Below are 55,784 nucleotides of genomic sequence, written 5' to 3'. Positions count from 1 at the left end.
AAACACCTCAAAAACCGACAAGTCAAAACACACCGACGTCGAACCAAGAACCCGAGACAACAACCCCCCACCCACACCACCGAAAACACTCACAGCCCACTCCACAAAAGCCACCGCACTCCCGTGCGACAACACCACCCCCTTCGGCACACCCGTCGAACCCGACGTATAAATGCAATACGCCGCACCCCCCGAAAACACCTCCACACCAGGCCCCACCACCGACCCCGCCCGCAACCCCTCCTCATCCACACACACCACCACAACCCCGGGACCCACCAGCCCCTCCACCACCCCCCTCACCGACGCATCACACACCACCACCCCCACACCAGAATCAGCCGCCATGAACCGCAAACGCTCCACCGGATAACCCGGATCCAACGGCACATAACCAGCCCCCGCCTTCAACACCCCCAACATCCCCGCCACCATCCCCACACCCCGCGACACACACAGACCCACCAGACAATCAACCCCCACCCCCAAACCCACCAACCTCAAAGCAACCGCATTCGCCCAACCATCCAACTCCCCATAACGCACACCCACCCCACCACACTCCACCGCCACCACATCCCGACACCCCACCACCCGCCGCTCGAACAACTCATGCAAACCCACCACCCCACCACCCACCACACCCCCACCATCACCGAACCCCACCACCTCACCCCGACCCACACCATCCAGAACAGCCACCTCACCCACCCGCACATCCACCCCACCCACCACACCCTCAAGCAACACCGTGAACAACCCCACCAAACGCTCCACAGAACTCCGGTCGAAAAGATCCGTGGAGAATTCGAAGCCGCCTTCGATTCGGCCCGAGGGTGTTTCCGAGAGGAGGAGGGAGAGGTCGAACTTGGCGGTGCTCTCGCTCACGTCGACGCGTTCGAGGTCGAGGTCGCCCATGCGGAGTTCGCTCTCCGCGAGGTAGGTGAAGAGGGCCTGGAACAGGGGCTGGTGGTCGGTCCGCGCGCCGGGGGCGATCTCCTGGACGAGACGGCCGAAGGGCAGGTCGCGGTGGTCGTAGGCGGCGATGAGATTGCCCCGGACCTGGCGCACGAGTGCGTCGAAGGTCAGCGGGCCGGAGAGGTCGGAGCGCAGCACCAGGGTGTTGAGGAAGTAGCCGACGACGTGCTCGGCGTCGGGGTGGTCGCGGCCGTCCACGGGCAGCCCGACGCTGATGTCGTCCTCGCCGCACCACCGCGACAGCAGGGTCTGGAAGGCCGCGAGCAGCACCATGAACGGGGTCGCGTCGTTGCGCCGCCCGAGCGCGGTCAGGGACGCGACGAGGGGCGCGGGCAGGGTGAAGCGCACCACGTCACCGCGGAAGCCGGGGGTGGCGGGACGGGTGCGGTCGAAGGGCATGTCGAGGGCGGCCGGGGCCCCTTCGAGGCGGCCGGTCCAGTAGTCGAGCAGGGTGCGCAGCCGGTCGCCGCTGAGCGTCTCGCGCTGCCAGAGGGCGAAGTCGGCGTACTGGGCGGCGGGTTCGGGCAGCGGGGAGGGCTCGCCTCGGCGGAACGCGTCGTAGAGCAGGCCGAGTTCGCGGAAGAGGACGTCGAAGGAGGTGCCGTCGATCATGATGTGGTGGGCGGTGACGGCGAGGACGTGCTCCCGCTCGCCGGTGCGCACGAGCTGGAGCGACATGGGGCAGCGGTCCGCCAGGTCGACGGGTGCGGCGGCGGCCGTGCGCAGCAGCGCGCGCAGCGCCTCGTCGCGTCCGGCGGACGGCACGGCGGTCAGGTCGTGGCGCTGGAGTGCGGGCGGGGAGGCGGGTTCGACCGTCTGCCGGGGCACTCCGTCGACGTCGGGGTAGCGGGTGCGCAACGCCTCGTGGCGGCCCACCAGTTCGGTCAGCGCGGCGACCAGGGCGGGCTCGTCGAGGGTGCCGCGCAGCCGGACCGCCGACTGCTCGTGGTAGGCGGCGCCGGTCTCGCCCGTCCGGTCGAGGAACCAGAGTCCCTCCTGACCGAGGGAGAGGGGGACGGTGTCGGGGCGGGGAGCGCGCGCGAGGGGCCGCCGGTCGCGAGGGGCGGGGGCGGATGCGCGGTCGGTGCCGTCCGTCTCGGCCCGCAGCAGGTCGGTGATCTCCGCCTTGGCCTCGCGCAGCGCGGCCGTCCGCGCGGCGCTGAGCCCGTCCAGCGCCCGGTACCGCAGCCGGTCGCCGTGCACCCACAACCGCACGCCGTCGGCGCGGAGTTCGTCGAGGAGTCGGCGGGCGTCGGTCTGCGGCGATCCAGTCATGGCGGAGCCTTTCTGGCACGCGGAATCGGCCGGTCGAGGAGGACGGGCCTGGGACGGTCCTGGCGGCGGCGTCCCGCGCGGGGCACGGGGCGCGCCCGATTCCGGGAGCGGAGGTGACGCGGGGAGTTCCCCTGTGACGAGGGCGCTTCGGCGCGGTGCCGGAGGTGGGCCGGGGTGCAGTCTCGATCACCGTAGGCAGGGCCCGAGGACCCGTCAATCAACCGTGGGCACGGCCGCGGCGAGGGGCTTTTCAACCGGGGTCGGCCCTCGGTTGAACGCGCTGCCGCCCGCGGTCGGGGCGGGTGTGTTCCGGCGGGACGTGCGCCGCCGTGACCGCCGGGTCACCCTGGCCGGTGAGGGACGCGCGCCGCCCGGCGCGGTCCTGACCCGTGACAGGGGGCGTGATCGGCCGTGATCGACGAGCTGCTTCAGGAGCTGCGCGGCAGCAACGTGCGCGTCTGGGCGAAGGACGGGCGGCTGCACTTCGACGGGCCGAAGGACGTGATGACGCCCGAGCTGCTGGCCGTGCTGCGCGGCCGCAAGGAGGAGCTGCTGCGGCGCCTCGCGGACGGGCCGCGGGAGCGGCCCGCGGTGCGGGCGGCGGAGCCGGGCGCGGACCGCGGGGCCGGGGTCCGGCTGAAGGTGCTCGCGCGCGCCGAAGGCGGCCTCGTGGTGTTCGTCCTGCCGCCGGCCGGGGCCGGGCCCTCCCTCTTCCACGCGTGGGCGGCCGCCGCGCCCGCGGGCGTGGAGGTGGTGGTGGTGCACGCGCCGGGCCGGGAGGACCGGATCGAGGAGCCGCCCTACCGGGGTGTGGCCCCGCTCGCGGACGCGGTCGCCGCGGCGGTCGACGGCTACGGGGACCGTCCGTTCGCCGTCTTCGGGCACAGCGCGGGCGCCCTGGTCGGGCACCAGGTGCTGCGCCGGGTCCGGCCCGGCGGGGCGCGGCTGCTTGTGACGGCGGCCTCGACGCCGCCCGACCGGGTGGTGGGCGACGTGGCGGAGATGAGCGACGGCGATCTGCTGGCCGCGATGGCGGCGTGGGGCGGCACGCCGGAGCAGGTCCTCGACGATCCGCTGGGCCGGGACGCGTTCCTGCCGTGTCTGCGGGCGGATCTGGAGGTGGTCGAGTCGTGCGGCCGCGCCGAGGGCGACGTGGAGCCCGTCGACGTGCCCGTCCTCGCCCTGGCGGGCACCGACGACCCCTTCGCGCCGCTGTCCGAGTGCCTGCGCTGGGCCCGCTGGAGCACCGCGGGCTTCCGGGCGCACCTGCTGCCGGGCGGCCACTTCTTCCCCGCCACCGAGGGCGCCGAGATCCTGTCCCTGATCCGACGGCACGCGACGGGACGGGAACGGGGCGCCTGACGGCGGGCTGCGGGAGGCGGGCGGCGGGCGCCTGGCGGCGGGCAACGGGGACATCGCCGCGCCGACGACCGGCCCGGGGCCACAGGGGCTCCGGGCCGGTCGTCGTCTCCAGGGTCTACGGGTCTCCGAAGTCCTAGGCGTCCTCGGGGCCTTCGGGGCCTTCGGGGCCTTCGGGGTCTCCGTAGTCCTAGGCGTCCTCGGGGTCTTCCGGGTCTCCGTAGTCCTATGGGTCCTCTGGCTCCTCGGGGTCCTCGGGCTCTCGGCGTCCCCGGGGTCTTCGGCGGGGGCGGCGTCCACCTCGGTGTCCGCCGCCCCCCGGGTCAGATCTCGTCGAAGACGACGCTCTCCTCGGTGATCCGGCGCAGCCGTCGCGCGAGGTCGGTCGCGTTGGCGCCGCGCAGCAGGGTCAGGTGGTTGCCGGGGACGACGTCGCGGACGAGGTCGGGGACCACGCTGCGCCAGGCCGTCTCGTCCTCGTCGGGGGTGGGGACGGCGGTGGTGACCGGGAGCGGTTCGGCGGCCCGCAGGAGGTGGACGCGGCCGTCCCACGGTGCGGGCCGGTGATCGAGCAGCGCGCGCCGGTTGCGCTCGGTGACGCGGACGAGGTCGTCGCCGAGGGTGTCCAGGTCGACGCCCTCGGCGGCGCCGATGTCGAGGTCCTCGATGGCCCGGCGGACCTGTTCCCGCTCGCCCGCGGTGGCGCAACTGGCCGCCGGGGGCCAGCTGTCGAGCATGACCGTCGCGTCGACGGGAGCGGAGCGGCGCTCGGCCTCACGGGCCATCTCCAGGGCGATGGAGCCGCCCATGGACCAGCCCACCAGGAAGAGGGGGCCGTGTCCGCGCACGGGTTCGAGTTCGTCGAGGTAGCGCAGGGCGAGGTCCTCGACGGTCCCGGCGTCCGGGGTGTCGGGGCCGGGTGCCTGGAGGGCGTGGACGGACAGCTCTCCGCCCAGGTGCTCGGCGAGTTCGCGGAAGGGCAGCGCGGAGCCGCTGGCGGCGTGCACGAAGACCAGGGTGGGCGCTCCGGCGCTGGGCGCGAGGGGCACCAGGCAGCGGGCGGCGCCGGAGCGCGGTGCGCGGACCCGGGCGGCGAGGTCCCTCACCGTGGGCGCGGCGAAGATCTCGGCGACGTCCAGTTCGATGCCGAACTCGGCGGTGCAGGCGGAGATGAGCCGGAAGACCAGCAGGGAGTGGCCGCCGAGGGCGAAGAACCCGTCGGTGACGGCGAGCCGTTCGACGCCGAGGACCCGCCGGAAGAGGGCGGCCATCCGCTCCTCGACGTCGTCGGCGTAGCCGGGGGCGTCGTCGGTGGTCGCCTCGGGGTGGGCGCCGCGGGCGGTCCGGCCGGCGAGGAGGGCGGCGCGGTCGGGCTTGCCGTTGACGTTGGTGACGATGGTGTCGACGATCTCGATGGTGGTGGGGAGCATGTACCTGGGCAGCATGCGGGCCGCGTCCGCGGCGATCCGGTCGGGGTCGGGGCGGGCGCCGTCCTCGGGGACCACGAACGCGGCCAGGTGCTGTTCGTCGGCCTCGGTGACGACGAGGACCACGCACCGTTCGACGCCGTCCTGTTCGGCGATGACGGCTTCGAGTTCGGCGGGTTCGATGCGCATGCCGCGGATCTTGACCTGGTCGCCGATCCGGCCGAGGTGTTCGAGGACGCCGTCGTCGCGGTAGCGGCAGAGGTCGCCGCTGCGGTACATGCGGGCGCCCGGTGGTCCCCAGGGGTCGGGCAGGAAGCGTTCGGCGGTGAGCGCGGGCCGGCTGAAGTAGCCCTGGGCGAGGCCGACTTCGGCGGCGATGAAGGCTTCGCCCGGGACGCCGACGGGCACCACGTCGAAGTGCTCGTCGAGGACGTGCAGCCGGAAGTTGTCGGAGGGGCGCCCCAGCGGGACGACCGGGTTGCCCGGGTCGCGGGGCACGATCATGTCGGTGACCCGGCCCGCCTCGGTGGGCCCGTAGCCGTTGACGAGGCGGGCGCCGAGGCGGGCGTGGCAGGCGTCCCGCAGCCGGGGCGTGACCGGTTCGCCGCCGGAGATCATCCAGCGCAGCGAGGCGCACTGGCCGTCGGTCAGCTCGTCGAGGAAGACCTGGAGCTGGGTGGGGATGACGTAGGCGGTGGTGACGCGGTACTCGTCGATCATCCGGGCGAGGTAGCGGACGTCCCAGTGCTCGCCGGGGCGGCAGACGGCGACGCGGGCGCCGGTGTACAGGGGCCAGCACAGCTCCCAGAGGGAGACGTCGAACCCGTACGAGGTCTTCAACAGGGCGGTGTCGCCGGGGTGGTAGGGGTAGTTGCGCTGCATCCAGAGGATGTCGGCGATCGATCCGGCGGCGTCCGAGGCGACCGCTTTGGGGCGGCCGGTGGAGCCGGAGGTGTAGAGCAGGTGGGAGACCTGGTGCGCCACCGCCCGGTCGGGGTCGGTGGCGGGCCGGTCGGCCCAGGGCCGCGGGTCGTCGAGGGAGATCACCTCCCAGGGTCCCGCGGGCACCCGGTCGCGGGCGGTTCCGGCGGTGAGGACGGTGGTCGGTCCGGTGTCCTCCAGCATGAACCGGATCCGGTCGGCGGGGAGTTCGGGGTCGAGCGGGACGTAGGTGCCGCCGGACTTGGCCACCGCGTAGACGGCGACGACCATCGCGAAGCCGCGGTGCGTGCACAGGGCGACCCGGGTGCCGGGGCCGACGCCGCGGGCGGCGAGGTGGTGGGCCAACCGGTTGGCGCGGTCGTTGAGTTCGCCGTAGGTGAGGGTTCCCTCGTCGCCGACGAGGGCGGTGGCGTCGGGGCGCAGCCGCACCTGTTCCTCGAACGGCTCGGCGAGGGAGCGGTAGGGGTGGGCGGGGCGCTCGTAGGCGTTGAGGCCGTACAGGACGCGGTCGCGTTCGGCGTCGGTGATCAGCGGGTGGCTCGCCGTCTCGGCGCCCGGGTCGTCGAGGAGCCGGTCGAGCAGGTGGGTGTACATGGCGGCGAACCGGGTGACGGTGGTCTTGTCGAAGAGGTCGGCCGAGCACTCCATGAGCCCGCTGAGGCCGTCGGCGGTCTCGGTGAGGACGAGGGCCATGTCCCACTTGGCGGTGCCGTACTCGGCGAGGCCGCCGGGGTCGGTCCGGTAGCCGTCGGCGGCCGGTCCCTCGGCGGTCTGGAGCGAGAACTGGGCCTGGAAGACGGGGTCGACGCCGAGGTCGCGGGGCACGTCGAGGCGGGCCACGACGTCGTCGTAGGGGACGTGCTGGTGGTCCTGCGCCTCCAGGACGGTGCGGTGGACGGCGCGGACGGCGGCGGTGAAGGTGGCCCGCTCGGGGAGTTCGGTGCGCAGCGCGACCGACTTCACGAAGCAGCCGAAGATGTCCTCGGTGAAGGGCTGGTCGCGTCCGGCGAAGACGCCCCCGACGACCAGGTCGCGCTGGCCGCCGAGGCGGGTGAGCAGGACGTGGTAGGCGGCGAGGGCGACGACGTACAGGGTGGTGTCGTGCTCGCGGGCCAGGCGCGCGGCGCGGGCCAGCGGGCCGGTGCCGATCCGGACCGGGACGCTGTGTCCGGCCCGGGTGGAGACCTTGGGCCGGGGCCGGTCGGCGGGCAGGGCGAGGACGGGCAGCGGTCCGGCGAGCTTCCCGGTCCAGTAGGCCAGGTCCTCCTCGGCTCGGCGCTCGTCGGGGTGGTCGTGCAGCCAGGCCGCCCAGTCGAGGAAGTCCGGCCCCCGCGGGTCGGGTTGTTCCTCGGGGGCGGGTGCGGCGAGCAGTCCGACGAACTCGTCGACGAGCCGGGTCCAGGACCAGTGGTCGGCGATGACGTGGTGGAAGCCGAGCACGAAGGCGGCCCGGCCGTGCGGCATCCGGATCACCGAGAACCGCCACAGGGGCGGCCGGTCGGGGCGCAGCACCTCGCGCGAGCAGGCGTTGGCGATGTCGGTGGCCCGGCGTTCGGCCTCGTCGTCCTGGCACTCGGTGAGGTCGTACCAGGTCACGTCGGGGTCGTGGACGCCGCAGTCCTCCTGGACGGGTTCGCCGCCGGATTCGGAGAGCCGCAGCCGCAGGGCGACGTGGCGCCGGACGAGGACGCGCAGGGCGGCGCGGAGCCGGTCCTCGTCGGGGGTCCGGTCGACGTGCACGAGGTCGAAGACGTTGTACTCGTTGCTGTCGGCGTAGAGCCGGGAGAAGAACCAGATGCGGCGCTGGGCCGGGGTGAGGGGGACCTTGGCGCCGGGCGGCACGCGCGGTATCCGCTCGGGCGCCGCGCCGGACGTCTCCCCGGCCAGGAGTTGCCGCAGCAGCCGGTCCCGGGCGGATTCGGTGGTGGTCATCGCGCCTGATTCCCCTTCAGTTCGGCCAGCAGGCCCGCCGCGTCGTCGTCGGAGAGGGCGGCGGTCATCTCGCGCAGCAGGCGGTCCACGGTGGCGGCCATCTGGCTGATCGTCGGACCGGCGAAGAAGTCGCGCACCGTGAACTTGATGTGGAAGGCGGCGTTGATCCGGTTGAGGATCTGCAGCGACTTCAGTGAATTGCCGCCCACGGCGAAGAAGTTGTCGTCGCGGCCGGGCTCCTCGACGCGCAGCACGGCGCGCCACAGGTCGGCGATCCGTTCTTCGAGCGCGGTCAGCGGGGGCTCGGAGGCGGTGCTCCTGGCCGCCCGGTCGCGGGCCGTGGGGGCGGGCAGGGCGCGCCGGTCGAGCTTGCCCGAGGAGCCGAGCGGCAGGGCGTCGAGGGCGACGTAGACGCCGGGCAGCATGTAGGCGGGCAGGTACTCCTCGGCGTGCGCGGCGAGGCGTTCGACGGCCGCGCGGTCGCCGACCACGTAGGCGACGAGTTCGGCGGCGCCCTCCTCGTCGGGCCGGGCGACGACGGCGCAGTCGGCGCCGCCCCGGGCGAGGACGGCCTCGACCTCGCCGGTCTCGACCCGGCAGCCGCGGATCTTGGTCTGCTCGTCGGCGCGGCCGCGGTAGCCGAGCACGCCGTCCTCGTCGAAGGCGGCGAGGTCGCCGGTCCGGTACAGCCGCTCCCCGGGGCGCACCGGGTAGGGGTGCGGCACGAAGCGTTCGGCGGTGGCGCCGGGGCGGCCGAGGTAGCCGCGGGCGAGTCCGCCGAGGCCGGAGACGCAGAGTTCGCCGGTCACGCCGGGCGGGACGGGGCGCAGTGCCTCGTCGAGGACGAACAGCCGGTAGACGCCGATCTGCCGGCCGAGCGGGAGGTTGCCCGTGCCGTCGTGGGACCGTCCTTCCCAGGCGGCGACCTCGGAGGTCTCGGTCTGTCCGTAGAGGTTGTGGCACTCGGCGTCGAAGTGGTCGGCGAACCGTTCGAGGAGCCGCGCGGGCACGGCTTCGCCGGAGAGCTGGACCCAGCGCAGGGAGGGGTGGCGGGCGGCGGGGGCGTGCCGCAGGTAGGCGTCCAGCATGGAGGGGACGAAGTGGGTGAAGACGGTGTGCTCGGCGGTGAGCAGCTCGGTGAGGTGGGTGACGTCGGACTCGGCGTCCGGGTCGGCGGGCAGCAGGGTGGCGCCCGCGGCGAGCGGTCCGAGGATCTCCCAGATCGCCACGTCGAAGATGAGGGGCGTCTTCTGGACGACCCGGTCGCCGGGTGCGAGCCGGTAGCGGCGGCCGAGCCACTCCAGGCGGACGGCGGCGGTGTGGTGGTCGAGCACCACGCCCTTGGGCCGCCCGGTCGAACCGGAGGTGTAGTAGACGTACGCGGCGTGGTCCATGCGCGGGGCGGGGACGTCGGGGGCGTCGGCGCCGCCCTCGGTGGGCACGGTGGTGAGCGGGACGCGGTGGGCGGCGAGCCGGTCGGTGAACCGTTCCTGGGTGACGATGGTGGTGAGCTGTGCGTCGTCCGCGATGAACCCGACCCGCCGGTCGGGCATCCGCGCGTCGAGCGGCACCATGGCGGCGCCGGTCTTCCAGATCGCGAGCAGGGCGACGATCAGGTCGACGGAGCGTTCGACGAGGACTCCGGCGGTGCGTTCGGGGCCGAGGCCCTGGGCGATCAGCCGGTGGGCGAGGAGGTTGGCGCGCCGGTCGAGCGCGCCGTAGCCGATCGTGCCGGTGGCGGACTCGACGGCGGTGAGGTCGGGTCTGGCGCGGGCCGTCTCCTCGAACGCGGCGTGCACGGGCCGCAGTCCCGGGTAGGTCGCGTAGCCGCTGTTGATCGCCGCGACGGTGGCGTCGAGCCGGTCGTCGGGGAGCATCGGCAGGGCGTGCAGGCGGGTGCCGGGGTGGGTGGCGGCGTGCGCCAGGAGGGTGGCGAAGGAGTCGGCCCAGGAGCGGGCGGCGCTCTCGGTGGCCTCGGCGCGGTCGTATTCGAGGACGGCGCTCCAGGCGTCGCCCGCGGGTGCGAGGCGCAGCGAGATCCCGGTGGCGGCGGCCGTGGTGCGCAGCGGCAGGTGGCGGGTTCCGGCGGGGTCGGGCGCGGTCCCGGCGGGGGCGGGTCCCGGCGGCACGAACTCGGCGCGCGGGGCGGGGGCGTCGGGGTCGCGGCGGTCGGCGAGGATCTCGTCGAGCGGCGGCCCTGAGCGGGGTCCGGCCTCCTCGGCGGCGGTGTGGGCGGCGGCGAGGAGTTCGCCGAAGCGCGCCTCGCGGGCGACGGGCACCAGCAGCGGGACGGTGCGGGCGAGGTTCCCGACGGCCGCGGGGGCGGCGCGGTGCGCGGCGGGGACGGCGACGAGGGTGTGCTCCTCCTGGGCGTACCGGTGGACGGTGGCGAGGAACGCGGCGAGCAGCACGGAGTCCGCGGAGGTCGCGGTGGCGCGCGCCAACTCCTCCACGGCGGCGCGTACTTCGGCGGGGACGGTGAGGGTGACGGCGGCGCGGGCGGGGGGCAGTCCGGTGCCGTGCGGGGTCTCGATGCCGAACCGGGTCAGCGGCAGCGGGAGGTCGAGGCGGTCCCTCCAGTAGGCGCGCCGCTCCTCGGCGGTGACGGTGGCGGGCGGGGTGTCCTCGGGGCCGGGCGCGGGCGTCCCGGGCAGTTCCCGGCCCGCGCACAGGGTGCGGAACTCCTCCCAGAGCACGGTCATGGACGGCTCGTCGCAGCGGGCGCGCGGTGCGGCGAGGGCGAGCAGGACGGCGTCGGGTCCGAGCCGGACCAGGCAGCCGCGCAGCGGCGGTTCGGCGGTGAGGTCCCAGGGCGCCCCGGCGTGCTCCTCGGCCGCGCGCAGGGCGTCCTGCTCGGTGGCGGCTTCGGCCCGGTGGGCGCGCGGTGGGCGGACGCCGTCGGCGCGCAGCGCCGGGTGCCGTTCGGTGAGCGCGCGCAGTGCGGCGTCGATCCGGTCGGCGGGGGCCGGTGCGGTGAGGCGGGCGGCGCGGGCGACGGTGCCGTCCTCGGGGGCGGCGGGGCGCCAGTCGGGCAGGGTGCCGGGTTCCCGCCGCGGGGCGGCCGGGGACCCGTGGGTCTGACGGTGGTCGAGGTCCACGGACACCATGTACTCCAGCTCTGTCGGGGTCGGCGGGGCGTCGTGCCGGGTGGGCCGCGTCAGCGGCGGGTGAGCGCCAGCGGGACGGTGCGGTAGCCGCGGAAGAAGTTGGACTCCAGGCGCCGTGGCACGCCGGCGAGTTCGGCGTCGGCGATCTGCTCGGAGAGGGCCTGGACGATCGCGCCGACCTCGATGCGGGCGAGCGCGGCGGCGATGCAGTAGTGCGCGCCGTGCCCGAAGGTGAGGTGGCGGCTTCCCGCGCGGTCGAAGCGCAGTTCGTCGGGGTGGTCGAAGACGTCCTCGTCGCGGTTGGCGGAGCGCAGCCAGAGGGTGACGTACTCGCCCTTGCGCAGGGTGACGCCGCCGATCTCGGTGTCCGCGAGCAGGACCCGCATCACGTGGCTGACCGGGGCCTCGAAGCGGAGCAGTTCCTCGGTGGCGCCGTCCAGGCCGGTGCGTCCCTCGCGCAGGCCCTGCCAGGCCGAGCGGTGGGTGACCATGGTCAGGGCCGCGGCGCCCGAGGTGTGCCGGGTGGTCTCGTTGCCGCCCGCGATCAGGTCGTGGCAGTTCATGACGGCGATCTCGCGGTTCATCGGTCTGCCGTACATGGTGGCGTTGGCCAGCACGGTCGCGACGTCCTCGCCTGGGGTGCGGCGCTTCTCCCGGACGAGGTGGTCGCTGTAGGCGAACAGTTCGGCGTGGGCGGCGAGTTGGCTGGTGGAGGTGGCGTACCCGGAGCCGCTGAACGCGGACCGGGTGAGCCGCAGGACGTGGTCGCGGTCGCTCGGGGGGACGCCGAGCAGGTCGCAGATGACGATGGCGGGCAGCGGGGCGGCGACCGCGTCGACGAAGTCCACCGGGCTGCCGTCGGCGGCCTCGGCGACCAGGGTGCGGGCGATGTCGAGGGTGCTGTCGGCGAGCTTGCGCATGAGGCGCGGGGTGAAGGCGGCGCCGAGGGCGCGGCGCATCTCGCCGTGCGCGGGGTCGTCGGTGACCAGCAGGGACATGCCGCCCGCCGCCGGGCCCGCGAGGGTGTCGGACTTCTTCTCGCCGAGGTGCATGCCCATCTCTGAGGAGAAGCGGTCGCCCTGCCGGTAGACCTCCTCGATGTGCCGGTAGCGGGTGACGGCCCAGTGGTCGCGCAGGCCGTGGGAGCGGACCGGTCGGCCGATGGCGCGCAGGGTGCGCCAGACGCGTTCGGGAGCCTCGCTCGCGTAGAGCTTCTCGTCGGTCAGGTCGACGTCGAGGGCCTGTTCGGGGAGGTCGAAGTCGCTGTCGTGCGGCATGGCCGGTCGCGTCCTCTCGGGGTCAGCGCGCGGCGGGCGCGGAGAAGGGGCGGGAGAGGGGGCGCAGCGGGCTCGGGTCGCGGTTGGCGAGCCAGGCGGGGCGCGGCTGGGGCACCGGGCGCAGCGGGTTGTGGACGCTGTTGTAGCGGATGAAGATGATCGTGCGGGGGCGTCCGGAGAGGTTGGGCGGGGAGCAGTGCAGCAGGCGGCCGTCGAAGACGCACACCGTGCCGGGCTTGCCGCGCACGGACTCCAGGCCGTAGGTGTCGGCGAGTTCGCGCAGCGCCTCGGGGCTGATCTTGTGGCGGAAGTCGGCGTTGAGGGTGTTCTCCCAGCCGCCGCGGACGGTCCTGGTCTCCCGGTCGAGGGAGAGCAGGTGGGAGCCGGGCATGACGAAGACCGGCCCGTTGAACTCGTCGACCTCGTCGAGGAAGACGGCGACGTTGAGGGCGCGGGGTTCGGCCATGCCGTCGTCGCGCTCCCAGTAGAGGTAGTCCTGGTGCCAGTCCCAGACGTCGCCGGCGAAGGGCGCCTTGGGGTTGAGCTGGGTCTGGTGGATGTAGACGTCGCCGTCGAGGAGGGTCCGCGCGGGTTCGAGGGTGCGCGGGTCGCGGGTGAAGCGTTCGAAGGCGTCGCTGTGCTGGTGGACGGCGTACACGGAGCGCACCTGGGTGCCGTCGCTCTCCATGATGCGCTGCGGGATGTCCAGGGCGGCGAGCCTGCGGGCCTCGGAGAGCAGGAGGTCGGTCTCGGCCGCGTCGAACTGTCCGGGCAGCAGGAGGTAGCCGCGCTGCCGGTAGGTGTCCTCGTCCTGGGGGGTCAGCATGTGGGCCGCCTTTCGCCGGGGGCTCGGTGGGTGGTGGGTCGGGGGTCGGGTTCCGGGTCGGCCAGCAGGCGGCCGGGGGTCTCGCCCGAGCGGGTGGGCGCCCGGTGCAGCAGCCGGGTCAGGAGCGCGGCCCAGCGGGCCGCGGTGGCCTCGTCGTAGATGTCCAGCGGGAAGCTGAGGGAGCCTTCGAGGCCGGTGGGCGCGTCGTCGGGTCCGAACGTCTCGGCGATGTCGAAGCAGAGGTCGAACTTGGCGACGCCGGTGTCGACGTGCTGGAAGCGGGTGCCGAGGCCGGTGAGGGCGGGCGGCAGCGCGGGCCGCACCTGGAAGGCCAGCATGATCTGGACGAGCGGGGTGTGGGCCAGGGTCCTGGCGGGGCGCAGCACGTCGACGACCTGCTCGAAGGGGAGGTCCTGGTGGGCGAGGGCGGCGAGGTCGGTCTCCCTGGCCCGTTCGACGAGGGTGTCGAAGTCGGGGGCGCCGTCGGTGCGCACCCGCAGCACGACGGTGTTGGCGAAGAAGCCGACCAGGTCGTCGAGGGCGTGGTCGGTGCGGCCCGCGACGACCGCGCCGACGGCGATGTCGGGTCCGGCGCCGAGGTGGTCGAGGAGCGCGGTGACGGCGGCGTGGACCACGGTGAAGACGGTGGTGCGGCGGCTCCTGGCGAAGGCGGCGAGCCGGGCGTGGGCGTCGGCGGGCAGGGTGAGCGGGACGGCGCCGCCGTCGGCGGAGCGGATCTCGGGCCTGGGCCGGTCGGTGGGCGTCCCGGTCAGCTCCGGCAGGCCCGCGAGCGCCGAGGCCCAGTAGGCGGACTGGCGTTTGACGAGGGTGTGCGGGTCGCGGTCGGGGTCGAGCAGGTCGCGCTGCCAGAGCGCGTAGTCGGCGTACTGCACGGGGAGCGGGGGCGGTCCGCCGGCCGGATCCGGGTGCCCGGAGCGGGAGTTGAAGGCGGCGGCCAGGTCGCGCCAGAAGGGGGCGACGGACGCGCCGTCGCACGCCACGTGGTGGACGACGACGAGCAGCACGTGGGTGTCCTCGGGCGCGTCGGTGACGCGCAGCAGCAGGGCGCGCAGCGGCGGGTCGGCGGCCAGGTCGAAGGGGCGTGCGGTCAACTCCCGCATCGCGGCGGGCAGTCGGGCCTCGGTGACGTCGGTGACGGGCAGCGGGGTCCCGGGCTGCCCGGGTGCGGCCACCCGCTGGCGGGGCTCGCCCTCGGCGGAGACGGTCAGTACGGTGCGCAGCGCCTCGTGGCGGGCGATCACGTCGTTCAGGGCGGCTTCGAGGACGGACGGGTCCAGGCGGCCGGTCAGCCGCAGCGCGAAGGGTTCGTTGTAGCGGGGGCCCGGACCCTCCAACTGGTCGACCAGCCACAGGTTCTGCTGGGCGTGGGAGGCCCTCGGCTCGGCCGGGCGGGGCCGCGCGGGCCGCAGTTCGGGGCGTTCCGCTCCGGCGGTGGTGAGCGCGTCGGCCCACTCGGCGACGGTGGGCCGTCCCAGGATGACGTCCACGCCCAGGGCGAGTCCGAGGCCGGTCCTGACCCGGGCGGCGAGTTCGGAGCCGAGCAGGGAGTTGCCGCCCAGCTCGAAGAAGTTGTCGTCGGTGCCGACCTGCCCGCACTGCAGGACCTGTTCGGCGATCCGGCACAGGGCGTGCTCGGTCGGGGTGGCGGGCGGTCTGCCGGGGGCGACGTGCGGGGCGGGCAGGTTGAGCCGGTCGAGCTTGCCGTTGGGGTTGACCGGCAGGGCGTCCAGCAGGGTGAAGGTGGCGGGGATCATCGGCGCGGGCACGGTGCGGGCGAGCAGGGCGCGGGTGGCGGCGACGACGTCCACGGCGCCCGGGGCGGGCACCAGGTAGGCGTCGAGCCGCTGCCGGTTGCCGGTGCCCGCGGCGATCACGGCGGCGTCCTGGACCTGCGGGGTCTGCCGGATCGCCGCCTCGACCTCGCCGAGTTCCACCCGCATGCCGCGGATCTTGAGCTGGTGGTCGGTGCGGCCGAGGAACTCGAGGCGGCTGTCGGCGCGCCAGCGGACGACGTCGCCGCTGCGGTACATGCGGCTGCCCGCCGGTCCGAACGGGTCGGGCAGGAACCGTCCCGCGGTCTGCGCGGGGCGGCGGTGGTAGCCGCGGGCCAGGCACAGGCCCGCGATGTACAGCTCGCCTGGCACCCCGGGCGGCACCGGGGCCAGGTCCTCGTCGAGGACGTACAGGCGGGTGTTCCACAGGGCCTCGCCGATGGGGGTGTTCTCCGGCCAGTCGGCGACGTCCGCGGGCATCAGGAGGGCGGTGGCGGCGTGCGTCTCGGTGGGGCCGTAGAGGTTGTAGAGGCGCCGGGGCACGGCCGCGTGGAACTCCTTGGCCGCGGCGCTGAGGACCAGGGGTTCGCCGCCCTGCGCGATCTGCCGCAGCTCGGGCAGCTCGACGTCCTGCGCGAGGGCGGCCCGGTAGATGGCCTCGATCATGACGGTGGGCGCGTACAGGTCGGTGATCCGGTGCTCGCGGAGCCAGTGCACGAACTCCGCGGGGTCGCGCCGCAGTTCCTCCGGCGGGACGACCAGGGTGCCGCCCGCCAGCAGGGTGCCGAGGAACTCCTGGACGGTCGGGTCGAAGCCGAGGGCCGCGAAGTGGGCGGTGACGTGGCCCGGCCCGGCGGGCAGGTGGCGCATGTTCCAGGCGATGAGGTTGACGATCGCCGCCGTGCCCATCGAGATGCCCTTGGGGGTGCCGGTGGAGCCGGAGGTGTAGAGGAGGTAGACGGGGCTGTCGCCGGTGAGTCCCGCGACCCGTGGCGCGGTGTCCGGCTGCCGGTCGATCAGCGGGTCGGTGTCGGTCTCGACGCGGGCGGCGGCCGGGATCGCGTCGGGCACCAGGTGCCGGGTCGCGGAGTCGGTGACGACGAGGGCGGGGGCGGCGTCGGCGAGCATGGTCCGCAGCCGCGTCTCGGGGAGTCCCGGGTCGGCCGGCATGTAGACGGCGCCCGCCTTCAGCACCGCGAGGAAGGTGATGATGAGCTGGTCGGAGCGGGGCAGCAGGACGGCGACGACCTGTTCGGGGCCCGCGCCGCGGGCGGCGAGCACCCGGGCGAGCCGGTTGGCCCGCGCGTTCAGCTCGGCGTACGTCCAGGCGGCTCCGCCGCAGCGGACCGCCACGGTGTCCGGGGTGCGCGCGACCTGGTCCTCGAACCAGGCGCCGAACGTGGTGTCGGGCACCTCCCGCGCGGTGTCGTTGACGGTGTGCAGCAGGTAGCGGCGCTGCTCCTCGTCGAGGATGTCGAGCCGGTGCACGGGCGCGTCGGGGTCGGCGAGGGCCGAGGCGAGGAGCCGGTCGAGGTTGCGCAGGAACCGGTCGGCGGTGGCGGGTTCGAAGATCCGGCGGGCGTGGTGGAGCCGGTCGGGCCCCGGGCCGCCGACGTCGAACCAGAGTTCGGCCTCCGGGTGCGGAGCGGCGCCGGTGGTGCAGACGCCCACCTGGAAGAGGGGCCTGCCGGGGGTGTGCCGGGCCCGGTTGACGGCGTCGCGCACCTCGTCGGGGGTGACGGCGGCGTGCCGTGCCGCCTCTTCCCGGCGCGCGGCCACCCGGGCGACCAGGGCGCGGAAGGAGGGGCGGCCGGACAGGTCGATCCGCAGCACGGCGGGGTGCCCGCCCGCGCCGGTCACCGCGAGCGGCAGGTCGGTGCCCGCGCCGAGCCGGTGGACGAGCGCGGCGACCGCGGCCTCGTGGACGGCGGCGACCGGCACCCCCGCGGCGGCCGCGAACGCGGCTGCGGCCGCCCTGTTCCGCTCCGGCGGCCGGTGCTCGGCCAGGTCCAGGACGCGGTCGGGGAGCGCGGGGCGCGGCCGGTCGGTGGGGAGGTCGTGCTGCTCCGCGAGACCGGCGAACGCGGTGAGCCAGTGGTCGAGCGGGGCCGGGTCCGCGGGGGCGGTGCGGTTGCCGTTCATGGGCACTCTCCACGTGGTCGCAGGGGTTCGGGCGGCCGGGGTGTCCCGGTCGGCGGCGCTCAGCTGACCAGCACCGCCTTGAGGGCCGTGCCGTCCGCGACGTCCCGCAGCGCCGAGGCGCAGTCCCCCAGCGGGTAGGTGGTGACCAGCCGCCCCAGCTCGAACCGGGCGCCGAGGTCGGGCAGGAGCGCCACGTAGCGCGCGAGATGGGCACCGGTGAACGCCCACGAGCCGACGACGTCGAGCTGCCGGTGGACGATCTGGTGCGGGTTGATCACGGCGTCGCCGCTGTCGGTGTACTGGCCGACCACCAGGTACGAGCCGCCCCTGCGGGCGAGCCCGAGGCCCTGTCCGACGGCGGCGGGCACCCCGGTGCACTCGACGACGAGGTCGGCGCCGCGTCCGCCGGTGCGGTCGAGGACCTCGGCGAGCGCGCTCTCCTGGTCCGCCGCGCCGACGACGTCCACGTGGTCGGTGCCGATACCGAGATCGGCGGCGAGCCGCAGCCGTCCGGCGGGGCCGCCGGCCACGATCACCCGCCGGGCGCCCGCGAGATGGGCCATCGCGGCGGCGGCGAGCCCCACCGGGCCGCTGCCCTGGACGACGACGGTCTCGCCGAGCCGCACCGGCCTGCGTTCGAAGGCGTGCGCCATGGTGGGGCCCGCGCAGGCGAGCGACATGGCGGCGCGGGCGTCGACGCCGTCCGGCAGTCTGATCACCGTGGTGCCGGGGGCCAGTTCGATGTGCTCGGCCCAGGAACCGGCCAGCGGCGCCGCCCCGGTGGCCGGGCGGTTGACGCCGTAGGTCCTGCGCCGCTCGCACAGGGTGGGCTCCAGGTGGACCGAGCAGGGCACGCAGGTCCCGCAGGCGATCGACGACGCCCACATCACCGTGTCGCCCACCGCGAGCGGGGTGCCCTGGCTGTCGTGGCGCACCCCGTCGGCGAGTTCGTGCACGGTGCCGAGTCCCTCGTGGCCGAGGACCAGCGGGAGCGGCACGTCCAGGTGCCCCTGCCCGAGGTGGAGGTCGGTGCCGCAGACGCCGCCGTAGCGGGAGGCGACGACCATGCCGCCGGGCGGCGCGCAGGGCAGCGGGAACTCGCGCAGCGCGAGGGGCGCGCCGAACCGTTCGAGCACGACGGCGCGGCTGGTCCGGTCGGTCATCGGATGAGGTCTCCGTCCGTGATGGGCTCGTCGTCGGGGCGCAGGGTCCGGGTGTCGCGGCCGACCAGGTACTCGGGGCGGGCGGCGCCGGCCGGACTCGGCTGGTTGCGCACGTCGTTGTAGGTGGCGATCAGCAGCCGCCGGGGCTGGGGCGACATGTTGGTGGCGGAGCCGTGCACGATCTCCGGGTGGAAGAGGACCACCGAACCGGCCGGTCCCTTGGCGCTCTCCATGCCGTGCCGGGCGACGAGTTCGCGCATCTCGTCGCGGCCGAGGGCGATCTCGTCGGGGTCGACGTGGCTGGCGCCGAGGGCGCCGCGGGGTGTCGCGCCCTGGGCGGCGCGCCGGTGCGAGCCGGGCACGAAGATGACCGGGCCGTTGTGCTCGGTGGAGTCGTCCAGGAAGAGCGCGGCGTTGAGCAGCCGGGGCTCGGCGAGGTTGTCGGCGGCCCGCCAGGCGGCGAAGTCCTGGTGCCAGGACCAGCCGCCGCCGCTGAACGCGGGCTTGCTGTTGATCTTGAACTGGTACATGTAGACGTCGGGGCACAGGAGTTGGCGGACCGGTCCGAGCAGCCGCGGCGAGCGGATCAGTGCCGCGAACTCGGGCCGCCGCTGGTGCGAGGCGTAGACGGCCCGCAGTTCGCCGCCGTCCTCCAGCACCCGGTGCGGGCCCGGCTCCCGGGCGTCCCGCGCGAAGGCCGCCCGGAGCGACTCCACCTCCTCGGCGTCGAACAGGGCGCGCAGGACGACGAATCCCCTTTCCTGATACGCGTCCACCTGACCAGGGGTCAGCCTCATTTCACCCTCCGTCCGACGGAAAACACCATGGCCTTCCGGGTATTCATCGGCTCTCCTCCGGAATTCGGCGTCGAAACGACATTACGTGGAACGGTCAAAAGGAAGCGCCACACTTGAACACGGAGGACAGCCGCACTTGAACACACGGAGGAAAAGGGGATCCAGGGGCGGGAGGGTCCGTCAGCGCGAGGTGACGGTGATCGGCAGCCGGTCGAGGCCGCCGGTGATGTACGACGGGATGCGCCGGGGCTCCCCGGCGAGCGCGATCTCGATCCGCTCGTCGACCAGTTCGTCGAGGAGCGCGGCGATCATCAGCCGGGCGAGCGGCGCCCCGATGCAGAAGTGGCCGCCGCCGCCGAAGCTGGCGTGCCGGTTGGGGTGCCGGTCGAGCAGGAACTCCCCCGGCCGCTCGAAGACGCCCTCGTCCCGGTTGAGCGACGGCAGCCAGACGCTGACCGCCTGGCCCGCGCCGATCGGCACCCCGGCGACCTCGGTGTCGGCGAGCGCGGTGCGCATGATGTGGTTCACCGGCGCCGACCAGCGCAGCATCTCCTCCACCGCGCGCCGTCTGCTGATCTCGCCCCGGCGCAGCGCGGCGGCCTGCTCGGGGGCGTCCAGCAGGGCGAGCAGGCCCGCGCCGGTGACCTGCCGGGTCGTCTCGCCCGCCGCGACCACCAGGTTGTCGCAGGTGAGGATGATCTCCTCGTCGCTGATGTCCAGTCCCTCCGCCTGGGCCAGGACGAACGCGGAGACCACGTCGTCCCCTGGCCGCAGGCGCCGGTCCTCCAGGACCTCCGCGTAGTACTGGAGGACCTCCAGGTGGGCCTGCTGGGCGGTGCTGCCGTCGATGTCGACGATGTTGTCGGCGGCGGTGCCGGTCCAGGCGGCCACCCGGTCCACGTCCCCGGGCGCCACGCCGAGGAGTTCGGCGGTCACCGCCAGCGGGTAGCGGGCCGCCACGTCGACGACGAAGTCGCGCGGGCCCGCGTCGGTGACCGCGGCCATCAGCCGGTGGGCGACCTCGCCCGCCCTGGCCTCGAAGGAGCGGGCGGCGCGCGGGCTGAAGAGACGGCTGAGCACCCCGCGCAGCACACCGTGGCGCGGCGGGTCGGTGAGGGTCATCATCCGGCCGCCGCCGGGGAACGGGTCGGAGAGGTTGGGGCGCAGGAAGGTGCCCCGGGTCGAGCTGAAGCGGCTGGAGTCGGTGAGGACGTCGAGCCCCTCCGGGTACGTCGTCACCGCCCAGAAGCCCTCGTGGCCCGGCTCGTCGTGCCAGGAGACCGGGGCCTCGCGGCGCAGCCTGGCCCAGACGGCGTGCGGGTCGCCGTGCGCGTACAGGGCGGGGTCCGTCAGCGCGAGGCCCGGATCGGCCGGCGCGTACTGCTCGACCACCACGGGTCACTCCTTCGTCGGGACGGTGCCCACGGCGCCCGGACGGGGCCACTCGGCCTCGTCGGGCAGGTCGCGGACCCGTCGCAGGGGGGACCTGAACAGGAACAGCACGCTCACGAAGCCGCCGACGACCGCGATCCAGAGGGTGGGGCGGACCCCGAGCAGGGTGCCGAGGGCGCCGGCGACCAGCGCGCCGACCGGCCGGACGCCGTAGCTGATGGCCATCTGCGCGCCCTGCATCCGGGACCTGAGCCGGTCGGGGGTGATGGCCTGCTGGAGGGTGGCGCCGCTGATGTCGAAGAGCATCAGGCCGAAGGCGGAGACGAACTCGCCCGCCACCAGCATGGCGACGACCAGCCACTGCGGGCCGTGCGCGAGCGGGGTCATGACCAGCGCGGCGGGGAAGACAAGGCAGCCGACGAGGTACGTGGGGCCGAGCCCGAGGCGCCGGGAGAACCGTGTGGTGACGGCGGAGCCGATCAGCGCGCCCACCGCGCCGACGCTCACCACGGCGCCGACCAGACCGGCCGAGAGGCCGAGGTCGCGGGCGGCGAAGAGGATCAGCAGCGTCGAGTAGACGGTGTAGAAGAAGTTCAGGGCGGTGCCGGAGACGAACTTGGCGCGCAGCACGGCGGTGGCGACGAGGAAGCGCAGCGCCTCCCGGATGCCGTCCCGGGGCTTGCCCGCGTCCTCCGCCGCCTCCGCCGGCTTCGGCTCCTGGTCCGCCGTGCCCTCGCCGGTGGCCTCCCGGTCCGGGATGGCCCGCAGCAGCACGGTGGCGACGAGGAACGAGAAGACGTCGAGGACCAGGGCGAAGGGCGCGGAGAGGATCTGCACGACGGCGCCGCCGACGCTGGGCCCGGCGACGAAGGAGAAGGAGTAGCTGGCCCTGCTCAGCGAGGTGGCGCTCAGGTACTGCTCGCGCGGGACCAGGGAGGCGAAGAGTCCGGGCACGGCGACGCTGAACACCACCGCGAGGGTGCCCGTCACGAAGGAGACGGCGTACAGGTGCAGCAGCGTCAGCGAGCCGGTGAAGTGGGCGAGGGGGACGGTGGCCACGGTCGCCGCGCTGGCGAGGTTGGCCGCGATCATCGTGGACCTGCGGCGGCCGCGCCGGTCGACCCAGGCGCCCGCGTGCAGCGAGAACAGCAGCAGCGGCAGTTGCTGCAGGGTCACCAGCAGACCCATGTCGGCCGCGGAGGCGTCGAGCGTCATCACCGCGATCAGCGGCAGGACGATCGACGTGACCTGGTCCCCCATGTAGGAGACGGTCTGCGCGGTCCAGAAATTACGGAAATCCCGCTGGCGCAGCACGGCGGGAATTCTGTCCGTCAGGCGGGGCGGCGCGACCACATTCAACGTCTGAATCCGTCCTGGTTTCCGTTGGTGTTCCGTCGGCATTCCGCCGGTGTCCGGTCGGCTGCGACGGGCTCTTTCGGGGGGTGTTCCCCCGGCGGGTGCGGAACGACGCGGGAATTCGGGTGGCGTGCACCGGAACTCCCGGGGCGTGCACCGGAATTCGGGCGGCGTGCACCGGAACTCCCGGGGCGTGCACCGGGGTTCTGGCGGTGGCCGCCGCCGGGGAACGGCGGCCGGAGGCCGGTGGCCGGACGTTCCCCGGCGGGGTTCACGGCAGGTCGTCCAGGCGGCCCCGCACCACCGCGGGCCCCGCCACCAGGACCCGGTCACCGGCGAGGGTCACCGACAGGCGCCCGCCGCGCTCGGAGAGCTGGAGGGCGGACATCGTCTCCCGGCCCGTCCGCTCCGCCCAGTACGGCGCCAGCTTGCAGTGCGCGGAGACGCAGACCTGGTCCTCGTCGACCCCGAGCGCGGGGAAGAAGGTGCGGGAGACGAAGTCCGCGCCGCCGCCCCTGGCGGTCACCACGTGCCCGCGGCAGTCGATCGCCGCGAGCGCCGCGAAGTCGGGCTTGAGGGAGGCGACGTCGTCCACCGAGCCGACCTCGACGAGGATGTCGTCCTCGGCGCGCTCGCACGCCGTCAGCTCCACCCCGAGGGCCGCTTCCAGACCGGGGGGCGGGGTGACGGGCACGGTGCGCATGACCGGCAGGTCGATGGCGAACCCGCCGTCCACCCGGCGGGTGTACAGCTCGCCCGCGCCGGTCTCGAAGACCAGCGGGAGCGCGTCGTCCACCCCGCCCGCCTCGTGCAGGTAGCAGGCGCTCGCCACGGTGGCGTGCCCGCAGATGTTCAGCTCCTTGCCGGGAGTGAACCACCGCACCCGCCAGCGGTCCTCGGCCCGCCGGTGCAGGAAGGCGAGGGTGGGCAGCCCCGCCGCGCGGGCGGCCTCCTGCATCCGGTCGGCCGGTGGCAGGCCGTCGGGGCAGAGCACGACACCGGCCGGGTTGCCCCGGAACTCGGCGTCCGCGAAGGCGTCAACCAACCAGATCTCCGTCACGGGGCACCTCGCTCATGGTCCGGAACATGCGGTCCACCGCCTGGAACATGCCCCACACCTCGGTGTACGGGGGCCCGTGGTCGCCGCTGTCGATGTCGCGCTGGCGCGCGTAGGCCGCGGTGGTCCAGGCCTCGGTGGTCGGATAGCGGTGGTGGTAGTCGTGGTTGGGCAGGTCGCCCACCACGACCAGGCACCTGCTGGGCAGATGGTAGAAGAGCGTGCCCAGCAGCCACCCGGTCCAGGCCGCCGCGGCCCGCCCGGCGGGCAGGCCACGCTCGGGCACCGGGGCGCCGCAGAACCGCGCCGAGGTGGCGGGCACCGTGTAGAAGCGGTTGTCCTGCTCGGGGTCGGCCGGGGTCAGCCAGGCGTGTTCGCCGAGGCGGTCGAGGAGCGCGCTGAGCTGGGAGAGGAAGATCACCGGCAGGACGAAGGCGAGCAGCAGCGTCGACGTGCCGTGCGGCAGCCAGAACGGCAGCGAGAGCCAGAACCCGGCCCAGAGCACGAAGCCCGCCCGCCGCCAGGTGCCGGTCGTCAGGTTGGAGCGCAGCCGCCCGCCGACGGTGACCGCGTAGAAGCGCGGCGAGAGGAACACGGCGAACGCCCTGCGCCACAGCCGGCCGCGGCTCATCGAGGGCAGGAACCCGAAGTGGAAGAGGAACTGCACCGGCGGGTCCTGCTCGGTGGCGAAGATCGACCGCCGGTGGTGGTTGTCGAAGTGCTCCTCCTTGAACTCCTGGAAGGTGTTGTAGATGTTGAGGACCGTCACCAGTTCGCCGAAGAACCTGTCGACCCCGCGGTTCCCGGAGAACTTGCGGTGCAGCGCCTGGTGCGCGATGACGAGGATCATCGTGCGGGCGCCCTGGAGGGTCAGGGCCCACCCGGCGACCAGGGCCAGCCCCCACAGCGGGAACCGCGCCGAGACGGCCGTCGCGGAGAGGGCGAGCCCGCCGAGGAAGGTCACCAGCGTCACCGCGGTGTAGCTCGCCCAGGTGTGCCGGATGAGGGGTTCCTGGTGGGGCAGCGCCCGCCCGGTGGCCCAGGTCCAGAAGTGCTGGGTCCACCCGGGGAAGCGCAGGTAGGAGGCGCGGACGTCACTCATCGCGGCGCCTGCCCGAGGGGGCCGCCACGCCGGTCTCCACGCTGAGCCGGTCGAAGAAGGCGGTCCAGCGGTCCCACATCTCCTCGGCCGCCTTCAGCACCGTCGTCTCGTCCTGCGGGGAGAACCCGTCGAGCAGGGCGTGGTTGGCCTCCTCCACGTGGTCGGGCTCCTGCGCGACGTGGATGTCGACCCACGCGTTGCGGGCGGTGCCGGACTCGCGGGTGACGGCCTCGCCGATGCTGGAGACCATCAGCAGGTCGGTCACCTCGGTCGCGTAGATGCCGCCGAGGGCCGCGAACCGCTCACCGGAGAGCCGTTCGTAGCAGGCCACCAGGTCGGCGGTCTCCGGGAACGGCGCGGAGCCGGTGACCTTCGCGCGGTCGTAGCCCGCCTTCTCCATGCTGCGGGCGTAGATCACCTCGTGGGCGCCGCGGGCCGATCCGGCGCCGGCCTCCTGGCTGAGGATGCGGGTGATGGCGCTCTTGGACTCGATGTCGGGCAGCACCGAGACGCAGCGGGCCAGGAAGGTGGTGAAGTAGTGCAGCGGGTGCCACCACTGGCCGAGGTAGGTCTCCACCTGCTCGTGGTCGAGGGCCCTGGAGTGGACCTGCCGGAAGAAGTCGTGCCCGGCGAAGCGGGCGTGCACCTCGTTGTCCGCCAGCCGGGCGGCCAGGGAGGTGCCGGTGCTCTCGGTCGTCATGATGTTCCTCCGTCGGGGGTCTGCGCGGACCGTTCCATCAGGAAGAACCGCAGCTCCTCCTGGATCTTCGTGCGCACCGCCGGGTCGGGGCAGCGGCGGCCGATCTCCGTCAGGGTCCGCCAGACGAAGTCCTCACCGCCGTCCCTGCGGTAGTGCTTCTTGATGACCAGCCCGAGGACGTCGCGGTAGTTCTCCAGGTCCACGACGTCGGCCAGCCGGTACAGCGCCTCGAGTTCGGTCTCGGTGAGCGAGGGCCGCTTGCTGATCCGGTCCTCGGGTATCCCGCCCGACAGCTCCAGCGGGAACCGGACGACGTCGGACGCGTCGGCGGCGTCGGTGAAGTCGAGGATCAGATGGGTGCGGCTGCGGGTGGTCAGGGCGGCGGCGCCGTGCACCTTCGACGCGTCGAAGAACCAGACGTCGCCGACCGCCATCCGGTAGACCACGTTGTCCTCGGTGAAGAGGGCACCCTCGTTGGTCGCCAGCGGGATGTGCATGCGGTGGGCGTTGCGCGCCTCCTGCGGGATGTCCTCCAGCTCCAGCAGGTCGCGGTGCGGGACGGTGACGCTGTTGGTCATCTCCGCGATGCGCGCGAAGTTGAGGTTCTCCAGGTGGAAGTTGCGCTCCACCACCTGCCGCAGGTACGGCAGTTGCTCACCGAAGGCGGTGACGGACGACTTCCGTCCGTGGTCGTAGTTGGTGATCAGCCCGTCGCCGCCCTCGCCCCCGGAGGCGAACAGCATCAGGCTCTTCCACAGCCCGCCGCAGAGGTAGTCGCTGTACGCCTCGGAGAAGCGGAAGCGGGCCGCGCGGGCGAGGTCCTCGGCGACCGCGGCGGGGTCGATGTCGACCCGCCCGGCCAGTTGGGTGTCGGCCATCAGGCGCTCCTCGGACGGGTGATGAAGGGTTCGTCCCACGCGTTCGTGGTCCGCATGGTGTTCAGGCCGTCCTCGTCCTGCCCGGCCAGCAGCACGCAGCCGTGCCGGGACAGGTCGAAGTGGTGGCCGAACTCGTGGAACTCGGTCATGCCGCCGTAGACCCGGACCGAGGGCGGGACGACCCGCACCGAGAAGCCCATCCGCTGCCTGCGGCTGGTGTTGGGGTGCGAGCCGTGGATGGTGCGGGCGGTGAACAGCACCACCTCGCCCGGCGCCATCTCGTGGTGGACGACGTCCTCCTGGTCGGGGTCCCAGTCCTTGTCGAGCCGCAACTCGCCGTAGTCGTAGCCGAAGAAGGTGTTGTCCTTGCCGGTCGCGTTCCAGGAGATCGGCCGGGTCTCGTCGTACCGCCAGCGGCGGTGGCTGCCCGGGATCATCTTCAGGCAGCCGTTCTCCTTGGTCGCCTCGGTGAACGCCACCCAGGCGGTCAGCTCCATCGGGACGCCCTCGGTGCGCTCGCCCGCTTCGAGCATCCCCTTCTCGGCCTCACCGATGGCGTACGTCTCGACCTGGTGCCAGCCGGTGCCCGAGTCGCCGGGGTTCTTCGGGAAGAACTCGGTGCGCCAGCACAGCACATCGGGTCCGATGACGCTCTGCATGCGTTCCACGATGGCGGGTTCGCTGATCAGGGTGCGCAACCCCGGTACGTCCAGGTGCCGGTCGTAGTTGACCGGGTTGTCGAAGACGGCCCGGCTCTTGTGCGCGGGGTCCAGCAGGTAGGCCCGCTGCTCCTTCCACCACGCCGTCATGACGTCCGGGTCCCAGAGCTTGAAGGGCCCCATGAACCCCTTCTCGTCGAACTGGCGGCGCTCGGCCTCAAGATCCATCGCTGTCGTTCCCCTTCCCGATGTCGTCCAGAACCCCGTCGACCGCCCCGGCGAGCACCGTGACGTGCGGGGAGGTGAGGATGCCGGTGTGGTCGCCCGGCACCTCGTGCACCCGCACGGCCCCGCCGACGACCTCCGCCAGCCCGGCCCGCAGCAGGGCGCGGGTCGCGGCGCCGGTCGCCCCGGCCTGGAACAGGTCCACGTCGCCCGGGTACGGGCGGGCGGTGTGCGCGGCCAGGGCGCCCATGCTCTGCCGGGCCATCGCCAGACTGCGCCGCAGGTACGCGGCCTTGACGCCGACGGCGGGCGCCCCGCCCATCAGCCCGACCCAGTCCCGGTCGGCGGCGAGTTCCGCGACGTCGAGCGACTCCTCGCCGTCCGCGGCCCGCCGGTCGACCTCGTCGAGGACCTGCCCGAGCAGCGCGCGGTAGGGCGTCTCGGCGGGCGGGAGTCCGCTCAGCGGGTCACGGACCGGGTTGGCGTCGATCAGCCCGAGGAAGGCCACCTGCTGCCCCGACTCCCGCAAGAGGGTCGCCACTTCGAGGGCGAGGACGCCGCCGAAGGACCAACCGGCCAGCAGGTAGGGCCCCTCGGGCTGCACCGCCCGGATCTGCTCGTGGTGGGCGCGCGCCATGTCCGCGAGGGAGGGTTCGCGGCCCGCCTCGGCGGGACCGGCCGCCCAGCGCACCCCGAGCACCCGCACCGGCGACTCCATGCGCCGGGCCAGCTCCCGGTAGGTGAGCAGTTCACCGCCGAGCGGATGGAAGAGGTAGAGCACGTTCCCGGCCGATCCGGGCCGCAGCGTGATGAGTTCGGACGGCGGCCGGTGCGCGGCCGGTGCCGCGGGCCCGGCGGCGAGGAACGCGGCCAGTTCGTCGACGGTGGTGTTGCGCAGGATCACCGAGAGTTCGATCTCCCGGCCCGCGAGCCTGCTCAGCTCGGTGACCACCCAGGCGGCGAGCAGCGAGTCGCCGCCGACGTCGAAGAAGTCCTCGTCGCGCTCGAACTCGTCGTGCCCGAGGACCCGTTGCCAGACGGCGGTCACCTCGGCCGCGAGCGTCTCGGGGTCCCCCGCGGTGCGCGTGCGGTCGCCCGGCTCGGGCAGCGGCACCTCGGCGAGCCTCCTGCGGTCGGCCTTGCCGGTGGAGCTGAGCGGCAGGGCGTCGATGAAGGCGAACCTGGCCGGCACCATGTAGGCGGGCAGCGACGCGCGCAGCGCCGCGGAGAGCACCGAGACCGACGGCGGCGCCCCCTGCTCGGGCACCACGTAGGCGACCAGCGCCCGCACCCCGTCGGCCAGGGTGCGCGCCCCGACCGCCGCCTCCCGCACCCCGGGGCAGCGGGACAGGGCCAGCTCCACCTCGGCGGGTTCGACGCGGTAGCCGCGGACCTTGAGCTGGTCGTCGGTGCGGCCCAGGAAGTGCAGCAGCCCGTCGGCGTCCCGCCGGGCGAGGTCCCCGGTGCGGTACATCCGGGCGCCGGGCTCGTCGGCGAACGGGTCGGGGAGGAAGCGGTCGGCGGTCGGGGCGGGCGCGCCGAGATAGCCGCGGGCCAGTGCCGCGCCCCTGACGTGGATCTCGCCGGGCTCCCCGTCCGGGACGGGGGTGAGGCCGGGGCCGAGCAGCAGGACGTCGGCTCCGTCGACGCTCCGCCCGATCGGCGGGGTGCGCGGCCAGCCGCCCCGGTCGTCGCCCAGGGTCAGGCTGCTGACCAAGTGGGTCTCGGTCGGCCCGTAGTGGTTGTCGAGACGGCAGCCGGGCAGCGCGCCGAAGAACTCGGCGACCGCGTCGGTGATCACCAGTTGCTCCCCCGCGGTCACCACGTGCCGCAGCGAGCGGGGGAAGCGGCCGGTGCGGCGCGCTGCCTGGGCGAGCTGGCCGAGCGCCACGAACGGCAGGAAGACCCGCTCGACGCCCTCCTTCTCCAGGACGGCGAGCAGTTGCTCGGGGTCGCGCCTGGCCTCCTCGGAGACCAGGCACAGACGTCCGCCGGTCGCGAGGGTGCCGAGGATCTCCTGGAAGGTGACGTCGAAGCCGGGCGAGGTGAAGCTCACCGTCGTCAGGCCGCCAGGACCGTCCGCCGCCTGCCAGCGGATCAGCCGGCCGAGCCCTCGGTGGGTCATCGCCACGCCCTTGGGGCGCCCGGTGGAGCCCGAAGTGCTCATGACGTAGGCCAGGTTGTCCGGGTGCGGGACGACCGGCCCGGGGCCGTCGGCGCCCGCCGGTGCCGCGTCCCCGGGGTGGGCGACCCGGGCGACCAGGTCGCCGACCCGGCGGGGCGTCTCGCGGTCGGTGAGCAGCACCGGGGCGCCGAGGTCCGTGACGATCGCGGCGAACCGCTCCTCGGGGCAGGTGTCGTCGATCGGCGCGTAGACGCCGCCCGCCGCCAGGACCGCCAGCATCGTGACGACCAGGTCGGGCGAGCGCTCCAGCCTGACGGCCACCGGGACCTCGGGGCCCACGCCCCACTCCCGCAGCGCCCCGGCCAGCCGCTCCCAGCGTCGGAGGAGTTCCCGGTAGGTCACCTGGGCACCGGCGCCGTCGGTCAGGGCGACCGCGTCCGGCCGGGCGAGCGCCCGCTCCCGCACCTGTCGGTGCACGAGCGCGCCCGGTTCCCACCCGGGGCTTGGCATGTGCGAAGAACCTGTCTGTCCCATACGGAGAACTCCGACCGCTGTCGTCGATTCGATGCCGGAAAAGGCGACCGAGAGAGGAAAGGAATCAAGAATTCTTGTTCTCGGCGGCGGCCATGGCGGCCCTGAGACTCGCCGGACGCATGTCGGTCCACAACTCCTCGATACGGCCGAGGCAGTTCTCCCTGGCGTCGGGGCCCTCCACCGTCTCCCACCCCGAGGGCACCGGCCTGTCGCTGCGCCAGATCGAATACTGCTCCTCGTGGTTGCGGACGACGAGATAAAGGTCGTCCTGGCTCTCGCGGGACACGTCCTCGCTCACGGTTCCTCCAGTGCATCGGCTCCTGCGAACGGATAGCGGGCCGTACTCGGGCACACCGTGCGGGCGCGCTCCGGCGGCCTCGGCATGCGGGTGGAACAACGGAAACCCGGGTCCGTGGGGCGGGAACTCCCGAACCGGGCCTCGCCGCATCGACCTGGTCCATCGAACAATCGGGGTCCCGCTCAAGTAAAGACGGCGTTCAACCGAGGGATGTGCCCAGTCGAACGCCCGGTCGGCGGCCGGCACAACGCGGCGATAAATGGTCAACCGGACACACGGAAAACATCAGGCCGCCGATTTCCGGGCGGAGATTTCCCGCGCCCCGCGCGGGGGCGCGGGACGCGCCGGGGGACGCCCGCCCGGCCCCGGCCGCGCCGCTAGGATCACCGGATGGGCGGAGTCTTCAGCGGGTGGACGGAGCAGGCGTTCGAGGTGCTGCTGCGGCTGGAGGGCGATCCCCCGCCCGCACTGCGCGAGAGTCTGCGCCGGGACCGCGAGGTCCACGTCAGGAAGCCCATGATCGCCCTGCTGAACGACGTGGCCGACGCCGTCCCCGCCCTCGACGACTTCTCCGTCTGGGGATTCCGCAAGGAGATCTGGTGGTGGCAGCACCAGAGCGCGGTGATCCGGATCGCCCGGCAGGTCGAGATCGGGCTCCGCTTCGATCTCGACGGCCTGCACCTGCGCGCCGGTTGGCACTATCCGGACCCCGGCCAGATCCCGCGCTACCGGGCCGCCGTCGCCGCCCTGACCAGCGGAGCCGACCTCGCGGACCTGGTCGGCCGGCTCGCCGCGACGGGCTACGAGATCACCGGCGACCGCATGAAGCGGGTGCCGCGCGGGACGCCCGCCGACCATCCGCGCGCCGAACTGCTGCGGCACCGCTCGCTGCTGGCGGCCCGGCCGCTCGTCACCGACGACGCGGCGCTCACCCCGGCCGCCACCGACCGGCTGATCGCGGCGGCGCGCGAGCTGGGGCCCTTCCTGTCCTGGCTCGCCCACCACGTGGCGGCGACACCCCGGCGCCCGCTCTGAGCGACGGGACCCGGCGCGGGCGGTCCTCGGCGGCGGCCCGCCGCGGCCCCGGCGACTCCCGGCTGCCGGTCACGGGCGGGCCGGGGGCGCCCGTCCCTGGACGGGCGGGAGCGACGGTCCGCGACGACGGTCCCGGGTCCGCGTCCTCCGTCGCCCCTTGAACACCCGCCCCACGCGCCGGTGTTCAACCCCGGAGCCGAACGCTCCGACGGCCCTGAAACACCGTCCGATGGCACCGCCAACTAACGCCATCCGCACCTGTGTTGGCGCGTCCGGTGACGGTTCTTCCGGTTCTTGAGTCAACTCGACTTATAAAAGGGGCTATTGGTGACCCCGTTGCAGCCCTCAGTGACCCTTGTTAGTCTCAAGCCGCTTCGACCGCCCGCCCCCACCACCTGACAAGGGTGTTCGTACCGCCCCCGGCTCCGGCCGGCGCCAATCGTGCCACCGACTCGGTGCCGCACGATGTTGTCATTTCCGGAGTTTGCTCTTTCTGATCAGTGCGTCCCCTGTGGTTGCCCGTATCGATGACCCCGTCGATACACGACTGACGGAAGGACCGTATATGTTCCCTGCGCACATGGCGTCCCTTCAGTGCATTTCCGCTCCCGATGAATGCATGGTGGAAAGACCGGAGACACACAGTTCGGCACCACCGGAAAAGCGGGAATCCGATCGGGGCGCGATCGAAACAATCGCGACGGACGCTCTGCTGCCCGCCGACTCCCCCAGGACCGCAGGTCTCGACGAAGACCACGTCCGGGCTCTGGCCGATGTTCTCGAAAGCCTCCCGCCCCTGCTCGTGGAGCGGAATTCTCTCCGGGTCATCGACGGAATGCACCGGCTCCTGGCGGCCCGGCTCAAAGGGCACGAGCACGTGCGGGTCGAGTTCTACGACGGTGACGCCGACCAGGCGTTCCTGCACTCCGTCCGCATCAACGTGCGGCACGGGCTGCCGCTGACCAGAGCGGACCGGCGGGCCGCCGCCGAGCGGCTGTTCCGTACGCACCCGCAACTCTCCGACCGCGCCATCGCGGCGATCGCCGGGCTGGCCACCAAGACCGTGGCACGGCTGCGGCTCACCCTGGTCGGCTGCTCCTCGTCCGACGTCCGGGTCGGCCAGGACGGCAGACGCCGCCCGGTGAACAACGCCGACGGGCGCCTCGCCGCCAGCCGGGTCATCGCCCTGCGGCCGGAGGCGTCGCTGCGCGAGATCGCCCGGGAGGCGGGCATCTCCGTCGGCACCGCGCACGACGTCAAGGAGCGCATCCGGCAGGGCAGGGACCCGCTGCCCGACGGCGTGCGCGAGAAGACCCTGGAGATCGCGCCCGCCCCGGCGGACGACACCCGGCACCCTGCGGCACCCGCCGAGCCGCCGGAGCGCACGGTCGCGCAGGACATGCAGGAGGTGCTCCAGCGGCTGCGTCAGGATCCGTCCCTGCGCTACACCGAATCCGGCAGATCGCTGCTGCGCTGGCTCGGGACCAGTACCGTGATCCCGGCCGAACTCCCGGTACCGCTCAAGCAGGTGCCCGCCCACTGCGCGGTGAACGTGAGCCGGCTGGCCAGGTCCTGCGCGGCGGCCTGGCTCGAACTCGCCCTCCACCTGGAGAGCGGCACGACCCGCTGAACCGCACGACCGCCGAACCCGCAGGACCGACACGGCCACGGCGCACCACGGCGCACCACGGCCACGGACCAGGACCGCAGACCAGCACGGAGCGCCCGAGACCCGACAGCCGAAGACCCCGAGACCCCGACCGCCCACAGCCCACAGCCCGTGAGGATCCCGTACCCCCACCGCCCTTCCATCCAGGGAGCCACGTCGTGCGCAGCCGATCCGTCATCCCCGCCACCGCGACCCGCCGGACGGGCGGGTGTCCAGGCCGCCCGGCGGACACCGCCCACCGGCCCACCGGACCGGGCGGGCGCTCATGACCGCGTCGCAGACGGTGCAGCTCCTCGTCGCTCTGGCCCTGATCCTCGGACTGGCGCGCACGATGGGGGCTCTGGCCCGCCGGTTCGGCCAGCCCGCCGTCATCGGCGAGATCCTGGCCGGGGTCATGCTGGGCCCCACCCTGCTCGGCGACGACCTCTCCATGGAACTGTTCCCGGCGGACGTCCGCTCGCTGCTCGCCGCGCTGGCCGCGGTGGGCGTCGCGCTGTTCATGTTCCTCGTCGGCACGGAACTGGACCTGGGCCTGCTGCGCGGCAGCGGGCGGGCCACGATCTCGACGTCGCTGTGCTCGACGCTGCTGCCGCTCGGCCTGGGCGCCGCGCTGGCCTGGCCGCTGCTGGACGCGCACCACGAGGGCGACCCCACCGGCTTCGTGCTGTTCTTCGCGGTGGCCATGGCCGTGACGGCGTTCCCCGTGCTGGCCAGGATCATCGCCGACCGCGGACTCGCGTCGACCCGGCTCGGGACGACCTCGCTGGCGTGCGCGGCCATCGCGGACCTGCTCGCCTGGTCGCTGCTGGCCGTGGTCGTCGCGGTCGCCACCGGCGGGCGGCTGGAGTGGAAGCTCGCGCTGCTGGTCCCCTACGCCGTCCTGATGGTCACCTTCGTACGACCGCTGCTGCGCCGGGCGGCCGCCTGGGACGCGCCGAAGGGCGGCGGCCCCGGCCGGAACTTCGTCGCCCTGGTGCTGGGCGGGCTGCTGCTGTCGGGGGCCTGCACGGAATGGCTCGGCATGCACTACGTGTTCGGGGCGTTCCTGTTCGGCGCGGTGATGCCGCGCGGGCTGAACGGGACGCTGCGCGACGGTGTGCTGGAGCGGATCGAGCCGCTGTGCGGGTTGCTGCTCCTGCCGGTGTACTTCGTGCTGTCCGGGCTGAAGGTCGACCTCTCCCGGCTGAACGGCTCGGACCTCGGCGAACTCGCCGCGATCATGGCGGTGGCGGTGGGCGGCAAGTTCCTCGGCGCGTACGGCGGGGCCCGGTGGGGAGGGCTCGACAGACGCAACGCGGCGGCCCTCGGTGCTCTGCTCAACACCCGCGGGCTGACCGAACTGGTGGTCCTGGGCGTGGGCCTGGAGATAGGCGTCCTGGACAACCGGCTCTACTCGCTGATGGTGGTGATGGCGGTGACCACCACCGCGCTCACCGGCCCGCTGCTCGGCCTCATCCTCCGCGGCCGCTCCCCCGACGGACCGGACGCCCCGCGGGCCGCCGCCGACACGGCCGGTCCGCCGGACGCCGCGGAGGCCGACCCCGACGGCTCCCCGGCCCCGTCCGCGCCGGGCGCCTCGCCCCCGTCGGCCAAGCCGTCCTGACCGGTCCGCCCGGTCCCGGCCGGGTCGGGCGCGTCGGATGCGTCGGGTGCGCCGGGTGCGCCGGATCGGGGCCGGGCGGCGGTACGGTCCGGTCATGGCAACACGCATCGACCTGACCCTCGACTGCTCGGACGCGAAGCTCCTCGCGGAGTTCTGGAAGACGGCCCTCGGCTACGTCGACGAGCCGCCGCCCGCTCCCTTCGAGACCCGGGAGGAGTGGTTCGCGCAGTTCGACCTGCCCGAGGACGACTCCGTGGACGACGCCCAGTGGCTCTGCGACCCGGACGGCGCGGGCCCGAGGCTCTCCCTCCTCAAGGTTCCCGAGCCGAAGACCGCGAAGAACCGGCTCCACCTCGACATCCGGGTGCCGGGCCACGGCAGCACGGCGGAGCGGTGGGCGCGGATCAGCGCCGAGTCGGAGCGGCTGGTGGAGGCGGGCGGCAGCGTCCTCGCCACGTTCGACGAGCACCACGTCGTGATGGCCGACCCGGAGGGCAACGAGTTCTGCGTGGCGGCCGGCGCGGCCTGAGCACAGGGGCGCGGGGACCGGCGCACCCGCCGGACGGCCCCGGGGGCGTCAGGCGGGACCGGCCTCCGCGCGGGCCGGGTCCAGGCCCGTCATGAGTTCGGCGAAGGCGTGCCGGGCCCCGGGCGAGGTGACGAGGCGGTCGAGGCGGGCGCGGGCCAACTGGCGCAGGAACGGCCCGGACGCGGTGGCGTCGCCCGCCTCGTGCACGGTGCGGGTGAGCCAGTGCGAGAACTCCTGGTCGCTCCAGACGCGCCGCAGGCAGCGCCGGGAGTAGGCGTTCAGCCCGGTGTCGTCCTGGTCGCGCACGGCGTCGCGGACGGCGCGGACGAGGAGGTCGGCTCCGTGCAGGGCGAGGTTCATGCCCTTGCCGCCCATCGGGGAGAGGATGTGGGCGGCGTCGCCGACGAGGAACAGCCGTCCGTGGCGCAGGGGTTCGTGGACGAGACTCCGCAGCCGGAACACCTCGCGGTCGGTGATCGGGCCGCCGGTGAGCGCGGGATCGGCGAGCCGGGTGCGCAGGGCGTCCCAGATCCGGTCGTCGGGCCACACCGCGGGGTCGTCGTCCGGCGGGCACTGGAGGTAGTAGCGGCTGCTGCGCGGTCCGCGCGGGAAGTGCGCGGCGAACCCCTGCGGGCTGACGGCGAGCAGCGGATGGGCGGGCGGCGGCGCGTCGGCGAGGACGGTGAGCCAGCCGATGCCGTGGTCGAAGGTGTGGACGGTCGACACGCTCGCGGGGACGGCCGCCCGGCTGACTCCGCGATCGCCGTCACAACCGGCCACGTAGGCGCAGGAGATGAGGTGCCGGGTGCCGTCCGCCGCGCGGTAGCCGACGCTCGGACGGTCGCCGGTCAGACCGTGCAGGGTGACGTCGGCGGCCTCGTAGCGCAGGTCACCGCCGTCGGCGAGGTGGGCGGCGGTGAGGTTCTGGACCAGGACCTGCTGGGGGCAGAGCCGCGCGCCCGACCCCGCCGAGCCGTCACGGTCGTCGACGTACCGGCTCTCGCCGTCGATCCTGAACTCCAGGACGCCGTCGTGCGGGGGGCCGCCCCGGACCACGTCGGCCAGCCCCCAGGACTCGAACATCCGCACGGCGCGGGTCTCGACGATGCCCGCCCGCCGGCGCCGGGTCACGTGGTCGCGGCTGCGGCGCTCCAGCACGACGGAGTCGATCCCGCACCGGCGCAGCAGGTTGGCCACGGTCAGCCCGGCCGGTCCCGCCCCGATCACCACGACGGTGGCGGACTCCGTCGTCATGGGCAACGCCTCTTCCGATGCGGCCACTTGGCACCTCCGCGGTCAGGCTAGCCGAGCCGGGCACCACCGGAGGGGACGCCGGCGCGGTGCGCGTCCCCTCCGGCTGCGGTCACGTGGTGGCGCCGCTCCCGCTCCACGTCCACTTCTGGTTGGCGCCGCCCGAGCAGGAGTACATCTGGAGCTTGGTGCCGTTGGCGGTGCCCGTGCCGACGGCGTCCAGGCAGAGTCCGGACTGGACGCCGCGGACGCTGCCGTCGGAGTTGAGCGTCCACTGCTGGTTGGCCTTGCCCGAGCAGCCGTAGATCTGCGCCTTGGCGCCGTTGGCGGTGCCCCCGGCGTCGAGGCACTTGGTGCCCAGGACCCGCAGTTCGCCCGCGGAGGTGCGGGTCCACTGCTGGTTGGCACCGCCCGAGCAGTCCCAGAGCTGGAGTTGGGTCCCGTCGGTGGTGGTGGAGTCGGGATCGTCCACGCAGCGTCCGGAGCCGACGCCCTTGAGCTGGCCCGTGCCGTCGCCGCCCGGCGGGGTGGTGGGCGGCGTGGTCGTGCCGCCGCCGTTCAGCGTGTTGAGGACGCTGGTGTAGGCCGCCTTGGCGTTGCCGTTGCCGTCGAACAGCAGCGGGTTGTCCCCGGAGCGCCAGGAGTCGCTGTCCCGGATGCCCCAGACGGTGACGCCGGTGCAGCGGGCGACGGCCAGGCACGCGTTGACGGTGTTCGCGTACCCGCTCGACGGGGCCTGGGCGATGTCGAGTTCGGTGATCTGGACGTCCACGCCGAGCGCGGCGAAGGCGGACAGGGTGGTCTGGAGGCTGGCCGGTGGCCCGCCGGAGCCGAAGTGGCCCTGGAAGCCGACGCAGTCGATGGGGACACCGCGGGCCTTGAAGTCCTTGACCATGCTGTAGACGCCCTGGGTCTTGGCGTCCGACCAGTTCTCGATGTTGTAGTCGTTGTAGCAGAGCTTGACGTTGGCGTCGACGGAGCGCGCGGTGCGGAAGGCGTGCTCGATGAAGCCGCCTCCGAGCTTGTCCTGGAAGGGTGAACTGCGGTGCTGGGTACTGCCGTCGGCGAACGCCTCGTTGACCACGTCCCAGGCGTAGATCTTGCCCTTGAAGTGGTTCATGACCTGGGTGATGTGGTTGTCCATGGCGGTCTGCAGGTCCGCCGCCGCCAGTCCCCCCACCCAGCCCGGCAGTTGGGAGTGCCACACCAGGGTGTGCCCGCGCATCCGCTGGCCGTGGGCCTGCGCGTGGCTGACGATCTGGTCGGCGGACCCGAAGCTGAACGATCCCCGTGCGGGCTCGGTCGCGTCCCACTTCATCTCGTTCTCCGGGGTGATCATGTTGAACTCCCGGTCGAGGATGGTCGCGTAGGCGCTGGTGCCGAGCTTGTTCGCGGCCACGGCGGTGCCGAAGTAGCGGCCCGACTGCGCGGCGGCGGCGCCCAGTGAACTCGCCGCCGCGAGGTCGGGGCTCTGTGCCGTGGCGCGGGGGGCCGCGGTCGCGACACCGACGACGGCCAGCGCGGCGGTGACGGCCACTCCGGTGGCCGCCGCCACCGTCCTTCCGCACGCGCCTCGGGGTCCGGTGAACCAGGACATGTGGGGGTTCCTCTCGGGTGGGGGCGGCGGGGCGGCGGCCGACGGCCCGTGCCGTCCGCGCTCGCGCGCTGGGCGGTCGTCCCGTCCGGTCCGCTCCCCCGCCGTCGACCGAACGGGACGACCTGGGATCTCGCGCTCGCGCGCCGGACACGGCTTCACACGCCGCAGACTCGCGGCGCGTCCGGATCACGCGAGGAATGCGAGGGACCGCGCACGGCGGAGAGATCGCGTCTCCGGTCCGTGGAGATCCCCCGGAAAACCATCGAAAGTTTCGATCCGAATTCGGCGTTTCGCGGCACCATAGAGCGCTGACCGTGCACCGTCAATACACCGCGTGCGGGGGCTGAGAACGCCCGCCGGATATCGCCGTCGCGGGTGCGGCTGGTCACAGACTCCGCAGCAGGACGGACCCTTGACGGCCGAGGGCGGAATTCGGCCGCAAGTTTCGCCCAGTCGTCGAATCTTTCGATGCCCGCGACGAGATCATTTCGCTCACCCGGGGTCGGATTTCACGGCCGCGGGAGAGCGGGTGCGCGGGGAGGCGGGCGATGACGGGCCGGTGCGGGCGTTGCCGGGCGGTGCGCGCCGCGGAATCCCGCGCCACCCGGAGGGGACCTCCGGGGGGTGCTCGGCGTGCGTCGCGCGGCCGATTTGGCGCTCTTGTCGTGGTGACGGGGCATCAGTACCGTCATGCGCGGTTGCCGTCCCGGCGCAGGGTCGCGCAATGGCGTGATATTGGCATGCGCCTGACATGAAACTGATACGCCGCTGATGCGCCGCTGACGTGTCGTCGGGCGGCAATACCGGCGCGGACCTGCGAAAACGACATCCGCACGGGCCGGAGGCCGCCCGTCCGCCGTGGTGCGGGAGAGAAGACGCTTGCTCGGTTCGCTCGGCGAGGAGCAGAGTCGGCCACATCCCAACCGGCGCGCGCCCGGTCGCCCACGCGACAGGGCTCGCCGCTGCCTGCCACGGCAGCGCGGTGCCACGCGGCGCACGCCGATACTCACGGAGGTTCTCATGGGTCGTGCAACGGGCAAGGTCGCTTTCGTCACCGGGGCGGCGCGAGGCCAGGGCCGCAGCCACGCCGTCCGGCTGGCCGAGGAGGGCGCGGACATCATCGCCGTGGACTTCACGGCGAAGGTGGACACCGTGCCCTACCCGCTGGCCACGGCCGGGGATCTGGCGGAGACCGTCCGTCTGGTGGAGGCCACCGGGCGCCGGATCGTCGCGGGCGACGCCGACGTGCGGGATCTCGCCGCGCTCGGCAAGGTGGTCGACCAAGGGGTCGCGGAACTCGGCCGGTTGGACATCGTGCTCGCCAACGCCGGGATATTCAGCCCGGCGTCGACGCTGGAGATGAGCGAGCAGACCTGGCAGGACATGATCGACATCAACCTCACCGGTGTGTGGAAGACGCTCAAGGCGTCCGTGCCGCACATCATCGAGGGCGGGCGCGGCGGAGCCGTGGTGATCACCAGCTCGGTGATGGCGTTCCACGCGCAGGAGTACATCGCGCACTACTCCGCCGCCAAGGCGGGCGTGGTGATGCTGATGAAGGTCATGGCCAAGGAGCTGGCTTCGCACAACATCCGGGTCAACACGGTCAACCCGACGACCGTGGCGACCGACATGATCCTCAACGACGCCATCTTCCAGGCGTTCCGGCCCGAGTTGGAGAACCCGACCCGGGCCGATTTCGAGGAGGCCGCCCGCTCGCTGAACGCGCTGCCGATCGCCGCCGTCGAGGCCCAGGACGTCACCGAGACCGTCCTGCACCTGGTGGCGGACAGCGGTCGCTACATCACCGGCACCACGAACCTGGTGGACGCGGGCGGAGCCCTCTGAGACCCGGTCGCACGACCGGGGGGCATGGGCGCGCAACTCCGCGCTGCGGAGCGCGAGTCGAGGTCAGGCGGCCGTCTCCGCGCGGTCGGCGGCGGCCCAGCCGACCAGCAGGAGGTGGTACTCCTTGCGCTCCGCGTCCGTGAACGGCCGTCCCCACGCGGTGCGGGCCAGCACGCGGATCGCGTCGTTCCAGTCCGCGGCGGAGCGCGACGGAACGGGGGCCGGGGGAGTGGGGGCATGGGTTCAGGATATCGAACAGAACGGCCCCGTACTCATGCCCGCCCGGCCATTCTCACCCGCCCCGAACCGGGCTCCGCCTGGCGCGGCCCGCCGACCTGTCCCCCGACCCCGACCGTCCGCTCGGGCCCACCGGCCGGTGGAGTGCCGACGGCGCGTCCGTCCCTCCCGTCGGCCGCCGTCTCCCCTCCCCGTGGCCGTCCGTGCCCGTGAACCCCTGGGCCGTCGGGCGGCGTTCGCGGGGTGCCCGGTCGGCCGACCCGAGGCCGGGTCGCCTCAGCCGGACGCCGTCACCGGTCGGGCGGGACCGATCCGCACCGCTCCTCTGAAGCCGTCCTCCCCCAGCGTCGACATCGTGTCGAGCGACCCGTCCGGGACCGGCAGCAGATGGGCGTCCACCCAGGTGTCCCCCGCGGGCGCGTGGGACCACGGGTCGTCGATCAGCACCGCGCCCGGCACCACGCCGTGGCACACCACCCAGTGCGGCACGTCGAACCCCTGCATCACGGCCAGCGAGACCAGCAGCAGCACCCGTTCGCCCCGGCCGACCGCGTCGCGGATACCGGCGACCGTGAGACGCTCCGGGTCGACCGGGACGCCCATCCCCGCGGCGTCCGCGCGGGACGCCCGCTGGAGCACCGCGCGCCACTCCCGCTCGTCTCCGGCGAGGTGGTCGAGGAGGACGGGGCCGTCCGCGTCGAGGTGGACGGCGACCGGGGACGACGGCCAGGTACGGCGCACGGCGACCCCGAGCCCCACGGGCTCGCACGCCGGGAAGTTGGTCGCCGCCCTCCACAGCGTCAGCTCGGCCCGCCGGTCGAACTCCGCGCGCGGCAGCGCCCCGAGGTGGCTCAGCGCGACCAGCGCCGTCACCGCGCCGCAGGTGAAGCGCGTCGTCTGCCCGTAGTGCGGGGGCGGTTCGGACGCCGGGCCGCCGGTCAGCCACCGCACGTGTCCCGTCTCCGGTCCGACCGCGTCCGGTGCCCGGCCGTGCGGCGGGTCGAGCGGTGTGAACCCCGCCGCCGCCGCGGTCTCCGGATCGGCCGTCCACCCCTCCCACTTGACCTGCGCCAGCCCCTGCTCCCGGGCGTGCGCCACGACCGCCGCGACCGCCGACGGCACCTCGCCGACCGCGTCGACGATCTTCAGGTACGCCGTGCCCGGACGCGCCGTCACCAGCGCGGCGGCACTCGCCCCACCGTCGTCCCCGACGACCGTCACGAGGCGCGGGGCGTGCGCCGAACGGTCCACCGCCCGCCAGCGCTCCAGCACCGCGCCCGGCACCAGGCGGCGCAGCGGCGCGTCCGCCTCGCCGCCGGACTCGCGGGCGAAGGGGGCGACCGTCACCGCGCCCCGCACGGACGTTCCTCGGCTCGACGTCGGCATCGGTCGCTCCCGGGGGGTGAGGGGAAGGGGAAGGGCGAGGGAAGAACGGTCATGCCCGTGACTGCCTCAGTACCCACACGAAGTACGGCGCCCCCACCAGCGCGATCATCAGACCCGCCGGGAGCTGGGACGGCGCCACCAGGGTGCGGCCGAGCGCGTCCGCCACGCAGACCAGGATGCCGCCCAGCAGCATCGAGACCGGGATCGCGCGGCCGTGCCTGGGCCCCACCAGGGAGCGGGCCAGGTGCGGGGCGACCAGGCCCACGAAGCCGACGACACCGACGGCGACCACGCTGAGCGCGGCCAGCACCGCGGCGATCGCCAGGGCGGTGAAACGGGTGCGTTCCAGCCGGACGCCGACGATGCGCGGGGTGTCCTCGTCGACGGCGAGCAGGTCGAGCCGGTCGCGCAGGGCGAGCAGCACGGGCAGCGCGAGCGCCAGGGCCACCGCCACCGGTACGACGTCGGGCAGGGTGCGCCCGTAGGTCGTGCCGGAGAGCCAGGTGAAGATCCGCGGCGTGTTGTACGGGTCGGAGCGCAGCAGCAGGAAGGTGGTGACGGAGCTGAGCCCGTACCCGCAGCCGATGCCGATCAGCACGAACCGGTCGGGCAGGAAGCCGCCGCGCCAGGCCAGCAGGGCGATCAGCCCGAAGGTGGCGAGGCCCGACGCGACCGCCACCACGACGAGCAGCGGCTGTCCGCCGGAGAGGCCCGAGGTGGCGACGCTCGCCGCGCCGAGCCCGGCGCCCGCCGTGATGCCGAGGACACCCGGTTCGGCCAGCGGGTTGCGCACCGCGCTCTGCACGACGCAGCCCGCGAGTCCGAGCGCGGCGCCCGCGAGGACGGCGGCGACCACGCGCGGGACGCGGTCGTCGAGCGCCTGGCCGATCAGGTCGGGGGCGCCGCCCTGGAGCCAGAGCGCGATGTCCCCGGTCCGCAGCCAGAGGCTCCCGGCCAGGACCGCGACCAGGACCGCCCCGGCCAGCAGGGCGGAACCGGCGAGCACGACGGCGAGGAACCCGCGGCGCGAGCGGGTGGCGACCCGGACGTGCGGCGGCTGCCTGAGCCGTCCGGTGTCGCGCAGCCGCAGCGCGAGGACGACGATGACGACGGAGCCGAGCAGCGCGGTCGGTACGCCGGTGGGGATGGAGGCGGCTCCGTCCGCGCCCTGCACGGCCCGCAGGGTCGCGTCCGCGAGGAGGATGAGCAGCGCGCCGAGCAGTCCGGCCGCGGGGATCAGCAGCAGGTGCCGGTGGAGCGATCTGACCCGGGTCGCGATCAGCCGGGCCAGCACCGGGGCGCCGAGGCCGACGAAGGAGATCGGTCCCGCGAGGGTCACCGCGGTGCCGGTGAGCAGCACGGCGCAGACCACGGCGGCGATCCGGGTGGTGCGGATGGGCACGCCCAGGGTGGACGCGGCGTCGTCGCCGAGGTTCATCACGTCGAGCCTGCGGGAGAGCGCGAGCGCGACGCCCAGGACCAGCGCGACGAGCGGCAGGGCGCGGAGCGACGCGTCGATGTCGAGCTGCGCGAGCGAGCCGCTGCCCCAGGCGAAGAGGCCGGTGGTGTTCTGATCGAAGAGGATGAGGAGCATCCCGGTGACCGCGTCCAGGGCCATCGCCGTCGCCGATCCGGCGAGGATCAGGCGGGTGCCCGCGGTGCCCGCGGCGCGGCCGGTGAGGAGCAGGACGAGGGCCGCCGCGAGCAGGCCGCCGACGAACGCGACGGCGCCCGACGCCCAGAGCGGGACGGCGACCCCGAACGCGGCGACGAGCGTGAGGGCGAAGTAGGCCCCGGCGGTGACCGCGAGGGTGTCGGGGGAGGCGAGCGCGTTGTGCGTGACGGACTGGAGCAGGGTCCCGGCGCAGCCGAGGGCGAAGCCGACGGCGACGCCCGCGAAGAGGCGCGGCAGGCGCGAGCCGGTGATGATCTCACCGACCGGCGCGCCGTCGGGGTCCGGCCGCCCGGCGAGGTGGCGCACCAGGTCGCCGACGCCGACGCCCGACGTGCCCTGCGTCAGGTGCCACATGCCCACCAGGACGGTCGCGGCGAGCAGGACGGCGAGGACGGCCACCCCGGCGGAGGCGCTGCCGCCGCGGTCGGCGGCCGGCGGCGTCTCCGTCCGGGGTGTCGTGGCGTGCGGTGCGCTCACTTCTTGTCGAGTACGTCGACGTAGGCGTCGATCGCCTGCTCGCAGGAGCGCGGACCGCCGGCGCCCCAGACCCGGGCCGGGAAGGCGTGGGCGCGGCCTTCCTTGACGGCCGGGATGGTCTTCCAGATGGGGTTCTTGGCGAGGGCGGCGACGTACCCGCCCGCGCCTTCGTCGTTGGCGTAGAAGAGGTTGGCGTCACCGACCGCGGTGAGCCCCTCGACGTCGGTCTGCGCGAGGCCGTAGGCGGGGTCGACACCGCCGTCGCCGTGCGCCTTGTTGACGGCGTCGGTCCACGCGGGCTTCATGCCGAGCTGCTCGCCGATCTCGGTGAAGAGGGCGCCCTTGCCGTAGGGGCGGACGGTGAGGTTGCCGCCCTGGAGCCAGCCGTCGAAGAACAGGAAGTCCTTGGTGGGCAGGTCGGCGTCGGTGACCTGCTTCTTCGCGGCGGCGAGGTGGTCGTCGAACTCCTTGAGGACCTGGTCGGCGCGCTCGGTGCGGCCGGTCGCCTTGCCGATCATGCTGAACACGTCGCGCATGTTGCCGATCGGGTCGGCCGGGTAGGCGCCGCGGGTGGCCATCACGGGGACGCCGCGCTTCTCCAGCTTCTTGATGGTCTCGTCGTCCTTCTTGAACGCCTCGACGACGATGAGGTCGGGCTTCGTGGCGTAGAGGGTGTCGAGGTCGGGCTCCTCGCGGGTGCCGATGTCGGTGACGCCGCCGGGCAGCTTCTCGGCGCTGACCCAGGTGCTGTAGCCCTTGGCGTCGGAGACGGCGGTGGGGGTCACGCAGAGGGTCAGCGCGTCCTCGACCTGCTGCCACTCCAGGACGGCGATCCGCTGGGCGGGCTTGTCGAGCTTGACCTCGCGGCCGACGCCGTCCTTGAAGGAGACAGGTCCGGTCGAGGTGGTCGTGGTGTCGGCGGCGCAGTCCTTCGACGCGGGCGAGGCGCTGGTGCTCGCGCTCGCGCCGTCGGCCTTGTCGACGGAGGTGGTGCCGCAGGCCGCGGCGGTGAGGACGACGAGCCCTGCGGAGGCTGACGCCGCCAGGCGGTGGGCGCGGTTCATGAAGGGTCCTCTTTCTCGGGGTCGTTCGCCGGGAGGCGTTCGTCGTGGGTCGTTCGTCATGGTTCGTTCGTCGTGGGTCGTTCGCCGAGGCGTGGTCGGCTCGGCGTGGTCGGCGTGGTCGGCGTGGTCGGCGGGGCGTTCGGTGCGGTCCGGCCGGGGGGCGGCGCGGGCGTGCGGCGGCGCGGGGTGCCGTCCGTCGCCGTCGACGGGCGTCCCGGGGCCGGAGGCGGCCGGTCGTGGTGGTCGTGGGGGGCGCGGGCCGTCTCAGGCGGAGTGCCGCCCGACGGGGTCGATGCGCAGGCGGCCCGTGCGGGGGTCGGTGGACACCTCGACCCGGATGTCGTAGACCTCGCCGATGTTCGCGGCGGTGAGGACGTCGACGGGTTTGCCCGCCGCGTGGACGCGGCCCGAGCGCATCAGGACGAGCGTGTCCGCGACCCGGGCCGCCTGGTCGAGGTCGTGCAGCACGATGCCGACGGCGATGCCGTGGTCCTCGACGAGGTCGCGCACCAGGTCGAGCGTCTCGATCTGGTAGCGCAGGTCGAGGTGGTTGGTGGGTTCGTCCAGGAGCACGACTCCGGTCTCCTGGGCGAGGCAGGCGGCGAGCCAGACGCGCTGCATCTCGCCGCCGGAGAGTTCGCCGACCGGGCGGCCCGCCATCTCCCGGACGCCGGTCACGCCCATCGCGCGGTCGACGGCGGCCAGGTCGCCCGGGGTGGGTCCGCCGAAGCCGCGCCGGTGGGGGTGGCGTCCGAACGCGACGACCTCGGCGACCGTCAGCCCCTGGGGCGCGGGCCTCGACTGGGAGAACAGCGTGACCTCGCGGGCGAACTGGCGCGGGCTCAGCAGGGCCGCGTCCCGCCCGTGCGGTCCGTCGCCCGCGCCGAGGGTGATCCGGCCGCCGTCCACCTTGTGCAGGCGGGAGAGGGCGCGCAGCAGGGTGGACTTGCCGCTGCCGTTCGGCCCCACCAGGGCGGTGGCGCGGCCGGGTTCCAGGGCGAGGGAGACGCCGTGGACGACCGGTGCGCCGCCGTAGCGCAGCACCAGGTCGTGCCCGTCGAGGGCGCCCGCCGGCGGGGCGGGGTCGGCCGCGGCGCGCTCGGCGCGCCGGGTGGGGCTTGTGAACATCGGTGGATCCGGACGGTCGGAGGGGCAGGGGCCGCGGCACCCTCCGTCCGGCCGTCGCCGACCGGGCCGCAGGCTCGGCCGCGCACGGAAGGACCGCACCCGGCGAGCAACAACTAAGGGTTACCTAACTCCGAGCAGGTTATATTCCGCTCGCCGTGTCGACAATCAGGAGTTCTGGACACGCGATACGGGATTCCGGACATCCCCGGGGACCGCGTCGGCCGCGTCGAAGAAGGCGCCGGGGGTGGTTCCCATGATCCGGCGGAAGGCGGCGATGAAGGAGCTGGGCTGCGCGTAGCCGAGCGTCTCGGAGACGGTCGTGACGTCGAACCCCTCCGAGAGGAGCGTCAACGCCCGGTGCACGCGCAGCACTTGGCGCCACTGCGCGAAGGAGAGCCCGGTCGCCCGGCGGAACGCGCGGGTGACGGTGCGGTCGCTGATGCCGAGCCAGCGCGCCCACTCCTCCAGGGAGCGGCCGTCGGCGGGGTCGTCCAGCAGGGCCTCGGCGACGGCGTCGATCCGGGGGTCGCCCGGCAGGTGCAGCGCGAACTGCCGCTCCGAGGGCCGCAGCACGTCGAAGACGACCGACTCGGCGCGCGCCCTGGCCGCCGCGTCGAGGTCGGTGCGGGAGAGGTGGGTGAGCAGGGACTCCAGCAGCGGGGTCATCGCGATCGCCCTGGGCTCCTCGAACGCGAAGGCGTCCGGAGTGCGGTCGGGGGCGAAGAAGGCGTCGTGGAACTCGGCGCCCGCCGTCGCGCGGCCGCCGTGCACCACCCCGGCGGGCATCCAGAGCCCGTGCCCCTCGGAGACGGTGAAGACGCGGTCCTCGACGCGCGAGGTGAGCGTGCCGCCGCGGACCCAGACCAGTTCGTGCAGGGGGTGGGAGTGCGGCGCCCACTCGGTGGGGACCCGCGGCACATGGCGCCCGGCGATGATGGCGAAGGCGGTCGGCCCGGGGACGGCGGTGACCCGGCGCACGACGGTGCCCGCCTCGCGCCGCCACATCCCGGGGCTCGCCTCACCGCGGGACGATCGGACCATGCGCGGGAGTCTATCCGGGGGCCGGACACGGGCCGGGAGTGGGGTGATTGCCCGGGAACGTCCCCGCGCTCCTTCTGGTCCGTACCAAAAAAGGAAACAAATATTGACGGAGTCGAACAGCGTGCGTAGGTTCCGCCGAGTCGACCGAAGGGACTTGCCATGCACGGTTCCCCACCCGTCAAAGGTGTCATGCTCCCGCCAATTCTGGCCACGGCGCGTTCCGCTCTCGCCCGGCGCGCGGCGGCCGTCCTCACCACCCTGGGCCTCGCCCTGGGACTCCTGCTCGGCCTCCCCGCCGCCTCCGAGGCGGCCGGTTCGCTGCCGTGCGACATCTACGCCGCCGCGGGCACCCCGTGCGTGGCCGCGCACAGCGTCACCCGCGCGCTGCTCTCCTCCTACAACGGGCCGCTCTACCGGGTGACCCGGGCCGCCGACGGGACCGGCGCCGACATCGGCACCCTGACCCAGGGCGGCTACGCCGACGCGGCAGCCCAGGACGCCTTCTGCGCCACCTCGGGCGGCTGCCGGATCACCCGGATCTACGACCAGAGCGGCCGCCACAACGACCTCACCCCGGCCCCGCGGGCACCGCGGGCACCGGCGCCGACCGGGGCGCCGACGCCTCCGAACTCGCCGTCACCGCGGGCGGCCACAAGGTCTACGGGCTCTGGATCTCACCGGGCGTCGGCTACCGGTACACCGGGGTCGCCTCCGGGGTGGCGGTCAACGGGCAGCCGGAGGGCACCTACATGGTGGCCAGCGGCACCCATGTCGGCTCCGCCTGCTGCTTCGACTACGGCAACGCCGAGAGCACCCCCGCCGACACAGGCAACGGCCACATGGACGCCGTCTCCATCGCCACCACCTGCTACTTCGCGCCCTGCACCGGGACGGGACCGTGGATCGAGGCGGACCTGGAGAACGGCATGTTCCAGGGCGACAACGGCTCCAACACCGCCAACCTCGGCAACAAGAGCGCCTTCGTCACCGCCGTGCTGAAGAACAACGGGCAGACCCGGTACGCGCTCAAGGGCGGTGACTCCCGCTCCGGCGGGCTGAGCACCTGGTGGGACGGGGCGCTGCCCACCCGGGGCGGCTACCAGCCCATGCACCAGGAGGGCGGCATCATCCTGGGCATCGGCGGCGACAACAGCAACTGGAACCGCGGCACCTTCTTCGAGGGCGTGATGGTCTCCGGCTATCCCACCGACGCCGCCGAGAACGCCGTCCAGGCCAACATCGTCTCCGTCGGCTACAGCGGCCAGACGGACGTCCCCAACGGACCGCAGGGGACGATCACCGGGCCGGGCGGCACGTGCGTGGACGTCGCCGCCGACGACTCCGGGGTCAACGGCGCGGCCGTCCAGCTCTGGGACTGCCAGGGCTACGCCGAGGACCAGCACTGGACGCACCAGCCCGACGGGTCCCTGTCCACCCTCGGGCGGTGCCTGGACATCGTGGGCAACGGCACGGCGGGCGGCGCCAAGCTGGAGCTGTGGGACTGCAACGGCGTCGGCGGCCAGAAGTGGGTCCAGCAGGCCGACGGCTCCCTGCTCAACCCGCAGTCGGGACGGTGCCTCGACTCGCCGAGCGGCGCCACCGCCAACGGCACCCGCCTGCAGATCTGGGACTGCAACGGCGCCACCGCGCAGAAGTTCGCGGTGAACGGCGGCGGCGTCACGAAGGGTCCGGGCGGCAAGTGCGTGGACGTCGCCGCCGACGACTCCGGGGTCAACGGCGCGGCCGTGCAGCTCTGGGACTGCCAGTCCTACGCGGTCGACCAGCACTGGTTCCACCGGTCCGACACCTCCCTCGCCACCCTGGGCCGGTGCCTCGACGTGGTGGGCAACGGCACCGCCAACGGCGCCCAGGTCGAGCTGTGGGACTGCAACGGCGTCGGCGGCCAGAAATGGGTCCAGCAGGCCGACGGCTCCCTCCTCAACCCGCCGTCCGGACGCTGCCTCGACTCCCCCGACGGCGCCACCGCCAACGGGACCCGGCTGCGGATCTGGGACTGCAACGGCTCCGCCGCCCAGAAGTTCGCCCTGGGCTGAGGCTCCCGCCACCCCGGACACCGGGGCCGGGACGACGGCCGCGCCACCCCCGCCGCTGCCGCCGTCCCGGCCCACCGGGGACATCGGTCACCCCTTCGCCGGAGAGGTGTTCGAAAGTTTTTCCTCCGCGCGGCGAACTTTTCCGCTCCCGCCGCCCATCACACCTCGTGTACGACGCAACGACATCGGCGCGGGCCCGGCACCACGGCCCGCGCCAGGGCACGAGGGGAGATCGATCTCCGTGATCGAGCACGAGAACAGCCACCGCACCACCACCGCCCGCACCGGCCGCCGCACCGGTCGCGTCCTGCTCGGCGCCGCCGCGGCCGGGGGACTCACCCTGGCGCTCGCCGGGGCGGGCACAGCCCAGGCCGCCGCGCAGCCGGCCGCCGCGTCCACCCCGACCTGCGCCGCCTCCGCCCTCAAGGCGACCTTCGGCGAGCGGCTGGCCGGTGGCATGAACCACCAGGGCGTCGTGCTGCGCCTGCGCAACCTGAGCGGAACCACCTGCGCCCTGCGCGGCTTCCCCGGCGTCGGCCTGGAGAACGCGGCGCACACCGCGCTGTCCTCGCACACCACGTGGGGCGACACCTGGTACGCGCAGAACCCCGGCAAGAAGACCCTCGCCCTGAAGGACGGGCAGAGCGCGGAGGCCGTCCTGGCCTGGACGCACGCCAACACCGGCACGTCCGAGGCGGTCCACGCCTCCTCCCTGCGCATCACCCCGCCCGCGTCCACCACGTACAAGACGCTGGCCTTCCCGGAGTGGGTCGACCACGGCGACCTCACCGTCACCGCGCTGGCCCGGCACATCGACGTGTCCGGCTGACCAGGCACCACCGGAGAACGACCCGTGGGACCGCCGGCCTACCGGACCGGCGGTCCCATGGCGCGCGGGTCAGCGCTGAGCGGTGGTACTGGCGCCGCTCTGCGTAGACCGCGTCTAGGTCACGGGACGGCCTACTGGGCGCTCGGCGCGGGCCGACCGGCCGCCGCCGTCGTCACCAGGTCGGTGATCTCCGCCTCGAAGAACGCCTCCGCGTCGAAGCCCATGCCGGTGAACTGCCCGGCGAGTTCGAGGGAGAGGACGCCCTGGACGCGGGCCCAGAGGCTGAGCGCGCGGTGCAGGACGGCGGGCGGGGCGGGGTGGCCCCTGGACCAGGCGCGGTGGTCGCGCAGGTGCGCGGCGAACGGGGTCTCTGGGTCCTCCGCGGTCGGCGCCCCCGGCTCCCTCGACCAGGTGTCGAGGAGGACGGCCATGATCTCGGCGCTGATCACCGTCGTCTCGTCCGGGGCGTGGTAGCCGGGGACCGGGGTGCCGTAGAGGAGGAAGAAGCGGTTCGGGTCCTCCAGCGCCCAGCCCCGGACGGCGCGGGCCAGGGCGCGCACGTCGGCGCCGTCGTCCGCGGCGGCGCGCAGCCGGTCGGCGAGGCTCCGGTAGCCGTCCTTGATCAGCTCGGTGATCAGTTCGTCGCGTCCCGCGTAGTAGCGGTAGAGGGCCGGGCCGCTCATCCCCATCAGCTTGGCGATCGCGTTCAGGGAGAGCGCGGACGCGCCCGCCGTGGCGATCTGCCGCCACGCGTGGTCCTTGATCTCCGCCCGCACCTGCGCCCGGTAGCGCTCGCGCGGGGTCTCGGTCTTCGCGCTCACTCCGACCCGCCTCCTCACCTCTGATGTTCCCGTCCCACCGAACCTGTTAGAGGTTATCACCATGACGTTAGGTGTTCATTATTGCAGGTCAGACGCTTTTGACGGGCTCTTGCACGCGCGAAAACAAGGCGCCTTCGTTGACGCTCTCTAGTTTTCGTTATAGCTTCTAACTCATCAGGGACGGCGGGCAGCACCGACCGTCCGCCCACGATGTGGAGGCCGTCATGACCGCAGAAGCACTGACCGAGATCGTCCTGCCGGGCACCGTGGAGCCGGAGGGGCTCCAGATCCGGCGCGGCGGAGCCGTCCCGACCGCCGCGCGGGGGCAGGTCGTCGTCCGGATGGAGGCCACCGGGGTCTCCTTCGCCGAGCAGCAGATGCGCCGCGGCCGGTACTACGACCAGCCGCCCTTCCCCTTCGTCCCCGGCTACGACCTGGTCGGCACGGTGGCCTCGGCGGGCGAGGACGTCGACCCCGGGCTGGTGGGCCGCCGGGTGGCCGCGCTGGTCAAGGTCGGCGGCTGGGCCAGCCATGTGGTCGTCGACGCGGCGGACACCGTCGAGGTCCCCGCCGGGATCGGGGCGGCCGAGGCCGAGACGGTCGTCGTCAACGGCATCACCGCCTGGCAGATGCTGCACCGCAAGGCCCGCGTCCGCGCCGGGCAGACCGTGGTGGTCCTCGGCGCCAACGGCGGCGTCGGCTCCGTGCTGGTCCAGCTCGCCCGCGCGGCCGGCGTCGAGGTCATCGGCACCGCCTCGCCCCGCCACCACGACGCGCTGCGCGCCCAGGGCGTGACGCCCGTCGACTACCGCGCCGGGGACGTCGCCGCCCGCGTCCGCGCCCTCGCCCCCGGCGGGGTGGACGCCGTCTTCGACCACGTCGGCGGCCCCGGCATCGTCGACTCCTGGCGGCTGCTCGCCCCCGGCGGCACCCTCGTCTCCTACGGCAGCGCCGCCACCCGGGACGACGAGGGCTCCAAGCAGGCGCCCGTGTTCAAGCTGCTGGGCCGGGTCTGGCTCTGGAACGCCCTGCCCAACGGGCGGCGCGCCTACTTCTTCAACATCTGGGCCGGTCGCGCCCTCGCCGAGGACCGGTTCCGCGCGCGGCTGCGCGGCGACCTCACCCAGGTCTTCGCGGCGGTGCGGCGCGGTGAGGTCACCCCGCGCATCGCCGCCGAACTCCCCCTCGAAAGCGCCGCCGAGGCCCTGCGGCTCGCCGAGTCCGGCACGGTCGCCGGGAAGGTCGTCCTGACGCCGTGACCGCACGGCCCGGCCCCGCGCACGACGGGACGGGACGCGGGCCCGCCCGTCCCCGAGCCGTCCGCTCAGCCGATCCGCACCACGTGCTTGCCGCGCACCCCGCCCGCCTCCAGCGCCCGGTGGGCCCCGGCGATGTCCTCCAGCGGGTGGACGGTGTCCACGACCGGGACGAGGTCGCCGCGCTCCGCGTACCCGGCGACCTCGGTCAGCAGCCCGGTGCCGGGGTTGCCGGAGAAGAAGCGGATGCGGCCCCTGCCGTGCACGGCGGACCCGAGCAGCGTCGCCACCGCGGCGACCGGCCGCGTCAGATCGGCGGTGATCGCGACCATCCGCCCGCCCGGCGCCAGCAGCCGCCGCACCTCCGCCTGCCGGGTGCCGACCGTGTCGAGGACGACGTCGAAGCGGCCCAGCGCCGCGAACGGGGTCGTGCGGTGGTCCAGCGCCTCCGCGGCGCCCAGACCCCGCACGAAGTCCAGGTTCCCGGCCCCGGCGAGCGCGACCACCCGGGCCCCGTACAGCTTCCCGAGCTGCACGGCGACGCTGCCCACTCCCCCGCTGCCGCCGCGCACCAGGAGCCGTTCACCGGGCTTCAGGGCGGCCTTGTCGCGCAGCGCCGTCACCGCCGTCGTCCCGCCCGCGATCAGCGAGACGGCGTCCTCAGGGCCCAGGTTGCCCGGCGCGGGGCCGACCCGGCCCTGGTGCACGGCGACGTACTCGGCCATGGTGCCGGTCCTGCGGCCCAGCACGCCCCAGACCCGCTCCCCCGGGCGCACGCCGGTGACCGACGCCCCGGTCCCCGCGACCTCGCCGACGAAGTCGATGCCGGTCCGCAGCGGGAAGGCGCGGCCGGTCACCAGGCGCAGCTTCCCGGCCCGGCCGAGGAGTTCACCGCCGTTGACACTGGCGGCGCTCACCCGCACCAGCACCTCGTCGGGCGCCGGGACGGGCCGGGGCACCCTGCCGACGCGGAGCACCTCCGGAGGGCCGAAGCGGTCGAAGAGAGCTGCGCGCATGTCACTCATGTCATGTCCCGTGGGGTGTGCCGGACCTGCGAGGACGCCCGGTGCGTCCGCTGGTACGGTCACGCTAGACCGCTAACCGGACAGCACCTTCCACTTGACCCGAAGTGAGAGACATTGCCTGCCGAGACCTCTCGCAACGCCCCCGCGCCCGACCCCGCAGCGCCCCTCGACCCCCCGTCCGGCGGCACGGAACCCGCGGGTCTGCGCGCGGACGCCCGGCGCAACCGGGAGCGGATCGTCGAGGCCGCACGGGAGACGTTCGCGGCCCAGGGGGTCGACGCCCCGCTGACCGCCGTCGCCCGCCGCGCCGGGGTCGGCATGGCCACCCTCTACCGGCGCTTCCCCAGCCGGGACGCCCTCGTCCGGGCCGCCTTCGACGAGCAACTCGGCCTCTGCGCCGCGGCGTTCGAGGAGGCGCTCGCCGATCCCGACCCGGGCCGGGGTCTGTACGCGCTGCTGGAGCAGGTGTGCGCCACGCAGGTGACCGACCGCGGGTTCGGCACCGCCTTCATGACCGGGTTCCCCGACGCCCTGGACCACGGCAGGGAACGCGCCTGCGCCGAGGAGGGGCTGCGGGAGCTGGTCCGGCGCGCCCGGGAGGCGGGGCAGGTGCACGAGGACTTCGACCCCGCCGACATCACCCTCCTGCTGCTGGCCCACGGCGGGCTCGCCGGGCAGCCCCGCGAGGTCGCGCTCGCCGCCTCCCGCCGTCTGCTCGCCTATCTCTTCGGGGCCTTCGGGTCCCGGGACGGCGGCCCGCTCCCGCCGCCTCCGCCGATGTCGCTGGCCGGGGTTCCGCACGTCCTGGACCCGGCGGGACGGCGCCCGACGGCAGGGCCGTCCTCCGATCCGCGAGGCGGGGACGGCCGCGCGGGTGGCGGCTGCGACGGGGTCCGTGTGGGGCGGCGCGACGCGGGTTAGCTTGGACGGGCGATGGTCCGGAAGCTCCCCTTCCGTCCCGAACGCACCGATGATCCGACCCGGTACCGACATGCCCCGAGGTGTTCCGTCATGAGCCTGAGTCTGCGCAACCAGCTTCCCGGTACGGTCACCGCCGTCACGCCGGGCGAGGTGATGGCGGCGGTGCGGGTGCGGCTCGCGGGCGGGCAGGACCTCACCGCCGCGATCACCCTGGAGGCCGTCGAGGACCTCGGGCTCGCCGCGGGCTCCGCCGTCCGCGCGCTGGTGAAGTCCACGGAGGTCGCGCTGGCCACCGAGCCGGTCGCCGGGGTTTCCATCCGCAACCAGCTCCCCGGCACGGTCGCCGGGGTCGCGCTGGGCGGGGCGATGGCGACGGTGAAGGTTGCGGTGCCGGGCGGCGAGCTGACCTCGGCCATCACCCGGGAGGCCGCCGCCGACCTGGGGCTCGCGCCCGGTTCGCTGGTCGTCGCGCTGATCAAGTCGACCGAGGTGTCGCTCGCGACGGCGTGACCCCCGGCCGCCGCCCGGACGCCGAGCATCTACGCTGCACAGGAGGCGGCAGCGCGGCTTGGGCGCTACGGGAAGCAGAGGGAGAGGGGCCATCTGGTGGCGAGCGAGGGACAGGGCACGACCGAGGCCACGGCGGGCGGGCCCCGCCGGCTTCCGCCGGGTCAGCGCCAGGTCCACGGCTGGCCCGTCTCGCACTACGGCCCGGTGCCGCGTTTCCGGATGGAACGCTGGGACCTGCGGGTGCACGGCGCCACCGCCGACGGCGGGATGTGCGTGTGGAACTTCGCCGAACTCTCCGCGCTGCCCCACATCACCGTCGCCGCCGACCTGCACTGCGCGACCGGCTCCACCTCCACCGACCACGAGTGGTACGGCATCCCCGCCCGCGCCCTGCTGGAGCTGATGCCGCCCGCGCCCGACGTCACGCACGTGATGGCCTGGGCGGAGTACGGCTACTCGGCCAATCTGCGGCTCGCCGACTTCGACCGGCCCGACACCCTGCTGGCCACCCACCACAACGGCGAGCCGCTGACCGCCGAGCACGGCTTCCCGCTGCGGCTGATCGTCCCGCACCTCTACGGCTACAAGAGCCCGAAGTGGCTGCGGGCCGTCGAGTACCTCACCGAGGACCGGCGCGGCTTCTGGGAGGAGCGGGGCTTCCACAACATCGGCGAGGTGTGGCGGGAGCAGCGCCACTCGCACCAGGAGCGGCCGGGGGACGGTCCGCCGCTCGCGCAGGAGTGACGGCGCCCGGCGGGGCGGCGGCGCTCAGCGCCGCCGCCCGGCCCTGAGCGTGCTGGAGCACCAGCCGATGACGACCGCGTTGACCAGCGCGGCGCCGACGACGGCAACGAAGAACGCCCAGATCCGGTCCGGCAGGAGCAGCAGGACCAGGCTGGTCGGGGCGGTGGCGAAGACCGGGATCACCCCGGCCATGGACTCGCCCGAGTCGTCGCGGGCGGTCACGACGACGGCCCAGATCAGCAGGGCCGCGCAGACGCCGAGATAGCCGAGGGCGAGGGCGTCGGTGAGCGCGCGGCGCAGGACGCGCAGCGGGCCGCGGTCGGGACGGGTCACGAGGTGGACTCCTGGGGCAGGGGGTGTCGGGGGCGGGCCGCGGTGCCGGGTGCGGGCGCGGTCGGGGTCAGGGGCGGGGGCCCGGTGGGTGGGGGCGGGCCAGGCCGAGGTCGTAGGCGAGGATCGTCGCCTGCACGCGGTCGCGCAGGCCCAGCTTGCGCAGCAGCGCGTTCACATGGGACTTGACGGTGCCGACGGTGATGCCGAGTTCCGCGCCGATCTCCGCGTTGTTGAGACCGGCCGCGATCAGGCCGAGGACGTACCGTTCGCGGGCGGTGAGGCTCTCCAGGGCGCGGGGTTCGTCCCCGGAGCGGAATCCCGCGTCCGGGCCCGCCGCGTAGTGGCCGATCAGCCTGCGGGTGGCGGAGGGGGCGAGGACGCTCTCGCCGCCGCCCACCACCCGGATCCCGTCGAGGAGTTCGGCGGGCCTGACGTCCTTGAGGAGGAACCCGGAGGCTCCGGCGCGCAGCGCGTCGAAGACGTAGGCGTCGAGGTCGAAGGTGGTCAGCACGAGGACCCGGGGCGGGTCCTGGCGGGCGGTGATGATCCGGGTGGCGGCGATGCCGTCCAGTCCGGGCATCCGGACGTCCATGACGACGACGTCGGGCGCCGACTCCGCGGCCAGCCGCACCGCTTCGGCGCCGTCTGCGGCCTCGCCGACCACCGTCATGTCGTCCTCGGCGTCGATCACGGCGGCGAAGCCCGCCCGGACGATGCCCTGGTCGTCGACGACCAGTACCCGCAGGCTCATCGGTCTCTCTCCTCGTCCGGGCGGGCGGGCGCGGGCGCGGTGGTGCCGGTGAGCGGCAGCAGCAGGCTCACCGGTCCCGCCGACGGTCCCGCCGGGGTGGTCAGGGTGCCGCCGAGTGCCGCGACCCGGGCCGCGAGCCGGTCGCGCACGGCCGGGCGGGCGGCGGCGGGGACACCGGTGGCCGTGAGGGTCAACGTACCGCCGTCCGCGTCGATCTCGATCCGCGCGGGGTGTCCGCCGCCGGCCGCGAGCAGGGTCTCGGCCGCGTGGTAGGCGGCCAGGTCGACGGCGGTGGGCAGGTGCGCGGGCACCCGGGCGGCGAGCCGGATCTCGACGTCGCGGCCGGTGGCCCGGCACTGGTGGGCGAGCAGGTCGAGGGCCTGGAGGGTGGGCTGCGGCCGGAGCGCGGGCGGCTCGTCGTCCGCCCTGACGGTGTCGAGCAGGGCACGCATGGCGGCGAGCGCGTCGCGGGCCCGGTCGGCGGTGGCGTCGAGGCGGCCCGCCTCGGCCTGCGCGACCATGTCGGCGGTCCTGGCGAGGACGGTGGTCTCAAGACCGGCGGCGATCCGGCGCCGTTCGGCCCACGCGTCCCGCACGGCCTCCCCGGTCCACCCGGCGAGCCGCTCCTCCCCCGCGCGCCTGGCGTCCCGCTCCCG

The 55,784-nt window shown here is 73.9% G+C and carries 40 protein-coding genes and 2 pseudogenes; 13 read left to right on the top strand and 29 right to left on the bottom strand.

The window, feature by feature from the left end; translation table 11 throughout:
- Positions 1-2,253 (bottom strand): condensation domain-containing protein (locus GA0115242_RS22455; RefSeq protein ID WP_141721713.1); only part of this gene is annotated, 2,253 nt, incomplete at its 3' end.
- A gap of 411 nt (positions 2,254-2,664) precedes the next feature.
- Here GA0115242_RS22455 and GA0115242_RS22450 point away from each other — a divergent pair.
- Positions 2,665-3,615 (top strand): thioesterase domain-containing protein, encoded by a 951-nt coding sequence (locus GA0115242_RS22450; RefSeq protein ID WP_093831257.1) that lies wholly within the window; start codon positions 2,665-2,667, stop codon positions 3,613-3,615.
- Between the two features lie 320 nt (positions 3,616-3,935).
- On the opposite strand, the gene GA0115242_RS22445 is transcribed toward GA0115242_RS22450, so the two are convergent.
- From GA0115242_RS22445 to GA0115242_RS41800, 16 genes are all read right to left on the bottom strand, one after another.
- Positions 3,936-7,913 carry a non-ribosomal peptide synthetase gene (locus GA0115242_RS22445; RefSeq protein ID WP_093831255.1) on the bottom strand — a complete coding sequence of 1,326 codons (3,978 nt, stop codon included), beginning with the start codon at positions 7,911-7,913 and terminating at the stop codon, positions 3,936-3,938.
- Positions 7,910-11,020, bottom strand: a complete 3,111-nt coding sequence (locus GA0115242_RS22440; protein WP_093831253.1) for a non-ribosomal peptide synthetase — start codon at positions 11,018-11,020, stop codon at positions 7,910-7,912. Before GA0115242_RS22440 ends, GA0115242_RS22445 begins: the two co-directional genes overlap by 4 nt.
- 50 nt (positions 11,021-11,070) lie before the next feature.
- Positions 11,071-12,297, bottom strand: coding sequence for a cytochrome P450 (locus GA0115242_RS22435; protein WP_093831251.1), 1,227 nt, complete (start codon positions 12,295-12,297; stop codon positions 11,071-11,073).
- A gap of 22 nt (positions 12,298-12,319) precedes the next feature.
- Positions 12,320-13,123, bottom strand: coding sequence for a phytanoyl-CoA dioxygenase family protein (locus GA0115242_RS22430; RefSeq protein ID WP_093831249.1), 804 nt, complete (start codon positions 13,121-13,123; stop codon positions 12,320-12,322).
- Positions 13,117-17,058: a non-ribosomal peptide synthetase gene (locus GA0115242_RS22425; RefSeq protein ID WP_093831247.1), complete on the bottom strand. Its 3,942-nt coding sequence runs from the start codon at positions 17,056-17,058 to the stop codon at positions 13,117-13,119. The genes GA0115242_RS22430 and GA0115242_RS22425 overlap by 7 nt, the downstream gene beginning before the upstream one ends.
- A 59-nt stretch (positions 17,059-17,117) precedes the next feature.
- The gene (locus GA0115242_RS22420; RefSeq protein WP_093831245.1) at positions 17,118-18,221 is read right to left on the bottom strand and encodes a zinc-binding dehydrogenase; all 1,104 of its coding nucleotides are present in this window, start codon (positions 18,219-18,221) and stop codon (positions 17,118-17,120) included.
- Positions 18,218-19,018 carry a phytanoyl-CoA dioxygenase family protein gene (locus GA0115242_RS22415; RefSeq protein WP_093831243.1) on the bottom strand — a complete coding sequence of 267 codons (801 nt, stop codon included), beginning with the start codon at positions 19,016-19,018 and terminating at the stop codon, positions 18,218-18,220. Before GA0115242_RS22415 ends, GA0115242_RS22420 begins: the two co-directional genes overlap by 4 nt.
- Before the next feature lie 180 nt (positions 19,019-19,198).
- Complete coding sequence (locus GA0115242_RS22410) at positions 19,199-20,413, bottom strand: cytochrome P450 (protein WP_093831241.1); 1,215 nt, start codon at positions 20,411-20,413, stop codon at positions 19,199-19,201.
- Between the two features lie 3 nt (positions 20,414-20,416).
- Positions 20,417-21,724, bottom strand: coding sequence for an MFS transporter (locus GA0115242_RS22405; protein ID WP_161353242.1), 1,308 nt, complete (start codon positions 21,722-21,724; stop codon positions 20,417-20,419).
- A 313-nt stretch (positions 21,725-22,037) separates the two neighbouring features.
- On the bottom strand, positions 22,038-22,826 hold the full coding sequence (locus GA0115242_RS22400; RefSeq protein WP_202555623.1) for a PhzF family phenazine biosynthesis protein: 789 nt from the start codon (positions 22,824-22,826) through the stop codon (positions 22,038-22,040).
- Positions 22,804-23,925 (bottom strand): fatty acid desaturase, encoded by a 1,122-nt coding sequence (locus tag GA0115242_RS22395; protein ID WP_093831237.1) that lies wholly within the window; start codon positions 23,923-23,925, stop codon positions 22,804-22,806. Before GA0115242_RS22395 ends, GA0115242_RS22400 begins: the two co-directional genes overlap by 23 nt.
- Positions 23,918-24,625 (bottom strand): TenA family transcriptional regulator, encoded by a 708-nt coding sequence (locus tag GA0115242_RS22390; RefSeq protein WP_093831235.1) that lies wholly within the window; start codon positions 24,623-24,625, stop codon positions 23,918-23,920. The genes GA0115242_RS22395 and GA0115242_RS22390 overlap by 8 nt, the downstream gene beginning before the upstream one ends.
- Complete coding sequence (locus tag GA0115242_RS22385) at positions 24,622-25,503, bottom strand: aspartyl/asparaginyl beta-hydroxylase domain-containing protein (protein WP_093831233.1); 882 nt, start codon at positions 25,501-25,503, stop codon at positions 24,622-24,624. The genes GA0115242_RS22390 and GA0115242_RS22385 overlap by 4 nt, the downstream gene beginning before the upstream one ends.
- Positions 25,503-26,390 (bottom strand): chlorinating enzyme, encoded by an 888-nt coding sequence (locus GA0115242_RS22380; RefSeq protein ID WP_093831231.1) that lies wholly within the window; start codon positions 26,388-26,390, stop codon positions 25,503-25,505. Before GA0115242_RS22380 ends, GA0115242_RS22385 begins: the two co-directional genes overlap by 1 nt.
- Positions 26,380-29,022 carry an amino acid adenylation domain-containing protein gene (locus tag GA0115242_RS22375; protein ID WP_093831229.1) on the bottom strand — a complete coding sequence of 881 codons (2,643 nt, stop codon included), beginning with the start codon at positions 29,020-29,022 and terminating at the stop codon, positions 26,380-26,382. Before GA0115242_RS22375 ends, GA0115242_RS22380 begins: the two co-directional genes overlap by 11 nt.
- A gap of 88 nt (positions 29,023-29,110) precedes the next feature.
- Entirely contained in the window at positions 29,111-29,344 is a 234-nt protein-coding gene (locus GA0115242_RS41800) for an MbtH family protein (protein WP_256089522.1), read from the bottom strand.
- A 390-nt stretch (positions 29,345-29,734) separates the two neighbouring features.
- Between GA0115242_RS41800 and GA0115242_RS22365 the strand changes: the two genes are divergently transcribed.
- From GA0115242_RS22365 to GA0115242_RS22350, 4 genes are all read left to right on the top strand, one after another.
- Positions 29,735-30,379: a DUF2461 family protein gene (locus GA0115242_RS22365; protein ID WP_093831225.1), complete on the top strand. Its 645-nt coding sequence runs from the start codon at positions 29,735-29,737 to the stop codon at positions 30,377-30,379.
- An 835-nt stretch (positions 30,380-31,214) separates the two neighbouring features.
- Positions 31,215-32,009 carry a streptomycin biosynthesis protein gene (locus GA0115242_RS22360; RefSeq protein ID WP_237549233.1) on the top strand — a complete coding sequence of 265 codons (795 nt, stop codon included), beginning with the start codon at positions 31,215-31,217 and terminating at the stop codon, positions 32,007-32,009.
- Between the two features lie 304 nt (positions 32,010-32,313).
- The gene (locus GA0115242_RS22355) at positions 32,314-33,651 is read left to right on the top strand and encodes a cation:proton antiporter (protein WP_093831221.1); all 1,338 of its coding nucleotides are present in this window, start codon (positions 32,314-32,316) and stop codon (positions 33,649-33,651) included.
- Between the two features lie 94 nt (positions 33,652-33,745).
- Positions 33,746-34,180: a VOC family protein gene (locus GA0115242_RS22350; RefSeq protein ID WP_093831266.1), complete on the top strand. Its 435-nt coding sequence runs from the start codon at positions 33,746-33,748 to the stop codon at positions 34,178-34,180.
- A gap of 48 nt (positions 34,181-34,228) precedes the next feature.
- On the opposite strand, the gene GA0115242_RS22345 is transcribed toward GA0115242_RS22350, so the two are convergent.
- Together GA0115242_RS22345 and GA0115242_RS22340 are read right to left on the bottom strand one after the other, a co-directional pair.
- Positions 34,229-35,434, bottom strand: a complete 1,206-nt coding sequence (locus GA0115242_RS22345) for a 4-hydroxybenzoate 3-monooxygenase (protein WP_093831219.1) — start codon at positions 35,432-35,434, stop codon at positions 34,229-34,231.
- A gap of 109 nt (positions 35,435-35,543) precedes the next feature.
- Positions 35,544-37,028: an endo-1,4-beta-xylanase gene (locus GA0115242_RS22340; RefSeq protein ID WP_093831217.1), complete on the bottom strand. Its 1,485-nt coding sequence runs from the start codon at positions 37,026-37,028 to the stop codon at positions 35,544-35,546.
- 1,020 nt (positions 37,029-38,048) lie between these two features.
- On the opposite strand from GA0115242_RS22340, the gene GA0115242_RS22335 reads away from it, so the two are divergent.
- Positions 38,049-38,876: a mycofactocin-coupled SDR family oxidoreductase gene (locus GA0115242_RS22335; protein ID WP_093831215.1), complete on the top strand. Its 828-nt coding sequence runs from the start codon at positions 38,049-38,051 to the stop codon at positions 38,874-38,876.
- A 513-nt stretch (positions 38,877-39,389) separates the two neighbouring features.
- Here the strand turns inward: GA0115242_RS22335 and GA0115242_RS22330 are convergent.
- From GA0115242_RS22330 to GA0115242_RS22310, 5 genes are all read right to left on the bottom strand, one after another.
- Positions 39,390-40,499 carry a peptidase C39 family protein gene (locus tag GA0115242_RS22330; protein WP_093831213.1) on the bottom strand — a complete coding sequence of 370 codons (1,110 nt, stop codon included), beginning with the start codon at positions 40,497-40,499 and terminating at the stop codon, positions 39,390-39,392.
- Positions 40,500-40,548: 49 nt separating this feature from the next.
- The gene (locus tag GA0115242_RS22325; protein WP_093831211.1) at positions 40,549-42,651 is read right to left on the bottom strand and encodes an iron ABC transporter permease; all 2,103 of its coding nucleotides are present in this window, start codon (positions 42,649-42,651) and stop codon (positions 40,549-40,551) included.
- A complete protein-coding gene (locus tag GA0115242_RS22320; protein ID WP_093831209.1) occupies positions 42,648-43,715 on the bottom strand; it encodes an iron-siderophore ABC transporter substrate-binding protein in 1,068 nt (355 codons plus the stop codon). The genes GA0115242_RS22325 and GA0115242_RS22320 overlap by 4 nt, the downstream gene beginning before the upstream one ends.
- Before the next feature lie 264 nt (positions 43,716-43,979).
- A complete protein-coding gene (locus GA0115242_RS22315) occupies positions 43,980-44,843 on the bottom strand; it encodes an ABC transporter ATP-binding protein (RefSeq protein WP_093831207.1) in 864 nt (287 codons plus the stop codon).
- Between the two features lie 165 nt (positions 44,844-45,008).
- A complete protein-coding gene (locus tag GA0115242_RS22310) occupies positions 45,009-45,884 on the bottom strand; it encodes a helix-turn-helix domain-containing protein (RefSeq protein WP_370672315.1) in 876 nt (291 codons plus the stop codon).
- Between the two features lie 159 nt (positions 45,885-46,043).
- Here GA0115242_RS22310 and GA0115242_RS42525 point away from each other — a divergent pair.
- The 3 genes and pseudogenes from GA0115242_RS42525 to GA0115242_RS22300 all read left to right on the top strand — a co-directional run.
- Positions 46,044-47,083: pseudogene (locus tag GA0115242_RS42525) on the top strand (arabinofuranosidase catalytic domain-containing protein); the annotation flags it as partial.
- Positions 47,072-47,938 (top strand): ricin-type beta-trefoil lectin domain protein, encoded by an 867-nt coding sequence (locus GA0115242_RS42520; protein ID WP_370672316.1) that lies wholly within the window; start codon positions 47,072-47,074, stop codon positions 47,936-47,938. The pseudogene GA0115242_RS42525 and the gene GA0115242_RS42520, both read left to right, overlap by 12 nt.
- Before the next feature lie 241 nt (positions 47,939-48,179).
- Positions 48,180-48,767, top strand: a complete 588-nt coding sequence (locus GA0115242_RS22300) for a DUF4232 domain-containing protein (RefSeq protein WP_176729883.1) — start codon at positions 48,180-48,182, stop codon at positions 48,765-48,767.
- Positions 48,768-48,898: 131 nt separating this feature from the next.
- Here the strand turns inward: GA0115242_RS22300 and GA0115242_RS22295 are convergent, their stop codons facing one another.
- A complete protein-coding gene (locus tag GA0115242_RS22295) occupies positions 48,899-49,588 on the bottom strand; it encodes a TetR/AcrR family transcriptional regulator (protein ID WP_256089520.1) in 690 nt (229 codons plus the stop codon).
- 224 nt (positions 49,589-49,812) lie between these two features.
- Here GA0115242_RS22295 and GA0115242_RS22290 point away from each other — a divergent pair, with 224 nt between their 5' ends.
- Positions 49,813-50,847, top strand: coding sequence for a medium chain dehydrogenase/reductase family protein (locus tag GA0115242_RS22290; RefSeq protein ID WP_093831263.1), 1,035 nt, complete (start codon positions 49,813-49,815; stop codon positions 50,845-50,847).
- 65 nt (positions 50,848-50,912) lie between these two features.
- Here GA0115242_RS22290 and GA0115242_RS22285 read toward each other — a convergent pair whose 3' ends face one another.
- A complete protein-coding gene (locus GA0115242_RS22285; protein WP_093831200.1) occupies positions 50,913-51,869 on the bottom strand; it encodes an NAD(P)-dependent alcohol dehydrogenase in 957 nt (318 codons plus the stop codon).
- Positions 51,870-51,983: 114 nt separating this feature from the next.
- Here GA0115242_RS22285 and GA0115242_RS22280 point away from each other — a divergent pair, with 114 nt between their 5' ends.
- The 3 genes from GA0115242_RS22280 (at position 51,984) to GA0115242_RS22270 (ending at position 54,044) form a co-directional block, all read left to right on the top strand.
- Entirely contained in the window at positions 51,984-52,790 is an 807-nt protein-coding gene (locus tag GA0115242_RS22280) for a TetR/AcrR family transcriptional regulator (RefSeq protein ID WP_176729882.1), read from the top strand.
- Between the two features lie 90 nt (positions 52,791-52,880).
- Positions 52,881-53,300 carry a TOBE domain-containing protein gene (locus tag GA0115242_RS22275; RefSeq protein ID WP_093831198.1) on the top strand — a complete coding sequence of 140 codons (420 nt, stop codon included), beginning with the start codon at positions 52,881-52,883 and terminating at the stop codon, positions 53,298-53,300.
- Positions 53,301-53,396: 96 nt separating this feature from the next.
- A complete protein-coding gene (locus GA0115242_RS22270) occupies positions 53,397-54,044 on the top strand; it encodes a molybdopterin-dependent oxidoreductase (RefSeq protein WP_093831196.1) in 648 nt (215 codons plus the stop codon).
- Between the two features lie 24 nt (positions 54,045-54,068).
- Here GA0115242_RS22270 and GA0115242_RS22265 read toward each other — a convergent pair whose 3' ends face one another.
- The 3 genes and pseudogenes from GA0115242_RS22265 to GA0115242_RS22255 all read right to left on the bottom strand — a co-directional run.
- Positions 54,069-54,377 (bottom strand): SCO4225 family membrane protein, encoded by a 309-nt coding sequence (locus GA0115242_RS22265; RefSeq protein WP_093831194.1) that lies wholly within the window; start codon positions 54,375-54,377, stop codon positions 54,069-54,071.
- A gap of 67 nt (positions 54,378-54,444) precedes the next feature.
- Entirely contained in the window at positions 54,445-55,128 is a 684-nt protein-coding gene (locus tag GA0115242_RS22260) for a response regulator (protein WP_093831192.1), read from the bottom strand.
- A pseudogene (locus tag GA0115242_RS22255) lies at positions 55,125-55,784 on the bottom strand (histidine kinase); the annotation flags it as partial. The pseudogene GA0115242_RS22255 and the gene GA0115242_RS22260, both read right to left, overlap by 4 nt.

It is taken from the genome of Streptomyces sp. SolWspMP-5a-2 (assembly GCF_900091845.1).
Classification (GTDB): domain Bacteria; phylum Actinomycetota; class Actinomycetes; order Streptomycetales; family Streptomycetaceae; genus Streptomyces; species Streptomyces doudnae.
This window is presented reverse-complemented; position numbering and strand designations above follow the sequence as displayed.

Excerpts from the sequence above, each read along its gene's own strand:
- GA0115242_RS22445 (WP_093831255.1), bottom strand. The coding sequence starts at position 7,913 with ATGACCACCACCGAATCCGCCCGGGACCGGCTGCTGCGGCAACTCCTG.
- GA0115242_RS22440 (WP_093831253.1), bottom strand. The coding sequence starts at position 11,020 with ATGGTGTCCGTGGACCTCGACCACCGTCAGACCCACGGGTCCCCGGCC.
- GA0115242_RS22435 (WP_093831251.1), bottom strand. The coding sequence starts at position 12,297 with ATGCCGCACGACAGCGACTTCGACCTCCCCGAACAGGCCCTCGACGTC.
- GA0115242_RS22430 (WP_093831249.1), bottom strand. The coding sequence starts at position 13,123 with ATGCTGACCCCCCAGGACGAGGACACCTACCGGCAGCGCGGCTACCTC.
- GA0115242_RS22425 (WP_093831247.1), bottom strand. The coding sequence starts at position 17,058 with ATGAACGGCAACCGCACCGCCCCCGCGGACCCGGCCCCGCTCGACCAC.
- GA0115242_RS22420 (WP_093831245.1), bottom strand. The coding sequence starts at position 18,221 with ATGACCGACCGGACCAGCCGCGCCGTCGTGCTCGAACGGTTCGGCGCG.
- GA0115242_RS22415 (WP_093831243.1), bottom strand. The coding sequence starts at position 19,018 with ATGAGGCTGACCCCTGGTCAGGTGGACGCGTATCAGGAAAGGGGATTC.
- GA0115242_RS22395 (WP_093831237.1), bottom strand. The coding sequence starts at position 23,925 with ATGAGTGACGTCCGCGCCTCCTACCTGCGCTTCCCCGGGTGGACCCAG.
- GA0115242_RS22390 (WP_093831235.1), bottom strand. The coding sequence starts at position 24,625 with ATGACGACCGAGAGCACCGGCACCTCCCTGGCCGCCCGGCTGGCGGAC.
- GA0115242_RS22385 (WP_093831233.1), bottom strand. The coding sequence starts at position 25,503 with ATGGCCGACACCCAACTGGCCGGGCGGGTCGACATCGACCCCGCCGCG.
- GA0115242_RS22380 (WP_093831231.1), bottom strand. The coding sequence starts at position 26,390 with ATGGATCTTGAGGCCGAGCGCCGCCAGTTCGACGAGAAGGGGTTCATG.
- GA0115242_RS22375 (WP_093831229.1), bottom strand. The coding sequence starts at position 29,022 with ATGCCAAGCCCCGGGTGGGAACCGGGCGCGCTCGTGCACCGACAGGTG.
- GA0115242_RS22365 (WP_093831225.1), top strand. The coding sequence starts at position 29,735 with ATGGGCGGAGTCTTCAGCGGGTGGACGGAGCAGGCGTTCGAGGTGCTG.
- GA0115242_RS22360 (WP_237549233.1), top strand. The coding sequence starts at position 31,215 with ATGCACCGGCTCCTGGCGGCCCGGCTCAAAGGGCACGAGCACGTGCGG.
- GA0115242_RS22355 (WP_093831221.1), top strand. The coding sequence starts at position 32,314 with ATGACCGCGTCGCAGACGGTGCAGCTCCTCGTCGCTCTGGCCCTGATC.
- GA0115242_RS22350 (WP_093831266.1), top strand. The coding sequence starts at position 33,746 with ATGGCAACACGCATCGACCTGACCCTCGACTGCTCGGACGCGAAGCTC.
- GA0115242_RS22345 (WP_093831219.1), bottom strand. The coding sequence starts at position 35,434 with ATGACGACGGAGTCCGCCACCGTCGTGGTGATCGGGGCGGGACCGGCC.
- GA0115242_RS22340 (WP_093831217.1), bottom strand. The coding sequence starts at position 37,028 with ATGTCCTGGTTCACCGGACCCCGAGGCGCGTGCGGAAGGACGGTGGCG.
- GA0115242_RS22335 (WP_093831215.1), top strand. The coding sequence starts at position 38,049 with ATGGGTCGTGCAACGGGCAAGGTCGCTTTCGTCACCGGGGCGGCGCGA.
- GA0115242_RS22330 (WP_093831213.1), bottom strand. The coding sequence starts at position 40,499 with ATGCCGACGTCGAGCCGAGGAACGTCCGTGCGGGGCGCGGTGACGGTC.
- GA0115242_RS22320 (WP_093831209.1), bottom strand. The coding sequence starts at position 43,715 with ATGAACCGCGCCCACCGCCTGGCGGCGTCAGCCTCCGCAGGGCTCGTC.
- GA0115242_RS22315 (WP_093831207.1), bottom strand. The coding sequence starts at position 44,843 with ATGTTCACAAGCCCCACCCGGCGCGCCGAGCGCGCCGCGGCCGACCCC.
- GA0115242_RS22310 (WP_370672315.1), bottom strand. The coding sequence starts at position 45,884 with ATGGTCCGATCGTCCCGCGGTGAGGCGAGCCCCGGGATGTGGCGGCGC.
- GA0115242_RS42520 (WP_370672316.1), top strand. The coding sequence starts at position 47,072 with ATGGTCTCCGGCTATCCCACCGACGCCGCCGAGAACGCCGTCCAGGCC.
- GA0115242_RS22290 (WP_093831263.1), top strand. The coding sequence starts at position 49,813 with ATGACCGCAGAAGCACTGACCGAGATCGTCCTGCCGGGCACCGTGGAG.
- GA0115242_RS22285 (WP_093831200.1), bottom strand. The coding sequence starts at position 51,869 with ATGAGTGACATGCGCGCAGCTCTCTTCGACCGCTTCGGCCCTCCGGAG.
- GA0115242_RS22275 (WP_093831198.1), top strand. The coding sequence starts at position 52,881 with ATGAGCCTGAGTCTGCGCAACCAGCTTCCCGGTACGGTCACCGCCGTC.
- GA0115242_RS22260 (WP_093831192.1), bottom strand. The coding sequence starts at position 55,128 with ATGAGCCTGCGGGTACTGGTCGTCGACGACCAGGGCATCGTCCGGGCG.